We start from the raw sequence: 57,671 nt of genomic DNA, 5'->3' as shown, positions 1-57,671 counted from the left end.
GAATGTCAGTAACGTGACTGATATGAGTTTTATGTTTAGAGATGCAGCAAACTTTGATCAACCAATTGGTAATTGGAATGTTTCTTCTGTTACAGCAATGAATTCTATGTTTGAGGGGACCAATGTCTTCAATCAACCTTTAGATGGTTGGAACGTTAGTAGCGTAACCAATATGTCAGGAATGTTTCGACGCGCGGTGGTATTTAATCAACCTTTAGATAGTTGGAATGTTTCTGCAGTAACATCAATGGCTAGTATGTTTGAAGGTGCAACTGTCTTTGATCAACCTTTAGATGGTTGGAATGTAGGGAGTGTTGCCAATATGCTAAGGATGTTTAGAGAAGCATCAGCCTTTAATCAACCTTTAAATAGTTGGAATGTGGGTCAGGTTGAGGATATGTCGGAGATGTTTTTTGATGCTGAGGTTTTTGATCAGAATTTGGCCAGTTGGAATATTAGCAATGTGACTAACATGGAAAACATGTTAAGTGATTCTGCAATGTCAGAAGCCAATTATGACAATACGCTTATAGGGTGGGCAGGGCAAACTGTTTCTGATGGTGTTAATTTAGGCGCAAATGGATTAACCTATTGTGATGGTCGTAATGCACGTCAAACTCTTATTGATACATATAATTGGAATATAACGGGGGATACTATTAACTGTAGCTTCGTTGTATGTACAGAAATACTTTCGCCAAGAGATGGCGATACTGGGGTGCCTGCAAATTTTAACTTAAGGTGGGCTCCGGCTCCAGGTGCTACTGGATATCGAGTAAGTGTGAGAAGGGAGAATGGCGCTACAGTAGAAGTTATTTTAAACAATGAAGATGTTGGTGATGTTGTAGCTGTTGATTTTATAAATGATTTTACTCCTGGTGATACTGTTTATGTGCAGGTGATTCCTTACAATGGCGAAGGGCCAGCTACTGGTTGTGCCGAAGAAAGTTTTACTGTTGTAGAGAGCTGGACAAATAGCCCCGATGCTTTTAAATTTACAGTTGATACTAGTATAACAGCTTCAAGTTCTACTTTGGCGAATCAACTGCGTATTGAAGCGAATAGTGCATTTACCTATGATTATTCAATAGATTGGGGTGATGGGGAATACAATAATAATGTGACAGGAGAAATTATACACACCTATCGTGTACCCGGAATTTATACCATCGCAATAATCGGAAATTATCCTACCCATTTTTACAGTAGTCCAAGTAGAGATAATGTGAAACTTTTAACAATTGATCAATGGGGAACTATTGCCTGGGAATCGATGCAGTCATCCTTTTATTCCTGTAGAAGTTTTACTGGCTATAATGCCACAGATACGCCTGACCTTTCTGGTGTAACCGATATGTCAAGAATGTTTGAGTCTTCAAACTTCAACGGAAACATTAATGATTGGGACGTAAGTACTATAACCAATATGTCTAGAACATTTATAGGGATGTCAGACTTTAATCAACCACTAAATGACTGGGATGTAAGTAATGTTACCACAATGAGAGATATGTTTCTCAGTACTCCACGTTTTAATCAACCGCTTGATAATTGGGATGTTAGTAGTGTAACAGATATGGCTCGAATGTTTGATGGATTCAACATTGATATGGACTTTAACCAATCTTTGGATAGTTGGGATGTGAGCAATGTTATCAATATGACTACAATGTTCCGAAAGTGTGTTGATTTTAATGAACCATTAAACTCATGGGATGTAAGTACTGTAGCGACTATGGAAGGTATGTTTCAGGAGGCCCGCTCATTCAATCAGGACATAAGCGGTTGGGACGTTAGTAACGTATCGACTATGGAAAGTATGTTCTCAAGTGCAAATGCTTTTAATCAGCCATTAAACAGTTGGGATGTTTCTTCAGTACAGATCCTAAATAGAATGTTTGCGGATGCAACAGTATTTAATCAGCCATTAAACAGCTGGGATGTTTCGTCAGCAACAACAATGTCCGGCATGTTTCTTCAAGCCATTGCTTTTAACCAAAACTTAAATGCGTGGGATGTATCCTTCGTGACAAACATGTCCAATATGTTCAACATGGCTTCAGCATATAATCAACCAATGGCTGACTGGAGTGTTTCTAGGGTAATTGATATGAATTCAATGTTCAAAGACGCAATATCATTTAATCAGCCTTTAAATAGTTGGGATGTAAACTCTGTAGTGAATATGAGTTCCATGTTTGAAGGGGCAATTGTATTTAATCAACCCCTGGATAATTGGAATGTTAGTGCAGTAGCAAACATGGCCTCAATGTTTAAAAACGCACAAGTTTTTGATCAGGATATTGCTAATTGGGATGTGAGTTCTGTTACATTAATGAATTCAATGTTTGAGGATGCTATTGCATATAATAGTGAAATGAATAACTGGGATGTTGCCTCTGTAACGAGAATGGATCTTATGTTCAAAAACGCTACACTCTTTAACAATCAACTTCAAAACTGGGATACAGGAGAAGTATTAACCATGGAAGAAATGTTTAGCGGGGCTTCCAACTTTAATCAGTCTATTGATACTTGGGATGTTTCTTTTGTAACCACTATGTTGGCAATGTTTCAAAATGCAACTTCCTATAATCAATCTATGAATTCTTGGAATGTAGCTTCGGTCACTACAATGGAGCGAATGTTTAGTGGTGCGACCTCGTTTAATGGAGAAATAGACAGTTGGAATGTAAGAGGTGTTCTAACCATGGAAGAAATGTTTGATGGGGCTTCACAATTTAATCAAACAATTAATAGCTGGCGTGTTCGTGGTGTTCAGAATATGAATCGCATGTTTAGAAATGCAATAGCCTACAATCAATCGCTTGACCGTTGGGATTTAGGATCAGTAAGTATGGAGTCAATGTTTACAGATGCATCTGCTTTTGATCAGTATCTTGGTGATTGGGATATCGGTGATGTTTCTGATATGACCAATATGCTAGATAATACTTCGTTATCAAGAACAAACTACGATAATACATTAATTGCTTGGGCTGATCAAACACTGACAAGTGGCATTACACTTGGTGCATTAAGTCTTCCTTATTGTGATGCTCTCGAAGAACGTCAATCAATTATTGATAACTTTGGCTGGAATATCGTAGGAGATGTTTTAGACTGTCCTGTTCCAGAATGCACCCAATTAACCGCCCCTTTAAACGGAGCTACCGATGTTCCTGTAAATACAAATTTAGCATGGGATTCAGCACTTTTTGCACGCGGATATCGCTTAACAGTTCGCGTGGATCCAGGGAATATCACCTTGGTAAATGACGTTACCGTTAATGATACGTTTTTTGAATTTGCAAGCGATTTCTCCGGAGGAGAAACTGTTTATGTAACATTAATTCCATTCAATGATGAAGGAGATGCAGTCGGCCCTTGTATTGAAGAAAGTTTTACGATAACATCTAATCCAACACCTGAATTACCTGAATGCACAAACCTAACTATCCCACTTAATAATGCGACCGATATTGTCGTTAATACGGACCTCGAATGGAGTGCTGTTGCTAACGCTGATGGCTATCGATTAAATGTAGTAGATACCTCTGATGGGAGTTTTGTAGTGAACAATGTTGATGTAAACAATGATCTTACATTCGAGTTTACATCAGATCTTGAAGAAGATACCATCTATGAGGTTACCATTACTCCCTATAATGATGAAGGAGATGCGGTAGGGTGCAGTACTGAAAATTTTAGGACTCAGATCATACCTATAGCTCCTGAGTGTACTAGTTTGGTAAGCCCTTCTGATGGGTCAACCAATGTCGATGTCGGTACAAGTCTAAGTTGGGTGCCGGTAGCAAATGCAACCGGATACTTGGTAATTGTAGGCACTACCAGAGATGGTATTGAAGTGGCCAATAATATAGATGTAGGAGCAAACACTTTTTATAATTTTAACGAGGATCTTCGGGAAAATACAACGCACTATGTGACCATTATACCATATAATGAAGAAGGAGATGCTACTGCTTGTATTGAAGAAAGTTTTAGAACAAATACAGTTCCTACAGTTCCTGCTTGTACGAATCTGACGAGTCCGCTTACAGGAGCAACTGATGTAGCAGTAGATGTTAATTTAGAATGGACGACAGTGACAGATGCAACCGGCTATCGTGTTACGGTTATCAATACAGCAACTACGACCACGCTTGTAAATAATGAAGATGTAAGTGCAGCCACAACCTATAATTTTGCAGCAGATTTAGATTTGGATACCACCTATGAGGTTACAATAACACCATATAATGCAGTAGGAGATGCAACTGCTTGTACTACGGAACAGTTTACTACGGTTGCAACGGTTACTACAGTTCCAGACTGTACGAATCTGACGAGTCCGCTTGCAGGAGCAACTGATGTAGCAGTAGATGCTAATTTAGAATGGGCCACAGTGGTAGATGCGATGGGCTATCGTATTACGGTTATTAATACGGCGACTACGACCACGCTTGTAAATAATGAGGATGTAAGTGCTGCTACTACCTATGATTTTGTAGCAGATTTAGATTTGGATACCACCTATGAGGTAACAATAACGCCATATAATGCAGCGGGTGATGCAACGGCCTGTACTACGGAACAGTTTACTACGGTTGCAACAGTTACCACAGTTCCAGACTGTACAAATCTGACGAGCCCACTTGCAGGAGCAACTGATGTAGCAGTAAATGTTAATTTAGAATGGGCCACAGTGGCAGATGCGACGGGCTATCGTATTACGGTTATTAATACGGCGACTACCACCACGGTCATAAATAATGAAGATGTAGGTGCAGCTACTACCTATGATTTTGCAGCAGATTTAGATTTGGATACCACCTATGAGGTTACAATAACACCATATAATACAGTGGGTGATGCAACGGCTTGTACTACGGAGCAGTTTACTACGGTTTCAACAGTTACTACAGTTCCAGACTGTACAAATCTGACGAGCCCTGTTGCAGGAGCAACTGATGTAGCAGTAGATGTTAATTTAGAATGGGCTACAGTGTCAGATGCAACGGGCTATCGTGTTACGGTTATTAATACGGCGACTACGACCACGGTGTTAAATAATGAAGATGTAAGCGCAACCACAACCTATGATTTTGCAGCGGATTTAGATTCGGATACCACCTATGAGGTAACAATAATCCCATATAATGCAGTTGGAGCGGCTATGGGTTGTTCAACTGAACAATTCACCACTCAAGTTGTTAGTTCAGCAGAAGTGCCGGAATGTACAAGTCTGATTGAACCAGAAAATCTAGAAGCAGATGTTGCGATAACAACGAATTTAGAATGGACCTCGGTATCAGACGCTATTGGCTATCAAGTTTTTGTAGGTACAAGTGCCGGAGGTAATGATATTGTCGATGCAGATGAAGTTATAACTACTAACTACAACTTTTCAAACAATCTGTTAGAGGGAACTACCTATTTTGTTAGAATTATTCCATTTAATGATGCCGGAAACGCAATAGGTTGCCCGGAAGTATCATTTACTACTCAATTGGAAGAAGAAACAAATGAGGACCTATTGCCGGATATAAAATTCGGATTATCACCTGATGGAGACGGTATCAATGATTTTTGGAATATTGATGGTATTGAACAGTACCCGGACAACACCGTTGAGATTTATAATCGCTGGAACGATTTGGTTTTTCAAATAAAGAATTATGATAATAGCAGAAATGTCTTTAGAGGTACTGCTAATAAAGCAACTTCTTTAGGAGCAAGTGACCTTCCCGAAGGCACATATTTCTTCAATATTACCATAAATGAAGGTGGAGCAACACAAACAAAAACCGGATTTGTAGTCCTAAAACGATAAGACGATGAAAAAGTTACAGATACACAATACAATCATCTTATTCGCATTGGGATTATGCGCAGTCAAAGCGCAACAAACACCGGCTTTTACTGATTATAATTACAACCCGTTCATAATCAATGCCGCCTATGCAGGTACCCATAGTGAAGCAGAAGCAGTGTTAAGCAACTCAGGTTTCAATAATCAAATAGACGGTGCGCCAAAAAACTTTTACCTTTCTTTTAATACGGCAATTAACGAAGGTAAAATGGGATTGGGAGCATTTATTATGAACGACCAGATAGGTGTGACCAATGCAACACAAGCCTCTATTGCGTATTCCTACAAGCTGTTTTTCGATTTTAAAAGTAATCGCCCGTATTGGCAATTATATGATAGGACTGTACTTTCTTTTGGAGTTACCGCGGGGGTATTACAATACGAAGAGAATTTATTGGAATTAGGCATACAAAACGACCCTAACTTTGCTGAAAACATTAATAGTGCGCTACCCGCAGCAGGACTTAGCGTACTATTTGGTCATGGCAACTTTTTTGCTGGAGTATCAGTCCCTAACGTTTTGGGAGATCGATTACTAAATCAAGATAATTTAAATCTATCTAGACCTATTTACGGCTATACCGGCTATCATTTTGTAATGAATAAATACAATCCTAGCTTTATCATAAAACCAAGTCTGTTATTCAAATATGAAAACGGTGCACCTTTTCAAGTTGACACCAACATCAGCATTCGTTACAAGAATAACTTTGAGGCAGGTGTTGGTTTTCGTACCAGTAATTCCTTTAACATAGCAGCAGGTTTTTACTTATTTAAAAATTTAAGAGCTATGTATAACTATACACAAGGCACTGGCAATTCACCTCTTGGAAGTACGCATGGTATTTTATTAAGTTTTAGAGCTGGAAAAGGATATCAACAGATATAAAATATCAAAGAAATAAGTATTTGTTTAGCCTATAGTTAGCAGAAATTGATAGACAATCTGGAGTATTTTTTGGTAAAATTTTAAGAAATATATTGATTAATTTCAACCATTATTAATCAACCCACCAAAAATGAAACAGCTAATTACCGGTTTGCTGTGTCTGTCCTTTTCAGTTTCAACTGCTCAAGGAACACAGTTACTACGTCAACCTACAATTTCTAATACTCATATTGTATTTGTTTATGCCAATGACCTTTGGAAAGTTCCTATTGCTGGAGGTGACGCAGTACGTTTAACTTCTGATGAGGGTTACGAATCGGTGCCGCATTTTTCACCGGATGGTAAATTGGTTGCATTTACAGGTCAGTATGATGGTAATACTGATGTTTATGTTGTGCCATTGGAAGGAGGTTCACCTAAACGACTAACATGGCATCCCTTTGGAGATTATGTTACCGGTTGGACTCCCGACGGAAAGGTGTTATTCAGATCGGCCAGAAAAGCCCACCCTACTCAAATAAATAAGTTATACGCGGTAAGTACTGAGGGCGGATTTCCTGAAGAAATAGATATTCCAAGGGCATCATATGGCGAATTATCTGATGATGGTTCACATCTTGCATATACTCCCATCACTTCTTGGGATGCTGAATGGCGAAACTATCGTGGTGGACAAGCAATGCCTATTTGGATTGTTGACATGAAAACAAAAGAGCTTACTACAACCTCACAAAAAGATCAGGAGCGGCATTTGGATCCTGTTTGGGTTGGTAAAAAAATATTCCATTTGTCAGAGCGAGACTACGCTAGTAATATATGGTCATTTGACACCGAAACAGGACAAGAAAAGCAGCATACTTTTCATAAAAAGTTCGACATAAAAAGTCTGGATGCTTTTGGTAATTCGATTGTTTATGAGCAAGGTGGTTATTTACACATCCTAAATGCTAACGATAATAGTACAAGGCAATTAGAAATCAATGTAAAAGGCGACCAAGATTTTTCGAGAGTACGTTGGGAAAATGTAAATGGAAGAAGCTTGGCTAATCCGAACATTTCACCTACCGGAAAACGAGCAATATTTGAACACAGGGGTGAGATTTTCACGGTACCGAAGGAAAATGGTAGCTGGCGTAATCTGACCAATTCATCAGGCGTAGCCGATCGGTATCCTATCTGGTCCCCAAAAGGAGACCGCATCGCATGGTTTTCTGATAACTCAGGAGAGTATCAACTTGTAATTGCTGATCAACAAGGCGCTGTTAAAAAAGAGATTGAACTTCCGGCAAATACTTTCTATTTTGTTCCTGATTGGTCTCCTGATGGCAAACACATTGCCTATTCTGATACGGATTATAATGTTTGGATTACTACCATTTCAACAGGAAAATCAGTAAAAGTTGCAACCGACAGATACGCACATCCTAATCGAACCATGAACCCTGTTTGGTCGCCCGATAGTAAGTGGATAGCATACCCTAAACAGCTGGATAGTCATTTTAAAGCCATTTTTGCTTATAATGTTTCGTCAAAGCAAACGGTTCAAATTACTGATGGTATGGCCGATGCGATTAGTCCAGTTTGGGATGAAAAAGGGAAATACCTGTACTTTTTAGCGAGTACTGATTACGGATTAAATAGTGGCTGGCTCGATATGAGTTCGTATGATCCGCAAGTCAATAGAAGTTTATATTGTGCGGTACTTTCAAATAAGGATAAGGCACCTATAATGCCTAAAAGTGATGAGGAGACTGCTTTAAAAAATACGGCAGAAAAGGATAGCTCAAAGAAGAAAAAATCCAAGAAAAAATCAGATAAAAAAGAGGACGAAAAGTCTTCTGATGCAATAACTGTGACCATCGATAGCGGAGTTCAAAATAGAATCGTCGCTTTAAAACTGGACGCACGTAATTATTTGGGACTAATCGCTGGATCAGAGAAAAAACTGTTTGTTTTCGAAGCGGTACCCAATGAGCAAGGTGCGAGTATTCATTCTTATGACGTCGAAAAGCAGAAAAAAGAAGACTATGAGTCGGGAGTAAGAAACGCAGTTATAAGCGCTAATCGAAAAAGCCTGCTGATACAAAAAGGAGGTAATTGGATGATTAGTGCAACCTCAGGAAAACCAAATGCAAGCAAAGATGGAATTAACACCAACTTGAAAGTTAAAGTAGATCCAAAAGCAGAATACCATCAAATATTTAAGGAAGGCTGGCGATTCATGCGTGATTTCTTATATGTTGATAATGTACACGGCGCCCCATGGGATGATGTGTATAAATGGTATGCACCGTGGATTGATCATGTGCGTCATCGCACGGACCTTAATTATGTGGTCGATATTATGAGTGGAGAAGTTGCTATTGGACATTCGTATGTTTATGGAGGCGATTTTGTCGATTTAGATTTTGTACCAATCGGTTTATTGGGTTGTGATCTTGTTTTAGAAAATGGAGGCTATAAAATCGATAAAATTTATACAGGTGAAAGCTGGAATCCCCAAAACAATGCGCCATTGGCAATACCAGGAATCAATGTAAAAGAAGGGGAGTATTTGGTTGCTGTAAATGGCAAGGAGTTATTACCAAATTCAAATCCGTATGCCGCTTTTGAACAAACTGCGGGTAGAGCCACAACAATTATGGTGAATTCAAAACCCGGACTTGCCGGAGCGAGAGAAGTTTTGGTAACGCCGGTTCAAAATGAAAATGGACTAAGAACATCCGCCTGGATAGAAGGGAATAGAAAAAAGGTAGATGAATTATCGGGTGGCAAATTAGCATATGTATACGTACCTAATACCGGCGGAGGCGGATTTACTTCATTTAACCGGTATTACTTTTCTCAACAAGATAAAAAGGGAGTAATTATTGACGAGCGTAATAACGGTGGAGGCTCTGCGGCGGATTATATGATTGATATTATGAACCGAAAACTGTTTGGCTATTTTAATAGTAAAGCTGGAGATAATAGACCATGGACAACTCCTATTGCTGGTATTTGGGGTCCTAAGGTAATGCTAATTAATGAACGTGCAGGCTCAGGAGGAGATTTATTGCCATATATGTTTAAAGAAGCCAAAATAGGAACTTTAGTAGGTACTAGAACATGGGGTGGATTGGTAGGTACATGGGATACCCCACCGTTTATTGATGGGGGTCGAATGGTAGCACCCCGAGGGGGCTTCTTTGATGCCGATGGAGAATGGGCTGTAGAAGGCGAAGGGGTCGCTCCAGATATTGAAGTAATTCAAAACCCAAAACAGGTACTTCAAGGCAAAGACCCTCAACTGGAAGCAGGGGTGAAGGAAGCAATGCGTTTATTAAGACAAGGAGAATTTCAATTAAAACCTGAACCAGCAGCACCAATTCGATCGAAACGTCCCGCCGGATTTAAGAAATAGTTTCATAAACCAGCAACGTTAGTTACATTAACTTGCAAGGTCTTTCCGGCCTTGTAGGTTTGGACTAATATGGCTTGGCTTGATAAAAGTAGCCTTACAAGTTACGCTCCCGTGTCGGGAATACCTCACAGATCAATATACAGATGATGACATTTGCTAATCAAATACTTGGTTTTTTAAAGCAGTTGGGTTTCAACAAGCGGTTACCAAAAGGAATCAAGATTCTCCATCCGTTTCACGATGAAACTGTGATGGATTTGGTGCAGCAGTTTTACCAGAAGTATTATAATGACACTAAACAACGTAAGTTGGTTTTGGGAATTAATCCAGGAAGGCTGGGTGCTGGTGCAACGGGTATTCCGTTTACCGATCCCAAGAGACTTCGGAATGTTTGTAATATTCACACCGATATCCAATTGCATGAACCTTCTTCTGTTTTTGTGTATGAAGTGATTGAAGCATTTGGTGGAGCAGAGCAGTTTTACAATGAGATATATATTTCGTCCGTTTGCCCGCTTGGTTTTGTCATTGAAGATGAAAAAGGCCGCGTTAAAAACTATAATTATTACGATAGCGCGAAGCTTACAAAAACTGTACAGCCGTTTATAGTGAAATCTATTAAAGAACAACTTGAATTCGGTATTGAAAGAGATCAGGTGTTTTGTATGGGTACCGGAAAAAACTACAAGTTTTTGAATGGGTTGAACAAGAAAGAAGGCTTTTTCAAAGAGGTGATTCCAATAGAACATCCTCGATATGTGATGCAGTATAAAATGAAACAGAAAGAACGTTATATTGAAAAATATATCAGCGCGCTGCGAGCATGAACTATTAAATAAGTAGTAAATAAGAAAACTTAGAAGAGGGAGTAAATAATTCCCTTATGTGCCTTCTAGCTTAAATAGCCTTACGCTTTAATTTGGTTTTCCTTCTTTCTAGTTGATCTTTTAAATCATCTATAGTAGCTAAAACTGACTTTTCAAAGTCAATTTCATCAGATGAGGCCACAATTTGTGGTCCCTTTAAACTTAGTCGTATGGTGCATATATGTCCAAAATCATCTTTTGTATTCTCCTTTTTAAAAAAAACATCTGCACGAATGACATCAGAATATTTCTCCTCAAGACGGTTTAATTTTTTCTCAAGAAGTTCTTGGAGTCTAGCACTAGCTGCTATATTAACATATTCGTAGACGATTTGCATTTTTTTGATTTTCGATGAAAGAATAAAGATTATGCCGCCTTTTTAAGTAGGTCTAGCATAGGACAGCGCTTACAACGTTTGTTTTCGCCTTTTTTAAACTTTTTGCAGCATTTGGTCTTACAATTCTTGTGAACCTTTATCTGCTTAACGTCAATTTTCTTTTTAGACTTTTTACCCATGCCGAATTACAACAACTCGACAAATGTAGTTATTTTAAATTGATCTAAATAAGCTTTAAGTGTTAAAAAAAGAATTTTAGGCTTCTTCTGTAATAGAGGCAGCACTTTCTGCGCTTATCAGTTGTACATCGCGGTCAAACAGGTATAATCCGCCTTTATCATTACCAATGAGATTGATTTTATCTAAAACAGTACGAGCCAAGGCCTCTTCTTCAATTTGTTCGGCAACATACCACTGTAAAAAGTTATGGGTGGCATAATCTTTTTCCTCTAGGGTAATATGTACAAGATCATTAATACTTTTAGAAACGAAAATTTCATGGTCATAAAGCTCTTGAAACATTTTTTGAAAAGTGCCAAAGTCTTTTTTAGGAGCACTTAATTCTGAAACAGTGGCATGACCACCACGTTCGTTAACGTATTTTACTAGTTTAAGCATGTGCATACGTTCTTCATCAGAGTGTTCGTACATAAATGCAGCAACCCCTTCTAGTCCTTTTACTTCTGCCCAACACGCCATTGATAAATATACCTGAGATGACTCAGCTTCAATTCGTATTTGATTATTTAGTGCTTTTTCTAATTTTTTTGATAACATAACTCTTCCATTAATAATGTAAAGTTAGCCAAAGAAGCTTGATTATTTCAGTAGAATGAATTTAAACTATCAATGCCTCAATTGGTTTTGACAATAAGAATTACGCACTGAGAATCTCCGGGCTAAAGATCACACTTTCTTATGTAATGCTAACTGAATTCGTTTTCTTGGAATATCGACCTGTAGCACCTTTACAATAAGCTGTTGATGAAGGTGTACATGCTCATTGACATCTTTTACAAATGAGTCTGACAAATTAGAGATATGAATAAGACCACTTTCCTTAATACCAATATCGACAAAACACCCAAAATTGGTAATGTTATTGACGATTCCTGAGAGCAATTGCCCTTCTCTTAAATCGGTAATGGTTCTCACATTTTGATCGAAGGTAAACATCTTAGCTTTTTCACGAATGTCTAAACCTGGTTTTTCAAGTTCTTTTATAATATCTTGAAGAGTAGGAAGCCCTACGGTTTCTGTACAATAATTATCTAGGTCAATCTGATTCAGTATTTGGGTATTTCCGACCAGACTAGATAGCGGAGTATTGGCATCTTTTGCCATTTGCTTAACAATGCAATAGCTTTCAGGATGAACGGCAGAATCATCTAAGGGGTTAGTGGCTTGTTTGATTCTTAAAAACGCAGCTCCTTGTTCAAAGGCTTTGCCGCCCAAACGTGGAACTTTTTTAATATCGGTTCTGCTATTAAAACTTCCATGTTCATTGCGATAGTTAATAATGTTTTCGGCTAATTTTGGTCCGATACCAGATACATAACTCAGTAGTGAAGCACTTGCCGTATTAATGTTTACCCCAACAGTGTTCACACAACTTTCGACAACAGTGTCTAATGAGTTTTTCAATTTGGTTTGATCTACATCGTGTTGATATTGGCCAACCCCAATCGATTTTGCATCGATCTTCACTAACTCCGCAAGTGGATCTGCCAATCTTCGTCCAATAGAAACTGCGCCGCGAACCGTGACATCATAGTTTGGGAACTCATCTCTTGCAATTTTAGAAGCGGAGTAAATAGATGCGCCTGCCTCACTAACAACAAAAACTTCCACTGGATTTTTGAATGCAATTCGTTTTACCAATCGTTCGGTTTCTCTTGAGGCAGTTCCGTTTCCAATAGCAATTGCTTCAATTTTATGCGCATCAGCCAAAGAGCTTATCTTTTTAATTGCTTCCTTGTCCTTGTTTTGAGGTGCATGCGGATAAATGGTTTCGTTATGTTTTAACTCGCCCTGCGCATTTAAACATACCACTTTACAACCGGTCCTGAATCCGGGATCAATAGCTAAAATTCTCTTTTCACCTAAAGGAGCACCTAACAACAATTGTTTCAAGTTTTTTGAAAACACTTTTATGGCGTCATCATCAGCTTGTTCTTTTGCTTTTTTAAGTCGTTCGTTTGATAGGGTAGGAAAAAGCAATCGTTTATATGAATCTTTGATTGCTAATTCTATTTGATCGGTACATTCATTATTCGATCGAATAATACGATCTTCTATTTTAGTTAACGCCCGGTCGTGATCAATCTCGATTTTTACCCGAATAAACCCCTCGCTTTCTGCTCGTAAAATGGCTAGCAATCGATGTGATGGGCATCGTTTTAGCGCTTCACTCCAGTTAAAATAATCTCGAAACTTTTGCGCCTTTTCTTCATCCTTTTTAGTGCCAACAACCTTAGTGGTGATGATAGCGTAATTGTCTAGTTGATATCTAACGTTGTTTCGAATATCTGTCCGCTCGTTAATCCATTCTGCAATGATATGCCGCGCGCCTTCCAACGCCTCGTCCTCATTTTGGATAGTTTCATTTAAGTATTTAGAAGCGATGAATTCAATAGCATCACTCTTTTGACTCATTATGATTTTTGCGAGCGGTTCTAGCCCATTTTTAATTGCGGTTTCTGCCTTCGTTTTTCGTTTTTTCTTGTAGGGTAAATACAAATCTTCTAAAACGATTAGTTCAGAACAAGATTCGATTTTTTGCTTGAGTTCAGCCGTAAGAATGCCTTGTTCTTCTAAGGCCTTCATGATGGCAATTTTGCGCTTTTCTAATGCTTCAAATTGGCTTTTAAACCTAACAATTTCTCCGATTTGCACCTCATCTAAATTGCCAGTCCGCTCCTTTCTATAACGAGAAATAAATGGGATGGTACAATCCTCATTTAGGAGTTGAATGGTATTTTCAATGCTATTTTGAGAAAGCTGCGTATGGTTGGTGATGTATTGGGTTAGGGTCATGTTTTTAAGTCTTCAGTCTTCAGTTGGCAGTACGCAGTAATATGTTTTAGTTAACCACGTGGGCCATGAATTATTAACCGTTAAGAGTAATCAGTTTTTAGTTTTCAGGTTATTGAATAGGTAGTAAATTGGATTTTTGCCAACTGCCAACTGCCAACTGCCAACTGCCAACTGTTAGCTAATCCCCTCCCCATTGTGCACTCCAGCCTCATCCGGATTGACAAACACTAATTTGCCTTCGGCATTCTCGGTCATCAAAATCATTCCTTCACTCTCAACACCACGTAATGCTCTTGGTGCCAAGTTGACTAGCACAGTAACTTGTTTGCCAATGATATCTTCTGGTTTAAAGCTCTCGGCAATTCCTGAAACAATGGTGCGGGTATCAATTCCCGTATCTACTTTTAATACCAGTAACTTCTTGGCCTTTGGCATTTTTTCTGCTTCAATAATGGTGCCTACACGCATATCGAGTTTAGTGAAATCATCAAAAGTAATGGTTTCTTTTTGCGGCTCAGCAGTTTTATTTTCCGCTTCGTTTGCCTTTTTAGTGGCTTCTAATTTATCCAATTGTGCCTGTATTTCTTTGTCTTCTATTTTAGCGAACAGGAGCTCACTTTTATTAATAGTATGGCTCGATGGAATAAGAACTTCTTTTGAAGTAACATCGCTCCAGGAGATAGTCCTATCAACTGCGCTCGAGGTGACATTGAGTATATTTTTAAGCGTGCCAGATGTAAACGGTAAAAAGGGCTCACTTAAAACAGCAAGTCCGGCGGCAATTTGAAGTGCCACAAACATGACTGTTTTGGTTCGCTCTTCATCCGTTTTAATGGTTTTCCAAGGCTCTTCATCAGCTAAGTACTTATTGCCAAGACGAGCAAGATTCATCAACTCTTGACTCGCTTCTCTAAATCGGTATTTTTCAATGGAACTTGCAATAATATTAGGAAATGCTTTTAACTGTGCCAATGCTTGTTCATCAACCTCATTATAGGTAGATGGGGTAGGAACTTTACCACCATAGTACTTGTGTGTAAGTACCGCTACACGGTTAATAAAGTTACCAAAAATCGCAACAAGCTCGTTGTTATTCCTAGCTTGAAAATCTTTCCATGTAAAGTCATTATCCTTATTTTCCGGGGCGTTAGCGGTTAAAGCGTAGCGAAGTACATCTTGCTTATCAGGAAACTCTTCTAAATACTCATGCAGCCAAACCGCCCAGTTTTTTGAGGTGGAGAGCTTGTTACCTTCTAAATTTAAAAATTCGTTAGCCGGCACATTTTCAGGAAGTATATAACTGCCTTCTGCTTTTAACATCGATGGGAATATGATACAGTGAAAAACGATATTATCCTTCCCTATAAAATGGACTAATTTCGTGTCTTTGTCCTTCCAATAGGGTTGCCAATCTTTTCCTTCGCGCTCGGCCCATTCTTTCGTAGATGAGATATAGCCAATAGGTGCATCGAACCAAACATAAAGTACTTTGCCTTCGCCACCTTCAACAGGAACCGGAATCCCCCAATCTAGGTCTCGTGTTACTGCCCGAGGCTTCAATCCATCATCGATCCACGATTTACATTGCCCATAGACATTAGCTTTCCAATCTTTTTTATGTCCTTTTACGATCCACTCTGTTAGAAAATCGGTATAACGATCTAATGGTAAAAACCAGTGCTTAGTTTGTTTTAAAGTTGGCTTTGCGCCTGAAATAGTCGACTTCGGGTTAATCAAATCAGTGGCATTTAATGAGCTACCGCAGTTTTCACACTGATCGCCATAGGCTTCTTCATTTCCGCAGTTAGGACAGGTGCCGGTAACAAAACGATCCGCTAAAAATTGATCCGCTTCGGCATCATATAATTGCTCGGTAACTTCTTCAATAAAATCACCTTTAGCATGTAATGTTTTAAAAAATTGAGAGGCAGTTTCGTGATGTATCTTAGCTGAGGTACGTGAATAATTGTCAAAGGCAATACCAAAATCAGCAAACGACTGTTTGATAATGCCATGATATTTGTCAATAACCTCCTGAGGAGAAACACCTTCTTTTTTAGCCTTCATCGGTATCGCCACACCATGTTCATCACTTCCGCAAACAAATAATACGTCATTATCTGTTAGGCGAAGGTATCGTGCATAAATATCGGCTGGGACATAAACCCCGGCTAAATGACCAATATGAATGGGTCCGTTAGTATAGGGTAGCGCGGCTGTTATAGTATAGCGTTGTTTTGATGCTGACATAAATGGATTTTCTGAAGGCACAAAAATAAAGCATTGTAATGAAATGAGCCATCGTAATTAAGTCGATGTCAATTGAAGTGTTGCATAGCGAATTACATCTAATAAATAAAAAACAGTAGATGCAAAAAAGCCCATAAGAATGAAGCTTACGGGCTTTTTTATTATGCGATAATTTATTTGCTTATCGAAGAAGTACCGTTCTACTATAATTTCTATCAATTGTAGCGATGCGGTAAATATATTGCCCGGTGGCGAGACGCATATTCGCTTCTTCTTTAATATTGATAGTAGAAACACCTTCGGGCATCATTTCATTTCGTAAAGTAGCGATGACCTGACCCAACACATTGTGAAGTTTAACATCCATATGCATCGCTTTTGGCGCATTGATATAAATGGATGTCTGTCCGTTATCATCATAAATGGCGTTGTGAATAAAATCTGCGGTATCTTCAGTAATATCTTCTTCCACATCAAGACTGGATACACAACCAAAACCTAAATCAAGATCTTCATATGTGTTGTATAGTGCCTGATCGACAATATCGCTTTCAATACAAAGCCACTCTTTCATGACAGTACCGTAAACGGCTCTAAAATCAACACTAAAATTCATGTTTCCGCGTCTATCGAGTGCCTGTAGGTCAGGGTGGTTTCCAATAAATCCATTGTCCTCTAATCCGGGTCCAAATAACATCATGTTACTTGCTGATCCATGATCAGTACCAGCTGATCCGTTTTCTTCTACCCTACGACCAAATTCAGAAATGGTCATACTTAATACATCACGATCTTTCTCAACAGTAGCTAGATCGTTATAAAATATTTGAAGGTTATTAGATAAATCGAGCATTAGTCTTTGATGGGCCTCTAGTTGTCCCGAATGTGTATCGAAACCGCCAAGGCTAATCATATATACTTTAGTGCCTAAATTTCCTTTGATTAAACGAGATACGATACGAAGTTGACGTCCCATTCTTGTATCTGTATAGTTTGCGGTATCGAACGAACGTTGAAAGGCTTCATGTATCACGCCTGCGTAGGTTATGGTATTGTTAGCAGAGCCTTTCATGAACTGTAATTGTTCACCGTAAGTACAATCAGGTATTTGAGATGTGTCATATAAATCTCCACCGGAAGCGATCTCGAATAATCGTTGCGGATTAGCAACGGTAAATGCGTAATTAGTTTCTATCCCGTCAAAAATGAGATTGCCTATGCTGCCAATTTGTATAGCAGCAGGCATTGGTGGTGGATCTAATAAATAATCAGGGAACTTACCTTCAAAGTAGCGACCCATCCAACCGGTGTAATCAGTTTCTCCGGGATTGGTATTCGCCCAATTATCAGATCCTGTAAAATGCGATAAATTTTGATTTTCGTAACCTACACCATGCACCACTTTCATAGCTCCATCTCCCCACATTTGTTCCATAGCGGTAAGGTAATTTGGTATGCCAAAATCAGGGGAAAGGTTGGTCAGCTGTTCTTCTAAAATTCGAATATTAGGGCGCCTTTGGGCATAGGTGTCATAATCGTAAATAGGTACAATGGTATTTAAACCGTCGTTACCTCCACTCAAACGAATGATAATGACAACGCGATCTCCTTCGGCCTGACTAATTGCTGATGCTAATCGTGAAGGTTGCGCATAGGTAATAGGACTATTGGCCAACATAAAGCTTCCTCCTGTGGCAAGACCAAGGGCCTGCAAGAAAGAACGTCGGTTCCATTTTTTGTGCTCTAAAGCGTGCTTGTCTACTTTTTGTGGGCTCACTGGGGCAGTACGCCCTGTATTATGATGGTTGCACATAGCTTTTTATTTAAGTTGGTATTCGGGTAAACGGGCAATATGAACTAATAAAAATGTCATTTGAAGGGGTGCGGATTCCCAATCGAGATTCCATAAACCAGCTTCAAAATAGTTTTCGGGGACTTCACTTTTAAATGTGTCAGTAGCAACATCGTACTCAGATCCTAATGTTAACCCTTTAGCTAGTAAGGTGTCAACAATAAGTTGAGTGACCTGTTCTGGATCATTATTTAATCCAGCAATCGATTTGCCATATGCTCGTAAAGATTCTGGATCACGATTATAAATGTCAAACGTCAATACCTCAATCATTTGCCAACGCAATGTAAGCGTACTCGAGTTGATCCAGGTTTTATTACGTTGCCAACCAGCCACATCAACAGGATTGAAGATTTCCTGTTGTAATAAACCAGTAAACTGAACTAAGCGGCGAAGCATTGCATCTTCAATAGGTAGACTGGTCTCATTTAAATATATAAGAGCAGTATCATAAGGACTCTTAATTATTGTACCGAATGCAAACTCATTAAAAAAGTGTTCACTTTTAAATAACTGCAGTAAAACAGGCTCTAATTCGAAATTATTAGCGATCATGGTTTGCGCCATGCCGGATACGATGTCTTCAGAAACTGTAGGGCTCACAAAATAGCGATACATTTTTTCGCAAATGAATTCGGCTATTAATTGAGTGCGTTGTGTAAACAGATTATCATGAACACCTTGATAATCAAAATTTGCTGTTTGACCAAAAATGGTTTTGTTGCCATCATCAAATTCTGTGGCATCGAATGTGATGGGACCCCAATCAACTGGTCGATTCACATATCCGGAAAGTGCCCTTGCAGTTTCCACAATATCATCTTCGGTATAACCGTTTCCTTCGCCAAGGGTAAATAATTCGTATAATTCACGCGCATAATTCTCATTTGGATTAGCACGAAAGTTTTGGCGACCGTCTAAGTAGTCTAACATGGCGTTAGACAATCCTATCTCCATCACCAACGTTTTAAAATTACCAAGAAAAAGCGTTTGTAATAAATTGTAATACTGGTATAAATAAGAAGGAGCGTCATAGACTCGGCGTTCTGTTACCAAATGATTACTCCAGAAAAACACCATACGTTCTCTAAAGCCGTTCGCTTTAAGATCTTTAATTCCTTGTAATTGCCAATCTCTAAATTGTTCGTTAGATTGATCTCGAATTTGTTCTTCCCTTTGCTCATCTGCCGGGACAGGACTCATTGGATCGATAGTGACCGGATAGTCATTTACTGTCCAATTGGCCCAAAAGGGAGGAGGAGTTGCCGGTAAGGCTTTTGCATCTGCAAAAATTTGATCAATTAATTGTCCGGGAGTTAGTAGCAGCGCATCTTCAATCTCCTGTTTAGAACCGCCAAAGGCTAATCTTCTAAAAACGTGATTTACTTTCTCTTCATTCCAAGGGTTTGCAGGGGTAGGAACATAGGGTGCCAAAGTGCCCGTGTTGCACGTCATTAATGTTTCCATAGTCGTTAGTTAATAAATGCTAGCTTGTGCATTGGTTAATTTAAAGTAGGTTATTGTCTTTAAATATAATTAGTTAACTAAAAATTGCGAATTTTATTTTATAAAAATTTAAGAATTTAACATAGCGCAATCCTTTTAAGTACGGTTTGTTTAAGCTATTTAGATGTCGAACATTCAACTTATGGCGCAACATAATGATCTTGGTAAAAAAGGAGAAGATAAAGCAATAGCGTATTTAAAAAGAAAAGGATATCAGATATTGGAAACTAATTTTAGATTCCAAAAGGCTGAGGTTGATATAGTTGCGTTAAAAAACGAAGTAGTTATTGCAGTTGAGGTAAAAACAAGATCGACGTCCGAATTTGGCGATCCTCAAGATACTGTGACCAAAAAGAAGATAAGTTTATTAGTTCAGGCAATGGATCATTACTTAAACGAAAATCAACTGGATTATGAACTGCGTTTTGATATAATTGCGATCATTTCAAATAAATTGGGGACAAAAATTGAACATTTAAAAGATGCATTCTATCATTTTTAAAAATAACACTAATTGTTTTATTTAAAACAATTAGTGTTATAATCTTGCTTTTTTGTTAGTTTTATGTATTTTTGTAATTCCTATTTACTAAGTAGATTATTAATAGGAGTCGTCTTAAATGTTTTTTTGAATACCTACCAATAGTTAAAACCAGGACCAATGAAAACAATTTCTTCGGTAGTAGAAGAATACATTAAATCGAAACCTTTTCTACTCAGTGCACTTTCTCAGGGCATTATTAATTTAACTTCTCTTTCCAGAAACATTAAGCCTGAAGTAGAAAATACCTTAGGTAAAGATGTGCGCAATGGTGCAATTGTCATGGCACTTAAAAGACTTTCTGGTGAGTTAGAATTTCGGGCAACACATCGCATTGTAAAGACGTTAAAGGATATAGGCGAAATTACAGTGCGTTCGTCGTTAAATGATTATACCTATAAGGTATCCGATAGTCTGTTGAGCAAACAGGCACAGCTAATTTCAAAGATTTACAATAATAAATCGGCTTTTTATACTTCCTCAAGGGGGGTTGGCGAATCCAATATTGTAATCAGTAATAGTTTGTCTGATTTGGTTGAAGAGATATTTAGAGGAGAACAACTTATTGAAAAACAAGAAAATCTTTCTTCAATTACGGTAAAGCTTCCAAAGGAAAATGTGAGTATTCCGGGAATTTATTATTTCATTTTCCAACGCTTATCATGGGAAGGGGTTAATATATATGAGGTGATTTCTACTTCTTATGAGTTTACCATTCTTGTTAGTGAAGACCAGGTGGACAAAGCATTTGGTGTAATCAAAAATTTAAAGGGATTATAGGGTTAGCGTATTTTAATTAAGCCATTTCTATTTGAGGTTTTAAAGAATTGACCACCGGGTTTGCGTACATGCCCAGAAATTCCTCTAATTCCTGTTTGTTTTTAGGATCGACCCTTCGTTCCACACGCCTGTCAAATTGCCTTTTTTCTTTTTCGTTGTACATTTTTTCATACTTATTGGTCTTATTCAATAAGTCATAAGCTATGTAGTTAGAAGGCCAAAGTTTGTAGTTTTTATATATAGAAGCGTCAATGCAATCCTTGAGGTCAGTTAGTTTTTTATTTAGCGGATGCTCGTTTTTTTGAATATCAGTTAATTCATTATTGAGTGGCTTACCTGCCGCAATGTGGATGCGTTTTTTATTTCCAGCTGCACCCTGGAGTATCGAATTGAAATCCTCATTATTGGTTTTAATATATTCAATTTGATTTTTTTTCGCCAGCAATTCCGGGATCTTCAATATATCAGTCGGATCGTATTCGTAAGAAATAGCAACAGGAACAATTTTTATTTTTTTGAAATACTCAAAGGAATCTCCTTCTGCCGCCATACTTATCATTTTTAGCACACCTTGTTGGGTTTGGTCATCACCATCTTTGGTGCGACCTTCTCGCTGAGCTATCCAGACTGAGCGATTATCTTCTAGCAACAAATGTTTTATGTAATCAGAAACTAATTGCGAGCTTTTTAGCATTTCTCTGGGGGCAAGGTTACGCATAATCATGAAGTTTCTGTTTAGTTTTGACAATGCCATTAAGAACGGCTTGTGTACTAAATTGCTGCCAATGGCAGAGGCTGTCATAATCAAATCATGATCATATAGTGCTACATTAAGCAAACTGGTGTCCAATATAATATCACGGTGATTTGAAATGTATAAATATGGTTGATCGCTGTCTAATTTATCAAAACCGCTAGTGGTAAATGCTTCACAACTACGAGCCAATACATTTTGAACTGAGTGATAAATTACTTTTGATTGAAAATCCTGAATAGACCTGCAGTTGTCTAGAATTGCCTTAATTTCATGTTCTTCCTTATCTGGGAATGTAAAGTTTAATAAGGCTTTGACCATAGGGTGTTGCACGCTTTGCTGCAATACAGCTTGCACTTCGTGGTCATGAAAGGGTCTTATAGCATCAAAATCCTGCAAAAAATGGTTGGTTTAATTGGTTGATACTGCAAATGAACAAAATAGAATGCGAACAAGAACAAATTGAACGTTAAACCCGAAAAACTTTTTGTGAATTTTCAGTTGTAATCCTAGCTATTTCGGTTGGAGTTTTGTCATAGATATCGACTAATTTATCCAATACATGGATAATATAACTGCTTTCATTTCGCTTTCCCCGATAAGGAGTAGGAGATAAATAAGGCGAATCTGTTTCTAAAACAATATGTTCTAGGGGAATTTGATTTAAAAACTGATCTATTTTTCCATTTTTAAAGGTGACAACACCGCCAATACCCAACATCATATTGTATGAAATGGCTTGATGAGCCTGTTTTAAAGTGCCTGTAAAGCAATGAAATATGCCGTAAAGGTCCTCGCCCTTTTCTTCTTCTAGAATCTCAAATATTTCATCAAAAGCTTCGCGACAATGAATTACAATAGGCAATTTATATTGTTTTGCTAGTTTGATTTGCTTTCTAAAGGCATCTTGTTGCAAGGATAAAGTAGTTTTGTCCCAATAGAGATCGATACCAATTTCACCAACGGCATAAAAACTTCTTTTTGTAAACAAGTCCTCAACTATGGCAAGTTCTTCTAAATAGTTTTCTTTTACATGTGTTGGGTGGAGTCCCATCATCAAAAAGACATTTTCCGGAAAGTCTTTTTCCAGTTGAAACATAGCTTCATTGTAAGTGGAATCGATTGCCGGAATAAAAAAACGAGAAATACCTGCACTCAGGGCACGACGAATCATTTCGTGACGGTCATCATCAAATGCTTCGCTATAAAGATGGGTATGCGTGTCGGTGATGGTCATGATAATAAACTTTTACTTCCCATTAAAATCGCTCATTGTTTGCGCTGGACCCGATAATACAAATGACTTGATAAGGCCAATCGATTTTTCCAAACGTTCAGGTAAAGCAGCGGCTTCTTCGTCATTCCACTTACCCAGTACATAATTAACCTGCCTTCCTTTTCCGAATTCGGCCCCTATACCAAAACGAAATCGGTTGTATTTTGTAGTATTTAGCTGAGCCTGTATGTCTTTTAATCCGTTATGACCGCCATCACTCCCTTTGGTTTTTAGTCTGATGCTGCCAAATGGTAAATTAAGATCGTCGGTAATTACTAGTAAATGCTCAATTGGTATTTTTTCTTTCTCTAACCAATATCGTACTGCTTTCCCACTTAAATTCATAAAAGTACTCGGCTTAAGCAGCAATAATGATCGGCCTTTTATTTTATGTGTTGTGGTTGAACCTAGTTTTGCGCTTTCGAATATCAAGGATTCCGCTTTTGCAAGGTGGTCAAGCACTTCGAAACCAATATTGTGCCGGGTACCTTCATAATCTGATCCGATGTTTCCGAGGCCAACAATTAGAAATTTTTTCATAGTATCTGTTTCTTCCAATAGTGAGGAAGTTTTTTGACGAAATAAACGTTTTAAAAATCCGAACATAAGTACTGTTTACTGCGCTGCGCAAAAATAGGGTAGCAAGTTTGGAGATGCAAGGGTGAGTGACAAAGTAGCAAAGCCGCAGGATTAGGGATAGTAGCATATACCCCGGCCCGCCGTAGTCTTGACGGAGGTGGGTAACCCCAAATAAAAAACGCCCCTGAAAAAGAGGCGTCTTTATTGTTAGTTGTTGAGCTAAAATTATTCTGCTGCAGGAGCCTCTGCTGCCGGAGCTTCCCCTCCTTCAGCTGCTGGTGCTGCATCATCATCGTCATCATCATCGTCATCATCAACAGAAGTTCTAGATCTACGAACTTGAACTACTACCGTGTTGTCTGGATGTAAGAATTTATAATCGTCATTTTCTAACTCAGTAATATATAATTTATTACCAATTTTTAGCTTAGAAATATCAGCTTCGATAAAGTCAGGTAAATTTTTTGGATACGCACGCACCGCTAGTTTACGACGGTTAATACGTAAAACACCACCGTTAAGAACACCGCGTGAAGTACCGACTGTGCGAACAGGAATATTCATGGTCACTTCTTTATCATCAAATGTTTGATAGAAGTCAACATGTAAAATACGGTCTGTTACCGGGTGAAACTGAATGTCTTGTAAAATAGCATTGATTTTGGTGCCATTCTCCAAATCGATCACAACTGTGTGCGCGTTTGGTGTGTAAACCAATTTTGAAAATGCTAATTCTTCAGCTGAAAAGTGAATTGGTTTATCTCCTCCGTAAATAACGCAAGGAACCTTTCCAGCATTACGTAAGGCTTTGGTCGCTACCTTGCCCACGCTTTCTCTTTCTGATCCTACGATTGTAATCGCTTTCATTGTAATATTTATTTATGTTTTGTTTTCTTATTTTTTCGCTTACGCGGCAGGAATAAGAACCTACATTAAAAATTTTGAACTTATTGATGTATTGGTATGCACACGGTGCATTACATCGGCAAATAAATTGGCACAACTAAGCACCTTTATTTTGTCGCTTTCTTGTTTTAAGGGTATTGAGTCAGTAATAATTAACTCTTTTAATTGTGATTTTTCAACCCGCTCATACGCATTACCTGATAACAATGCATGTGTGCAAATTGCACGAACACTTAAAGCACCACGCTCCATCATTAAATCGGCTGCTTTGGTAAGTGTACCTGCGGTGTCGACCATGTCATCAACCAATACCACATTTTTTCCGGTTACGTTACCAATTAATTCCATATGAGAAATGACATTGGCTTTTGCTCGTTGCTTGTAACAGATAACAACATCACTTTCGAGCGCTTTGCTATAGGCATATGCTCTTTTTGATCCACCCATATCAGGTGAAGCGATGGTAAGATTATCTAAATTCAATTCCTTTAAATAAGGAAGAAAAATTGTTGATGCAAACAAGTGATCAACCGGTTTTTCAAAGAACCCTTGAATCTGGTCGGCATGGAGGTCCATTGTAATAATACGTGTCGCTCCTGCTGCTTCCAGCATTTTTGCTATTAACTTGGCGGCAATTGGAACACGAGGTTTATCCTTACGATCTTGTCTTGCCCAACCAAAATAGGGTAATACTGCGGTTATATGTCTTGCCGATGCCCGCTTAGCAGCATCTAACATTAACAACATTTCCATTAAATGATCAGCGTTAGGGTGGGTTGAACCGATTATAAAGATCCTAGTTCCTCTTACTGACTCTTCAAATGACGGTTGAAATTCGCCATCGCTATAGGTCGAAGTAATCACTTTTCCTAATTCAGAACCGTAGCTTTTTGCGATTAATTCGCCTAACTCTTTACTTTGAGTACAGGCAAAAAGCTTGGGTTCTAGCTTATCATTTGACATGTTGTATGTTGTTGTGCTGTCGCTGTTTATACTACCCTAGTTAAAACAGGGTGCAAATTTAGAAATTTATTTGAAGGCGCGAAGTTTTAACGGTATTATTTTGATTGAGATATGAATATATTTTTTAGTTTTGCAGTCCGCTTACAGAAAAATGCTTCGGTGGTGGAATTGGTAGACACGTTGGATTCAAAATCCAATGCCCTCGGGCGTGTGGGTTCGACTCCCACCCGAAGTACAAAACCTTCTCGTTTTTGAGGAGGTTTTTTATTTTAAGCTAAATTGCTTTTACTGTATTTTTATAGCAAAATAATTCTAGTGCTTTTCCAAAAACCATATCCTAACAATCTTGATCTAGCTGGTGAGAATACCCGTATCAACAATTTTATAATTGATTTCTTAGTATCAATTATTTTAGCATATATGGCGGCAAAGTTTACTAACGAATTATCCGGAGATAGTTTAATGTCGTTAGTGGTTTTTATAATGATCCGGTTTATGTATTATTTTCTTCCGGAAAAAATCTATGGTAAGACCTTGGGAAAAATGATAACTAAAACGAAAGTGGTCGACATTAATAGACAAGAGCCAACTACCTTAATGCTAATCAAACGTACTTTACTACGAGCTGTAACTTTACTACTAACCTTTATAAGTGACGAAAACGTAGCATTTCATGATCAATTTTCAAAAACATACGTGGTAAACGAAGTATAAAAGTATTAGTTGTTAAACCATAATGATTCTTCGTAATCTTCCGTTCGGGATGCAGCTTCTCTGTTTTTCATGCGGTAATGGTTGTGGTCAAGTTCTTTGCTACGGTATCCAAGTAAGTGAAAGAATTGTTTGGCGAAAAAAATTGCGATTCTTCTGTTAACAATAAGGGCATCACGCGTATCTGATTCCCATTTGATTCCCGGTAAATAAGAAAGAAAGCGATCAAATTTAATATTTCGCAATAATTTAGATAGATCTAAAAATAATCTTGGAACGGCCTTAATTGTATAAAAGCCATCTTCTCCACTACTTTGGTATAAGGGCATAAATAATCTGCCATTAGTTGATGATATTATGGGCTTTTGATCACTTTCACCCAGTTGCTGACCTTTGCGAACTTTTTCAAAATTGACAAAACCGGGAAGCATTTCAAATTTTTCACCAGGTTGTATTTTGTAGTGATAGAAGATCTCATAAATGTCTTTACTGTGTACATAATTCTTAGCTAATAGGTCATAGTAATGATAATAATCAATTGAATTTTTATCAATTACACCTGCATAAACTAAGGACAAATAAATGAATGCTACATTGTTTTCAATTGCAGATAACTCATCATGCTGACCAGCCTCATACCCAAAAGCTACATAACCAAGCTCATTAATATAACTTAAAAGAGGTCCTTCTAGATACTCTTCAATTCCTAGAATAGTAGGAACAGGATACTGTTCAATAAACTTTCGGTTAAGTAAGCTATCATTTACTGTTAGAAACGGAATAGTCATTCCCGAGGTGGTGTGTAGATCCATAAAATAATATGGCCCCTGATCATTATTCATTATTGATTTAATAGTTCGATAAAGGTCGACCTGCTCAACTTCATCATTATTGGTGGGATTGAAAGAACCATCTTTTATTGCTGATATACGTTTCTTAGTCCACAACCGATTAAGATCTTCTTTATGAAAACGTTTACCCTGTTGTAATGCCCAAATATTTCCGCTTATGGCATACAATGAGCCCTTTAATGGGACCTTGTTTTTATCTATTTCGTCTATAACTTGCTTCAAGGCAAACACACCTGAAGGTTCATTTCCATGAATTCCACCAGTGAAAATTACTGTGGGCCCTTTTCCTTTGAATTTTCCAATTATACGTTCGACTTCTATGGTCCTATTTAAAGCTTTGCTATATACTTTAGGCATTTAAAAATGGGCTTAGGTCTTTAACACTAATGATACCTACTAATTGTTTGTCTTGAAGGATTGGCAAACAACCTATTTTATGTTTTTCCATAAGTGAAATGGCATCTTCTATTTTTGTGGTGGGACTTGCGTAAATTACATCACTTACCATGATATCACTTACCAAAGTATTTTCATCATAACTCATTTTTTTTCTTTGGTTTTCTACATGAACCCAGGTGAGAATACCGCAAAACTCTTTCGAGTTGTTCTCTACCGGTAGGTGATGAATGTTTTTCCATTGCATAATACTCGTAGCCAATTCAGCCAAATCATTTTCGTTCGCAGTATATAGTTGAGTTGACATGATATGCCCTACCAGCGTACTCACTTTCTTCTCTTTTTTTACAATGCTTACGTCTGGCCATTCACTCACAGGGGTTTTTCCTTGTTGATTTTTATAAATGGATGCTGCCAACGTTACTAATGAAGTATCTGTCTTGAATTCGTCTTTCAATTTTCTGTAATTACCAATTATCCAGTTCGATCCCGTAGTACCTTTTGCGCGTTCTTCGATGATACTTAGGTAGTAGTCTATATCAATTGGATTAATTTCCATTTTTTTTAAACCTGATCTTGCAATTGGCATTAGAATATTCAGCACTAAATCTTTAGCAGCGTAGCAAGTATTCATCCAACAAAGCACTGATTCTTTTCCAGTACGAGCGGCTTTTATAAAATTGGCTTTTGCATCTCTGAAATCCATTTTTCCTGCCAATTCATCATATTGTGACGGTCTTCCTTTCATCAAACCGGCCCAAAAAACAAAATTGGCAATTTCATCAACTACCGTAGGTCCTGAAGAGATATATCTACACTCAATTCTAAAATGAGGCTTGCCATTTCCAACACCATAACAAGGACGATTCCATCTATAGATAGTGCCGTTGTGTAAATTGAGGGCCTGCAGTTTTGGAACTTTACCTTGCTTCACTTGTTCTAATGAGGAAGCCTCTATATTTTTAATTAGCATTGTTTTATAATAGGCAACATCGTCTCTAAAAATATCAACCGCAGAGCCTGAAGCCCATTTGTGACCAAATTTTACTCTCGCTTGACGATCTTGAACAGCAAAGGTAGCCTGGCGGGTATCAATACTTTGGCGAAATAGGGCGATACGCGTTTCATGCCAAAGTTCTCTGCCTAATAATAGTGGTGAGTTTGTGCAAATAGAAAGAACAGGTCCAGAAATAGCTTGTGCCCAATTGTAGCTAGAAATAAAATCGTCTGGTGCGATTTGTAAATGGGTTTGGAAACTAGTGTTACAACCTTCAAAAAGCACAGAGTCATGTCGAACTGAAAGATCATCAACACCTCTTAAATGAAGATGAATATCGGCTCCCCTCATTTTTTTTACCATATCATTAAGCGCTTTGTATCGTTTGATAGGCGCCATATATTCTATGCTAAGTTCTTTTTTACTAATGGTAGGTAGAATACCTGTTAGCAACACTTTAGTTTGATGCTTTTCCGCAGCTTTTTTAGCTTTCTCCAATAAGGTGTTCAAATTGTTTTCAAGAACGGAGAAACAGTCATCAATCATCTTAAGGGGCTCAAGATTGATCTCTAAATTGTATTGTGCAATCTCTGTAGTGAAATGTGGATCATTAATAGTTTGAAGCACTTCTTGTGCTTTCTTTGAAGGCCTCCAGTTTTTATCGGTCAAACAAAACTCCTGCTCGGCACCAATTCTTGTAATGCCGCTTTCGATCATCTCTTTATCTAGCATTAATTCTAATGCTTTTAAATCGTCAAGTAAATGTCGGATAAAGCTGATACGTGTTTTTTGATCTGAAATGGTATTAACAATAGGCTCTCCCATAATATGTTTATTAATACCTTTAATTGAATAGTTTTGGTATTAACGAAAACAAGTTATATTATGATCAAGTAGGAGGAAATGATTTTTGTCAGCAGTCCACCCAAGAATTAAATAAAGTATGGTGTGACACTTAGAAGTTTTTTTCTAAAAACAGCATAGCGTTTTGTGTAAACGCTTTATCAATTATTTCTTCGGCAGAAAGGTCGTTTTCTGGGTTATTAAATGTTTTGCCCTGCAAATAATGAGCCGCATGAGGAAGCAGCTGATTTTTTAATTCATTAATGTCATTGGCGGTCCAATATTCATTAATTGGGTCGACAATGCCATCAAAATCAGAGCCAATTGCTTGAATGTTCCAACAACGCAAACCTTCACTATCTAAAACATCCGCAATATGTTCTATTTGTCGCCAGACTAAAAAAGCTTTTCGCTGTTTGCGTTTTGCTTTATTAAACCAATGTTTTGATTTTCTCAACCCCTTTTTATTAGTAACGCGACGTTCATCTAATTGGATTCCAAATAGCCCTTGACTCTTTGCAATCATAATCAACTCATCATCATAAAAATTGATGTCTTTTTGCATGAAGAATTTTGCACGCTCACGAAATGACGGTATCGGGTTATCAAAAGAATGTAATCCATTAGCAGCACCATGACTAACTACTATTGGAATATTCTCATTGTTGATTGAGTTGATTGCAGATAGAATAGTATAAAATCTTTTTCTAGAAGCAATACTCATATGTTTGATATCGATAAGAATACGGTGTCCTTCATCCTTATCTAGCAATCTTCGCATTACTGCCTCACCCATTTTAGTGAATCCACTATTCATTCCTTCTGACTGATCTGTAATTATCTTTGGCATACCGCCCAGACTTTTGGCATGACCGCATAATTCATTGTAAAAATGATGCGCCATGGTGATAAATAATTGTTTATGAGGTAATTTTTTAAGCCAGTCTACCCGCTTTAATATGGTATCAGTTTTGTCATTGGTATCGCCATTTTTAATTCCTGTACCAAGTGCATGGCCTCCTTCAACAGAAAACAATACAGAGATAGTGTTTGCCTGGCTTTGTTTAATTTGATTAAAATTGGTTATCAGCTGATATTTTAGTTGTGCTCCTTTGTAATGTATCCATTGATTATCTAGTTGTTTATAATACTCATATTCCGCTTGTAAATCTGGAAAATAGTCGGTTAAACGTTGCACATGCTTAATACGTTTTTGGGAGACCCCCATGGCTAAATTGGTCAGCAATCTCGAGAAAAAACCCTTGCCAATAGCATTGTCTACAAATGGTTTTTCAAGTGGATAAAGGGAAACGATGATGGCTCTTGAGCCAGACTCGTAAACAGAGCTAAAATCGGTTTGAGTGAATTTGGTGAGTGTAAAAATACGATTGGTCATGCGTTTCAGTCTCGACATGACTGTCTGATGCCAGACTGAATGTGTTTTTGATATGTCGGTGGTATTTTGTCCAGGGACTTCTCTTCTAAAACTTTTACCAAAAGGTTTGAGGGCTGGGTGGCAATGTAAATCAATGTAACCCTTTTGCATAATAAATGTAGTTTGGTTGGTGGTATAAAGATAATGAACACTTACACCAATATTTCACCTATATGTTATGGGATTATTACCCTTTTTTGTTTAGCTAATTAACAATTAATTTCTTATTTGTATTTAGAAAAATATGTTCATAACTCAATACAATAAAATGTAGTGAAATGTTGTTATAACGTTATTAACATCAAGATGTTAACTGGCACAGCACATTGTCAGTATTAACCAAATCACTACTATGATAATCACCAAAAACCACAGTCTTGGCAGGTATTTCCTGTTTTTATTTCTAATCACTTCTTCCTTTACTATTGCACAACAATTCTGGTCAAACCCTACAAGCTGGTCATCGGGGAATATTCCAAAAGCTGGCGAAAATGTTCTGATTCCTGAGGGGAAAGTTATCATACTAGATGTAGAGACACCTGATTTGGGAAGTCTTCAAATAAATGGAAGCTTACTATTTATTGATGCTGATGTATCTCTAACTGCTAAATGGATCATGGTACATGGTCTATTACAAGTTGGTACAGAACTTAATCCTTTCAATAGTAATGCAACAATAACCTTAACAGGTCCTAAAGAAGATATGGACGGAATGGGTGGTCGCTTTTTAGTTACAATGGCAGGCGGATCATTACAGTTGCATGGTGCAAGTAGGTCAAAACTTAGTTGGGGGCAAATTGAAGGAACGGTTGGCCCTGGTGCGACTCAGTTTGTATTAAACAACGATCCAGTAGGCTGGGAGCCAGGAGACAAAATAGCGATTGCAGCTAGTGGTTATGAACCCTACGAGGCAGAAGAGCTTACCATTACTTCGATTACCAATAGAACTATTTCATTTACGCCTGCCCTCAAGTATCGTCATTTTGGCGAAATGCAGCAATATGAAGGGAAACAGCTTGACGAACGTGCTGAGGTAGCGTTGCTAACGAGAAACATCAAAATTCAAGGAGCATCCGACTCTAATGAACTAAAATTTGGTGGACATACGATGATAATGAGTCAATCAGGCCCCATTAATATTGAGGGTGTCGAGTTTACCAGAATGGGACAGCCAGGTATCGAAGCAAGATATAATCTTCATTGGCATTTAGCAGGCGATAGACAAGGAGATTATATTAAAAACTCAAGTATTCATCATAGCATGCAGCGGGGAGTGGTAGTGCATCAAACTGATAATGTTTTGGTTGAAAATGTTGCTGCTTATAATATTCAAAACCATGTTTTTGTGCCCGCTGAAGATGGTAACGAAATCAATAACACCTTCAAAGGAAATCTTGCCATGTTAGTACGAAGACCAGATGAAGGCTTGTTTGCTTTTCCCCGGGATGGTGGGGGTGGTAGTAGCCAGGGGGAACAACGTGTTGCTGGTTTTTGGATGCGTAATGTACACAACAATATAATTGGAAATCATGTAGCGGGATCTGAAAGAGGTACCGGTTTTTTCTTTGATACTCGTGGCCGTAGTAGAGACTTCAAAGATTTCGATCTACTGCCACGTGAGGTTGTATTTCAAGATAATTTGGCACATTCGTGTTCAGTACCCGGAAACTTAGGGAATGAAGGGGTTTCAAACGTTGCGTTATATGGACAAGTGGGTCATGGTCATGGTCTATTTATGACTAAGTTTAACAACGGCGATTTAATGTGGACTTTCAAAAACTTTACTAGCTATAAAAATGCGATGAGTGGTGTCTGGACAGAAATCACCAATTTAACCTTAGATAATTTCATGGTTGCTGATAATGCAATTGGACTACTGAGTTCACAGTCATTCGTTCAAAACTCGGTGGTTGTAGGAAAATCAGCCAACGATATAGGTGGGCCTAATCGCAATTTGCGTCATGGTGACAAACGCGCTGGGTTTTATAGCATTGCACAAGGTGGATTTAAACAACCTAAGTTTACTAACGTCACCTTCATTGATATTAATAAAGATATTGAAGCTGATAAAGTGGCGGCGGCAGTGGTTGGAAATACAGGGCATTTTGGCGAAAATTTCTTTCAAGGTATAGCCATAAAGGGAAATACATTGCCAGTTTGGATGAGCACTAGAGGTAGTAAGGGCAAAAATGAAAATTCTTCCTTTCTATTAGATAAAGATGGTAGTCTTACAGGATATAATAAACCTGTACTGATTGCGCATCCTAATTCATCTTTCTATAAAGATGCATTTGAGTATAGGGATGACTGGCAAGCCTATATTGTAGATGCTCAGTATGCCATGGAATTGAAAATGAATGGTGTAGGTTTTGATCTTGAACAGGAAGTTTCATTAATTCGAGATTTTGACCGACATCGTATTCCTAAAATGCAACGTGCACACCAACGCTTTTTCAAATTTTTTGGACAACAACAGTATACTATTATAGGACAATGGGATTTTGACGATAGAGGACAAAGCCTTGAACTCTTTAGTGCGCTTAGAAAAGAAGCTGAATGGTCTATATTTAAACACCCTTTTCCGTATACCAATATTCGCGTAGAAGATCGAGAAGAGCAATTAATTCAGGAAGTAAATAGCGTAGAAGAGTTAAGATCACAACAGCAAACCTCATACTATTTTGATGTAGATAGAGGTGCACTATATGTCAAGATGATCACTGATGAAGAAGGTAAGGATTGGGTTAACTTAATACCAATAGGCGAAAAAACAGGAGCTAATTATGGGATTGATGCAGATAGTGCTGACCGCTTTTTCCTAAATATGTCGGTCACCCCAAATCCGCTTACTAATGAATCTGCACTTACTTATACGTTATTGCAAGATAAAACGGTTTCCATTGGTTTGTATGACATTCTTGGCAGAAAGGTTAAGGACATTTTAAATGAAGAGCAAGAATCAGGAGATTATCGGATATCACTTGATGGAATACCTGTACAGTCAGGAATGTACATTCTTAACGTGAGCCTTTCTGAAGTTTCTATTCCGTTTAAGGTAATGAAGAAATAGCGGTCATAATGATCATTCTAACAAAAGACAAGATTGTATACTGCCTGTTATTTTTTTTCTTGTGGTCTACAAATAGTATCGCTCAGAAAAAGTATGATAGACTGCTTATTGAAAAAGGGGATACGCTACTAATAAATGACAGTTTTAAGGCAAAGGATTTTATTATTCAAGGTGTTGTTATTGTAAATGACAAAAGAGATATCATTTTACAAGTAGGTAATCTAATTATTGATGGAGGAACTTTTCAAGTTGGCACAAAACAAAATCCGTATCAGTCTAAATTGAATATTCAGTTTGTTGCTGAGAAAAAGAAAGGTGTAGGACTTCATATAAAAAACAAAGGAAGTTTACTATTTTATGGTAATTCATCAGATATTACTTCTTCATCTGAAGGTAAAAAAGCTATTAGGAATCGGCATATCACAATTACCAATGCATCGAATAGTTTAGGAGCTGTTACTATTGAAAATGCTAGAAAAGTGGAAATTTCCTGCGTACAATTTAACGGATTAGGAGTAAAAAGTGGGGATCCAGCCCTAAAATGGTTTGGCCAAACCGATCATGAAAGTTACATACAGAATTGTGTTTTTATAAATTCTATGGATGATGATCTTCATTTGGATAAAACTACTGCAACAATTAGCAAGAATATATTTATATCTCAGAATGGGACTTCGATACGTTGCTCTACCTCTGGAATTGGTCAGGGTAACATCATTTCATCAAACTATATTGAAAACAGTAGTGGGCAAAATGCGTTGATAATGTATAATCCATATCAATCAATAATTAATAATGATATTAAGGTTTCTGGAAGTACGGATGGGATTGTATTTACAAAACAAAAAGGATACGAAGGGTATAATTGGACTGCCTCCGACAAGTTATTTGTAATTAAAGAAAATCGTCTGGAGAATGTGAGTAATAATCATGAATCAGCAGGATTGCATATTGAAGATTTTGAACATGCCGGAATTTGGAAAGTTGAAGATAATAGTGTGACTAACTTTAAAGTTGGGTTAGTCAACCAAACTAAAAATGTCGTGTTTGCGGATTGTGAATTTATAAATAATGAGATTGGAATGATTCCCGGGTCAGCGTATATACAAAATAGTAGGTTGTCTACGAATAGCATTGCTAATACTTCATCTATTGGATTATTTATAACGGATTCAATTTCAAAATCGGCTCCTAAAGTTTCAAAACTGAATATTATTAACTACGGTGTTGGAATTCAGTTTGAAGGAAAGATTGAAGCTGATAATTACTTTGAGAAAATTAGTTTTAAAAACACAAAACCAATCTCATTTCAAGCTATAAACAGCGCAAGCTTTATAAATGATAAGGATGGATCGTTGAGTTTGGATTTGGAAGGGGGACCTTCTGTTGAAAATGATCATAGCCATCATCAAATGGGGCATGGAATACATTCTAACACTATGAAACAATCATCTTCTGGTTATATTATGTTTCCGGAAGCATCCATTTTTAAAACAGCGAACAGTGTACTTCATGATGATTCAAATAGGATGTTGAAATCTAACAAGAATCTTTTTGGCACACTTACTATTGCTACTGGTTTTGGACTGCAAGACCCTGTCCATGAACACAATGGGGTGTTTAAAAAAATTACACTTTTAAATAATTTTAATGATCGTGCCATTCATTTAAAAAACCTCAATAATAAAAAGGAGGTAATGCTCGCTGCGAATAATGTGTATGACCTAGAATATGAATTGTCAGAAAACCCGATTTATGATTTAAGTTTTGAATGGGAGGGCGCGCCTAATACATGGATACTATTGAAAGTGCCTTACATTCATAAAAATGTGGTGGGAATTCGTTCTTTTGGCAGTAAGATACCTAGTGCGAATAGCATAAAAGCTCTTGAGAATAGCAAAGTTACTACCTACTATTATGATAATGAGAATAAGGTTGCCCACATCAAAATATATAACCAGCAGCATCTAGATGAATTTGTTCTGTATAGTTCGCATATTCTTACAGAGATTAGTGTAGATGATAAAAAGGTTCCGTTGCAAATGATAAGTAATACTAGACGCAATGAAGTGATTGTATCCTGTGAGCTTTCAGAAAAAACAAAGGCAACCTTAAACTTACTAGACTATTATGGTAATGTTGTAAAAACACTGTTTACCGGGATTCCTAAGAAGGGAAAGCTGATTGGACGGGTCGATTTAAACGAATTTGATGTTAGTAATAACACTTTTTTATACTCGTTAGAGGTAGATGGTAAAGTACATAGAGGTCCTGTTCATGTTTATTAGTGACTTGATTTAAGGCGTCATTTCTTGTTTCTCATCAGCATAACGAGGATCTTGTATCATTGCTTCCTTTCGCATTTTAATGACTTCAATACTTAAAAAGCCAAATTCGCTTACGACTTTACCGTAACAACGATATACTCCTTTGCCTGTAAATCGATGTTTTCTTGCCACAGGGGGAAATAAAACCGTATCGAAAACTTGACCTTGCTGATCAATAAATGTGGCAAAATGCATTTGTTTTCCAGTATGTGTGTTAGTGTTTTTCACAGTAACTAGGTAGCCATAAATATCAATAAATTTATTTAGGAATTTAGATAGATCCTTTGCTCCGTTCTCATTAGCGAGTTTCTCCTTCAGTAAGAGAAATGGACTACAAAGGGGGAACTCTAATAATTCAATTTGATCAAAAGCCGCTTCAAGATCGGTGGTTGTTAATGAGGGAATTTCATAGTTTTTATAATGTGAAGGGAACAATTTAGGATGATCGATGATGTTTTTAGTAGGCGCTATTTTTAAATGAGCTTCCCAAAGCAATTCATACTTATCAGTATTGGTAAATCGAAATGCGTTAACACGTATTAAAATACTCAGTTGTTCAATACTGATGGTTACTCGATCAATAAAATCTTCAAGGCTCTTATAATGACCACTATTAGATCTGTCGATTAGAATACGTTCAATAACGCGTTTTTCAAGTTCTTTTAAATAACCAAAACCGAGGTAGATAGTAGTTTTAGTAATACTATTTTCATTAAAACTATTGTTAATACAAGGCGGTTCGATTGTAGCTCCCAACATTCTAGCTTCATGAATGTACATTTCAGGACGATAAAATCCGCCACCATTGTTTAAAGTGGCAACCAAATACTCTAAGGGGAAATAAGCTTTTAGGAATAGGGTTTGATAGCTTTCAACTGCGTAGGATGCTGAGTGTCCTTTTGCAAAAGCATAGCCGGCGAAACTTGATATTTGATGCCATATTTCATCAATAAGCTTTTGGGCATACCCTATTTCATGGCAATTGCTCATGAACTTTTCTTCTACTCGTTTAAACTCTTCTCTAGAACGAAACTTACCACTCATACCACGTCTCAAAACATCGGCTTCACCAAGATCTAAACCTGCAAAATAGTGAGCTACCTTTATCACATCTTCTTGATACACCATAATGCCATAAGTGTCAGGCATAATCTCTAACATTTTTGGATGTGCATATTGCTCAGTACGTCCGGGCTGTCGGTGTCGTAAAATGTATTCACGCATCATTCCGCTTTTTGCAACACCAGGCCGGATAATCGAGCTTGCAGCAACTAATCCCAGATAATTATCGACTTCTAGCTTTGCCAAAAGCATTCGCATAGCAGGTGACTCTACGTAAAAGCAAGCCATGCATTGAGCGGTTTTGATGAGGTTGTTAATCTTTTTATCTTTCTTAAAACGTTTGATATCATGAATATCAAAATCGGATTTTTCGGGTTGATTGTAGGCAATTATTTTTAGCGCTTCTTTAATTTTCGCAAGTCCACGTTGCCCTAGGATATCAAACTTAAATAAACCTACATCCTCAGCAATAATCATATCAAATTGTACGGTAGGAAAACCTTTTGGAGGTAAGTTGGTTGCAGAAAAATAGGAGAGGGGTTTATCACTGATTAAAATACCCCCGGCATGAATACTTACATAATTTGGCATGCCTTGAATAAGGCTACCGTATTTAAGTACCAATTTTGACATTTCGTCAAGTTGCTGGTATTGATAATTTCCTTGTGATAGCATATCAATTTCCGATTTTGGCAATCCGAATACTTTGCCAAGTTCGCGCACCACTCCGCGATACTTAAAAGTAACATAGGTGCCTAATAGTGCTACATGGTCAAAACGCTCAAAAATATACCGAGTAACATCTTGACGATCGTGCCAAGAAAAGTCAATATCAAAATCAGGTGGGTTTGCTCTATGTGTATTAATAAATCGTTCAAAATAGAGATCTAATTCCATGGGATCAACATCAGTGATACCCAATAAATAGGCAACAATACTATTAGCTCCACTACCACGACCTATGTAGTAATATCCTTGTCTTTTTGCATAATTAATAATATCCCAATTGATTAGGAAATAGGATACAAACCCCATTTTTTTAATGAGATCTAATTCCTTTTTCAACCTAGCCTTGATATCCTTGTCCGGATTTTCGTAGCGTTTTGGTAAGCCTTCCTCACACAATTGATCGAGCAGTTTTTCATCTTCTTCAATACTATTTCCGTACACTTTAAGGTTTTGCGGAGTTCTGTTTTTTGAAAAGTCAAAATTGACATGGCATTCATCAAGTAATTGTTGCGTGTTTTTTATAGCTGAAGGCCATTCAGAAAAATGAGCTTTTAGTTCGTTTATAGGAATCATTTTTTCATCAAGACTTGCCTGTTCCTCATGAGGAAGCATACTCAATAGGCAATTATTATCAATTGCTCGTAGTAATCGGTGTGCGTTGTGGTCACGCTTGTTTCGAAAGCTAACCGATTGCATGATAACCAGTTTTTCAGTCTGTTTTGATAAAACCGAAAAAGGCAATCGTTTTAAATCGTTAGTGCTAATGCCAATAAATTCGTTTGGTTTAAAATCGGTTTTTTCAATAAACTGTAATTGAGAAAATGGGTAGATGAAATAAGTGTCTTCAAGCTCAGGAGCGTTATCTGAAAACGGCATTTTTTCATGTAGATGTTGTGATAAAAAAGCATTTAATTGCTGAAAACCGTTATTGTTTTTTGCAATACCCACAAATTGCTGTTTCGCACCATTTCTAAAGTCGATACCAAGTACAGGTTGCACATTATAATCAGAAGCTTTACGGACAAAATTTAAATAGGCAGAAGTATTATTAATATCGGTTAATACTAATTTTTTTATATCATTTTTTTGGGCGAGTGCCAGCAGCTCAATTTCTGAGAAAGTGCCAAAACGAAGGCTGTAATAGGTATGACAGTTTAGATACATAGTATAAATACTTATCTATATCATTTTTATAAATGATATAGACACTTGTTTAACAAATAAAACAGTGTTTGTATCCTACTGGGGAAAGAATGCGCGAAGGATTATTACAAATATAGGATGTTTTTAGTAAGACTGGATATCTAAAACCCGATTCTCATCCTCAGCTTTTTTATCCATCGTTTGACCAATAGCCATACCTATTATCATACCGACGATCATACCACCGATCATACTTAGCGAAATGCCAATAAGTGACATAAAACCAATACCTATACTCATCCCTAGGGACATGCCAATTGCTAAACCAATGCCTACATAATATCCTTTCGTGATTAAAGATAACTCCGACTTTAGAAAGGTTTTAAAATTGCTTAGCTGTATTGAAAAATGTCTGGCTGTACTCTTTTTGTGAGGAGAGAAGTCTATTTTTTCTAATTGTGACTCCACTTTTTCAAGTTGCTTATTCGTTAAATTGCGTTCTAATAAATTTGATAGAATAGTCTGAAAGTCTCGAAATATCTTAATCTCCACTTTTCTGGAAGTATTGTTTTTTAAGTTGTCAAAAGTTTCAATGGCTTTTTCTATAGTCATAACGTATGGTATTACACACGATTAGTGCTCAATGAGCAAAATTTGTTACAGTTTAACCCTGACTTTTGAATCATGAAATGCGAACTGCGCATTCAATTAAAAGCCTTTCTAAAGGCAATGGGAGACATTTCGGTTTTCTTTTTAAAAAACTTACTGAATGAAGCCGGCTGTTCGAAACCTAAGCTATAGGCAATTTCTCCAACAGAAAGAGGCGTAGTTGACAACTGCTCCTTAGCTTTATCAATTAATTTGTTATGAATGTGTTGTTGGGTACTTTGACCGGTTAGCGATTTAAGTAAACTGCTTAAATAATTAGGAGAAAGATTAAGATGGTTTGCTACCCATTGTACCGTGGGCAATCCTTTATCAATGATATTTTCATCTTTAAAATAATCTACTAGTACTTTTTCTAACTCATTTAATACCTGATGATTTGATATCTGTCTTGTAATAAATTGACGCTCATAAAAGCGTTCAGCATAATTCAATAATAAAGTAAGTTGAGATATAATAATGTTTTGGCTAAACTTATCGATATTCGATTGATACTCACGCTGAATATTTTTAAGAATATCGACCATCATTCCTTCCTCCTTTTGAGACATAAAGAGGGCTTCGTTGATAGAATAGCCGAAATATTCATATCGCTTTATGGTTTTTGCTAAGTCAGTATTCCACAAAAAATCTGGATGAATAAGTAATAACCAGCCTGATGGCTTTTTATTTATATTAGGATTGTCTCCTAAACTCATTACCTGATTTGGCGCAATGAAAGTCATTAGTCCGTCATCAAAATCGTATTCTTGCTGCCCATAAAAAAACTTATAAGCTACATTGCGTTTAAGACCAATGGTGTAGTAATCTTGTCGCCATTTAACACCACCAATATCTTTTGGGTAGTTTACCTGATTATATGGCACCAGACTTATTAGCGGGTGCTCGGGAGCAGAGAGGCTTGCAAATTTATGATAGTCACTTATTTTTTTGAAATGTTTCATAGCAGTTTCAAATTACAAAAATAGATCGAGCCCTACACAAGGGCAGGGCTCATTATTACTTTAATTAAACAAGCATCCCGCCTGAAACTTCAATACGTTGACCGTTGACCCAACCGGCTTTTTCTGAACATAAAAAAGCGACTACACCACCTACATCTTCGGCTTCGCCTACACGCCCAAGTGCGGTTATGTTTGAAATCATTTTTCCTTTTTCCTCGTCTCGGTTACTTCCGCCGGCAAAATCGGTGGCAATGGCTCCGGGTGCAACTACGTTGGCAGTGATTTTTCGCGGACCCAATTCTTTTGCTAAATAACGTGTAAAAACTTCAATAGCTCCCTTCATTACGGCATAGGCTGACATTCCGGGTAAACTAAACCGAGCTAGTCCGCTTGAAATATTAATAATCCGGCCACCTTCTTTTAGATAAGGAAGTGCAGCTTGAGTGAAAAAGTAAACACTTTTTAGGTGCACATTCATCATTTCATCAAATTGAACCTCGGTAGTATCTGCGACTAAGTTAAAAGTGCCTGTTCCTGCATTATTAATAAGAAAATCAAAGTTTTTGGTCCCATTTTCTTTTTCCAAATGCTCAGTTACCTGTTTAATGAACTCCTGTCCGCTTTTAAAGTTATTGGCATCAAAAGGAAATGCTTTTGCCTTTTGTCCAAGAGATTCGATCTCCGAAATTACTTCGTTTGCTTTTTCTTGATTGCTGTGAAAAGAAAAGATGACATTAATTCCATTTTTTGCAAGGTTAATTGCCATATCACGTCCTAATCCCCTGCTTCCTCCTGTTATAATTGCTGTTTTTGTACTCATAATTATATTGCTTTTTGATTACAGTACAAAGTTGAGGTGATTTAGGCGGCATTACTTTTCCAAATCTACGAATGTGTTGTTTGAATCTATTGTTTTATAAAAAGATTTTCAGATAAGGCCTAACTGCTTTCTTGTAGTGCCCTTCATTGCAGTCTTATTTTATAGAAAATCCGCAGTAAGTATTGTCATGTATTCTGGTTGATTGTTAATCGTTATTCCTTAGTTTTTTTAACGTCTCATCGCTACCCAGCTCTATGGCTTTTTCAAAGCTTTTAATAGCTTCTTCCTTATTTCCTTTAGCTATATAGCCGTCTCCAAGAGAATCCCAAACATTTGCATCATTTTCGAATAGTAGGGCATTTAGCTTGAATAATTCAATGGACCAATGTGAATTTTTTTCAGATCTCATTGTCATATATCCCAATCTGTTCAGTACTTCAGAACTTTTAAAATCAGCCCGATATTCCCCTTTTATTAACCTCAGTAGTTTATCCGAATCGTTAGTTTTATGTTTCTCTATAAAACTCATTACAAAAAGGTATGGGTTTTTTTTAATTTCTTTGGGTAGATAAGATCCATTTTTAACGGTCTTTTCTATTTCGTAAGCAACGTTTTCTATTTTCGGGCTACTTGAATTACTTGCGTAAATAATAAAATAATCCTGTGTCATATTCCAAATGATGGTATGGGTGAAAGCTCCGTTTCCACCATTGTGGTAAATTACTTTGTCATTAGTGTTATAAATACCCCAGCCATAACCATAGTAGTGGTTGATTTCACGAGTGTATGGTTGAATCCATTTTTGTAAGAGGTTTTTTGGAAGTATTTTGTTAGAATTTATTGCTTTCTTCCATAAAAGAAGATCATTTGAAGTCGAATTAATTCCTCCATTGCCCTTCAAATTCCAACTCACCTGTCCATCTTCAATATATCGATCTATCGTTGATCCTTGATCCAGAATATTTCTATTGTAACCGTTAGCAAGATTCTGAATATTCCATTTTGGCAACAGATAACCTGTTTGGGTCATTCCTGAAGGTTTAAATAAAAACTGTTGTAAGAAATTTTCATAATCCATTGTCGAAGTGAGTTCAATAATTCTAGCTAAGATGCTATATCCTATGTTTGAATAATTGAATTTAGCCCCAGGTTGTTGAAATAACTTACTATTGAAAACATTGTTAAAAAAATCGTTGGTTGAAATCAGTTTAAAATCACTATCTAAAGATTCTTGAAATCCACTTGTGTGGGTTAGCAGTTGGTGAATCGTGATATTTTTCTTGTCAACTGGCAGATTATCAAAGAAATTATGTAAAGAATCCGTGAGTTTTAATTTATTCTGCTGGGCAAGTTTCAATATTGCAGCACCAGTAAATTGTTTTGTATTCGATCCTATATCGAATATGGTGTTTGGCGAATTTGAAATATTTTTGGCTTTATTGGCCCTGCCATAGCCTTTATTTAAAATTACCTTTCCATTTCTTTCGATAAGCACTGCTCCATTAAACCCGTTTGCAACACCTTCATTTAAGTAAGTGTCAATTTTTTTAACTACGAAGGGATAATTTTCCTGAGCTTGAATTTTCAAAGTACTAATACAAAGAAAAAGAGCTATTGTTATAAACTGAAGAGTATTCGCCATAATTGAAAAAGTATACTTTTCAGGTAAGACGACCGTTAACTTTGCCGGGTTACACTTTTACAATTAAAGCTAATTTGGAGTATTTAGAGCTTCACCTCTTTTCCCGTTCGGGCGGCTTCATAAATGGCTTCTACCAAAATAATATCTTTAAGACCTTCTTCACCGGGAACCAGAACATCGGTATTATTTAGAATAGAAAGAGAGTCATTATCCATTTGAGTAGCTTGTTGGTTTCCGTTGAAAGGGAGTAATTTTTCGCCGGTAGAGGTAATTCCTTGTACACCACTATAAGATTGAAATGGGCTTAATTTATACCAGCCATTTTTGGTATCAACAATCAATTGATTCATCGACTTACCAAAACTAGTTTCACCTCGACCCACTGCGCCAGATGGAAACTGCAATTTAAAATAGGTAGTCTCATCAACCTGCGTAAACAGTTTAGGGCGTTTAGTGCTATGCTTTGCGTGTAAAACCTTAGTGGGTTCTTCACCTGTACTGTATCGAAGTGCATTAATCGGGTAAACACCCATATCGTATAACGCGCCACCACCCATTTCTTTTTTTAATTTCCAATGATTGGTTCGGGGGTCGTAATAACCAGCTTTCGCATTTACTGAAGTGATATCACCAAAAGGTTTTATTTTGGCCCAGTGCATGATTTTTTGAGTATTTGGTTCATGCTGCATTCGGTAACCAATAGACAGTTTTACTTTGTTTTTAGTGCAGGCATCGATAATGGCTTGGCATTCTTGTGCAGTTCTAGCCATTGGTTTTTCGCACCAAACATGTTTTCCTGTATTAGCTGCTTTAATTGCGTATTCGGCATGTAAGCCCGTTGGCAGTACTATGTAAATAACATCAATTTCAGGATTATTGGCTATTTGATGCATATTTTGGTAGTTGTAGACATTTTTGTCTTTAATACCATATTGCTTTTGCCACTTGGGTATTTTATGAGGACTTCCGGTAACAATACCAGCCAATTTGCAGTGTTTTGTCAATCTAAGGGCAGGTGCAAGCACATCGGTACTATAATAGCCAAGACCTACCAAAGCCACACCTAGGGTTTCTTTTGACTTTAGAGCATATATATTGCTAAAAGGAACTGCGCTTGCGGCTAAGGCCAGGCTGGTTTTTTTGATGAAGTCCCTTCTGTCGCTAACCATAACCTTATATCTTGGGATAGGATGTTTTGGTCATTTCATGCTGCACGTCTCCTGTATGGGCAGTTGATTGTTTTTCAAATAATAACAAATGTACTTCTTCACCCTCGGCTGTTTTAGGGTTATGTTCTACTCCTTTCGGAACCACAATCAATTCTCCTTCATTAACAATCTCTGTACGATCGCGAAATTGCATGTATAAAGTGCCTTTTACTACTTGAAATAATTCGTCTTCATGCTCATGAGCATGCCAAACAAATTCGCCTTGAATTTTTGCGAGAAGTACTTGCATATCATCTACCGTTGCTATTTGATGAGGGTGCCATTGTGTGGAAAATTCGGCGTGCTTTTTTTGAATATTGATTGATTTCATTTTTAAAATAATGAGTTGACTTAAAATTACGGATTTTTGGTCAGTCTAAAGGCAATAGGCAATGGGTAACGGGAAGAAGAGCGTAATTACCTAAGTTAAAACCCTAATATTAATTTGGCGATGTAAAAGAACAAGAAAATGCCAAAAATATCATTACTGGTGGTAATAAACGGTCCGGTAGCAATTGCGGGATCAATACCTCTTTTGTCCAGGATAATAGGAACAAAAGTACCAATCAATGCTGCAATAATGATAACGCATAACATTGAAATGGCAATAGTAAAGGTAAAGGCAGATGGATATTGCATAATGAACCCGAAAACAATAACAAGCCCTCCTAAAGCAACACCATTAATTAAACTTAGACCAACCTCTTTTAATAGCCTACTTAACAAACTACCTTTTACTACATTGTTTGCAAGACCTTGAACGATAATTGCACTTGACTGTACTCCTACATTTCCTGCCATCGCGGCAATAAGTGGGGTGAAAAAGAACAATTCTTTATACTTAGAAAGGGCTTCTTCATAGCCGCCCATAATAAACACGCTACCAAGACCTCCAAACAGCCCTAAAACCAACCAAGGCAATCGAGCTTTGGTCAGTTGAAAAATACTATCATCGGCTTCTACTTCTTGGGTAATACCAGCAGCTAATTGATAGTCTTTTTCAGCTTCTTCTTTAATAACATCTACAATATCATCAATAGTAATGCGACCTAAAAGTTGTTTTTCAGCATCTACTACGGGTATAGCTTCGAGGTCATATTTTTGCATAATCTTTGCTACTTCTTCATCATCTTCATCAACATATACATAATCAACCTTTGGTATGTAGACATCTTTAATCTTACCGCGAGTAGGTGCCATCAAAAGATCCTTTAATGATAAGCGGCCCTTTAAAATGTTTTCATCATCAACCACATAAATAGAATGTACGCGCGTAACTTCTGCAGCTTGCTCACGCATTTCTTTTACGCATTTTGTGACGGTCCAATTCTCATTTACTTTAATAAGCTCTTTGGCCATAAGGCCGCCCGCGGTATCCTCGTCATAGGTTAGTAACTCCTTAATTTCAGCGGCATGTTCTTCATCTTCTATTTGAGCGATTACATTTTCCTGGCGTTCTTCAGGAAGCTCTGCGATCATATCGGCCGCATCATCGGTATCAAGTTCTTCAACCTCTTCGGCAATTTCTTTGGCGGATAGATTCTTTAAGATGCGTTCTCGATCATCCTCATCCAACTCCATTAATACATCAGATGTTTTTTCGCTGTCTAGAAGTTTAATGATGTAAGTTGATTGTTCTAATGAGAGATTGTCAAGAATTTCAGCAATATCAGCATGATGGTACTCGTTAAAAAAGGCAAAAGCTTCCTTGTCGTTGTTTGCTTCAACAACGGTGTTTACCTGTTCTAATAACGCGTCGGTAATTTTAAACTGGATGTATTCTTTTTCTTCTTCTGACAAGTAGACTAATTTAACGCTTCATCGATGCGAACAGCTAGAGAAATAAAGTCTTCCACAGAAAGCTGTTCTGGTCGAAGTCCAAATATAGTGTCTTCTCTTAAATTATCAGGTAGATTAAGTGTTTTTAAACTGTTACGTAGCGTTTTTCTACGTTGTTGAAATGCGGCTTTTACGACCCTAAAAAAAAGCTTTTCATCGCAGGGAAGGTAAAAGGCGGTTTTTCTTGTAAGTCGTAATACACCTGATTGCACTTTTGGAGGAGGATCGAACACCTGCGGATGCACCGTAAATAAGTATTCAGCATTATAAAATGCTTGTACTAAAACAGAGAGAATGCCATACGTTTTACTCCCTTCCTTTTCACATATACGTCTGGCAACTTCCTTTTGAAACATGCCTGTAAACTCTAGAATCTGATGCCTGTTTTCCAGCATTTTAAACACAATTTGTGAAGAGATATTATAGGGGAAGTTACCAGTGATGGCAAATTGCTCTTCACCAAACAATTCTTGTAAATTTTGCTTGAGAAAATCAGCTTCTATGACCTTAAAATTATCGGTGCCTTTTATAAGTTTTGGATGCTGCAAAGGAAAGGTATGGTTTAAATAGACTATAGAATCGCTATCTAAGTCCATTGCTACCAAATACAAGTTTTTGTGAAGAAGATATTTGGTGAGTACCCCCATTCCAGGGCCAATTTCTAATACATTTTCATAGCCATTTAGGGTTAAGGTATCAGCTATTTTTTTAGCGATATTTTCATCTTTTAGAAAATGCTGACCTAAGTGTTTTTTTGCCCTGACCTTATCGTTGATATTTGTAATATTATTTTTTTTCAATGTACTATAGTACTATTTTTTATTGTTGATTATGGCATCCAAGTATTCTGCAATAATAGTTTTGTCTTCTTTGGAAAACCAAGATAGTTCTAGATCTATTCTTTTCCCGTTGTTAAGTATTAAAAAAGGTTCGCTACCTCCTTTTGAGGGTGAAAAACTCTTGATTTCACCGAAATTTCGGTGTACGTTATTTATAGAAATACTTTTTTCGCTAAGTTGAATGGTAGGAATTTTTTTGTTGAACAAATAAAAAACAGTTATTACTCCTGAAACAGTTGCAATAATGTTTAATAAAATGATGATTTGAGGTTGAAATATAAAATTTAATGAAGCAATACCTAAGTTAATGAAAAAAAAGCCGACGGCCGTTAGTAAAATAACCCCAGCAATTTTAATACGATAACTCAATATGGCTTTAAAAGTGATGTCCATCTATTCATTTATGCTCACTTATAATTTCTAATTCTGTTCTAAATGCTACAAATTTTCCAGCAAAACGTTTCATTCCTTCTTCCCTTAGCCTTGGTGCATCTTCATCGTAATATGCCTGCAGTATTTTCTTGTTTTGTGTTGTGTATTGAACTGAGTAGGTGATGCCTCCCATTTCTTCTTCGACCAGTACTTTGCACATTTTAGCGCTGCTGAATTTACCGGTAGCTAACATATCCGGGATATGTTCATTTTTCATCCAATCCATCCATTCGTTATGAACGCTTTCTTCAATATTTATGGTAACGTTGTAAATAATCATTGATCAGAGATGCTGTAGGATTTTAGGAATTCATTCATGTATCCAAGAAATTGTTCTTGTTTCGATAATCTATATTTCATAGAATATTTATAAACTGAAAGATAGTTTTTAAAAACCTTATTGGTATATACGGTTCGATCCTGAGGAGTATAGTTTACCATATCAAAGTTCTTTGTTGCATAGGGCATGTAGTTATTTAGATATTCTTCATTAGTCATTCGATCGATGCTTTCTAGCCAAGAATAGTATTCATAAAGCGCAATAATATCTTTTTGTAACGTTTGATTTTCAATGAAACGCACATCTCCTGTCTCTACCAGGTTATTATAAGCGTTCTTTTTTAAATAAATAAAGTCTGTTCGTAAAAGCTTCATTGTTTTTGTATGCGCATGCGATAAATCAAATGTTGTGCTGTCAATATAGTATAAAGTAGAATCTATAAGAGAAATAATATCTTTAGAATTTTTTATTGATCCTGAAAGCATTTTTATGTTGAATGAAGTTTCATCAACAAGATCTTTTATGTGATTGTTTACTAACTTCTGCTCTTGTTTGTTTTCACTACATTTATTAAGCTGAAATGCAAGTAAAATACCTATTACAACCACAATAAATTCGAGAAAGTGATTTAGCCAATCTATTTTTTTAGTGCCTCGCATTGCCTTTAATTAATCACGTCACCTCTGAGCGCTCTGTATTTTTTGCGAGCCTCGACAAAGTAAATACTATCCTGATATTCAAAAATAATCTTTTCATATAGCTCTTTGGCTTTCTCCGGGTTAGAAAGCACACCGTTATTTAATTCAGCTAGGCCAAAAAATGCGTCGTCTGCAAGAATACCTTCACTATAATTATCTATCAGCTTTTGGTAGTTAGCAGCAGCTTTACCATACTCTTCCCTTTTTTCGAAAAGATGTGCCTGCTTTAACAGTGCTTCATCTTCAATCGTTTCACCCTTGTGCTGTAATAAAATATCGTTTAAGAGGTTAATAGCGTCTACGTTTTTTTCTTGAAAGGCCAGTAGGCTTGCTTTAGCATATTTTTTGAGTGCTACTTGGGTAGAATCTTCTAGAGAATTATCAGAGATAAGTAAACTCAGTTCCATCGCATCATTTGCTATTAGCTGGGTAGTAGAAGATCGAAGTACTTTTAGTTGTGTTTGTGCCCAATTGAAATCACCTTTAAAATAACTTGTTTGCGCTACTTTGAATCTAGCTTGTTGCCCTACGACATTATTTTTTAAACTTTTTTGAACTTGAGAATAATAGATTAAAGCTTGATTGAATTGTTCAGAAAACACCAAAATATCACCTAATGCAATTTTAACTTCTCCTTTTTGAAAGTTGTTAATGCGTAGCTTTAATGTATTTTTTAAGGCTTTTGTGGCTGTCTTCGGGTCATTTTTCTTAAAAGCAATAAAACGGGCGTAATCCATTTGAAGTCCAATGGTAGTATTGGTTTTTCCAAAAAGCTTTAAAAGCATATTGAATTTGGTGTCAATCTCTGGGATATTCTCTTCCGAAAGGGTTTCTACTTCAATTTGAAGTAAAGCTCTTTCTGCAGTATAAGCAACATCTTGATTGGTGTTATTTTGAATGATATACTCAAAAATTTCCTTGGCACTATCATATTCTCTGCTTTCTTTTGCCAGAAAAGCGAGATCCGTAATGCGGTTTAAATTGCCTTCGGTACGTTTGTAAATGGCTTTTTCTTGAGTGAATGCCTTATTATACTGCTTTTGTTGGACGAACAGCCAGCTCAAAAAATCATTCCATAAAACGTCGGGCTTTGTTTGTAATTTTTTAAGTAGAATTTTTCGCAATAAGATATTATTCTCGTTCGAGGGATCATCAGTAACAAACTGACTTAAACTTCGTTCAATATTAGGGCGATAATTTTCATTGGTGAGCATGAGGTCAAAAAAACTATTGTACATATTCTCAATTTCTCCCAACTCGCCATATAAACGACCTATCTGATAATGAACCCTCAAATCAGGATTTGCAGCGAGGCCTTTTTCATAGGTTTTAAGGGCATATCGTAGTTTAGAAAGTCGCTCAAATGTAGTGCCTAGTCGGTATACTAGATTCGGATTTTCTTCAACTTTTGACAGTGCCAACTGGTAGTTTTCTTCTGCTTTTTCTGTTTGTCCCTGCAAATCGTAATTATTACCCAGCAGGATATATAGTTGATACTGTTTTTTATTCTCAATAAGCTTTTCTTCGATTAATTCCTGTGCTCCAAGATAATCTTCAAGTTGCTGATAGCATTTAATCAAATCCATAAAAAGATCAATGCGCCCCGGATATTGTTGATAAAGTGTTTGGTACGAAAGCTTCGCTTTTTCAAACTCACCTTTATTAAAGTACTGTTTAGCAAGAACAGTATTTTGCGCATTTGTAAATGCAAAAAAACAAGTAAGTAATAGCGTTAAAAAAAGTTTCATAGCAAATGACTTTCAGTTCTTAATACTTAGTTGGCAGCCTAAATTGAGTTGTCAGCCTAAGCGAAGTAGGATAGATGAACTCTACACTCATACGAGTAAAGATACAAGATGTAACCTTAAAATTAAGTGAAAGTTTTTGATTATCTAATAGTGTGTTAAAACGAGTTCGGTATGATGTTGAGTTCTTTTATTGGAAACAACGCACTAGCATATCAAAGTCTTCTTTTGTATTGTAAAGGTGTGGCGAAATGCGAATGGCATTTCCTCTAAACGATACGATAATATTACGCTCGGCCATTTTTTCTTTCACCATGCTCATATTGATATTATCAGGGAGATATATACCGAATAGATGTTTTGTTCTAAAAGTATCATCTTCAACAAAACAGCTGAGCTGTCTTAGTTTTTCGATGGCTTCTTTAGATATTTCATGGCAATATTCCTGAATACTTTCTGGTTTCCATTCCAATAGCTGTTCAATTGCCCTACTAAGCATTGGCGTTAAAACGAAATTACTTGATTCGCCTACGGAATACCTTGCAGCGCCGGGTTGATATTGGTCTTGGTAATCAACCAGTTTTGAAAAATTTTCACTTTCATGCCGGTTCATCCAGTTGTGTTCAATTGGGGTGCCTTCAAAAAAAGTTTCGTTGTAATAGGCAACGCCTAAAGAATAGGGACCCATTAGCCATTTGTATCCACCGCAAATTAAAGCGTCCGGCTGTATTGCTGTCACATCAAAAGGAAAGGCACCTACACTTTGGGTTCCGTCAATAATAAGTCTTGCACCTACCGATAGCGTTTTTTCTCGTATCGCCTTTAAATTGAACAAGGTCCCATCTGCCCAATGTGCATGAGGCATCGCGACGACAGCTGTTTTATTGGTAATGGCTTTTAGGATAAGTTCATTCCATTTTTTTGCTCGGTTTTCGGTTCCTGATGGATGTAAAACAACTTTTGTATGTGCGCCGTTTCGCTCAGCCACATGATTCCATGCATATACATTACTAGGAAATTGCTCATCAACTAATATAATTTCGTCACCCTTTTTTAAGGGTACATTGTTAGCGGCATTGGCAATACCATAAGAAACTGATGGTATTATGGCGATGTTATCTGCTTGTGCATTAATTAGCTGCGCAAAACGTTTTTTTAAAACTAGACGCTGATCAAAAAAATGTTCAGGTAAAATACTCGCAGGATCTCCCTTTCGTTTGAGGTTGATAATACCAATTTCTTCAACGCTTTTAAGTTGAGGAGACATATAAGCGCCGTTTAAATAAACAATATTATTAGATAGTGAAAAAAGGTGTTTTTGATTGGATAGCATTTTGTGATTTTTCGCCTTTAAAAATAGCCCAATTTTCTGTTTCATTAGCTACCCTCTTTACTTATATTTGTGCGATTATTAAAAAATTAAATATGTCATTTTCTAATTTATACCAAAGCGGATTTAAACAACGAAACCGTAGTCATTTTGCAGCCATTGTTCACGTGGCAATGACCGATGATAAGATTACCGATCAAGAACAAGCTTTTTTAAATCGGCTGGCTAGAAGTTTAGAAATTGAGGATGAAGAATATCAAAGGATAGTGAAAAATTACAAAGACTATCCAATTAACCCTCCTTTGACATATAATAGTAGATTAGAGCGGTTATATGATCTTGCTAGAATGGTATACGCCGATGATGTTTTGGGAGAAGGCCAGCATGAATTATTAGGAAGGTTAAGTGTAGGTTTAGGATTTACTCCTGAAAATATAAAATATGTGGTCGACAAAGCCCTAGTTTTAGTAGATCGTGAGGTGAGTCTAGAAACCTTTATGGATGAAATGAAGCACATGAATCGATAGCGGTACTATCACATAACAACATTTAAACGCCTATTTGATAATAGGCGTTTTTATACGCATTATTTTAAGAGTTTTGCCATTTTTTCCAAAAGTGCATCTTCTTCAAATGGGATCGCTAAAAACTCATTGATTCCAGCCTTTTTACAGGCTTTTTTATCTTCATCACTTGCAAAAGCTGTTAATGCGATAATGGGTAGTCTTCGTATAAAAATATCATCGTCTGCTCGAAGTTGTCTTGCCACCTCCAATCCATCAATTTTTGGAATCTTGATATCTAGAATTACTAAATCGTAGTCAGTAGTTTTAATAAAATCTAGCGCTTCTTGACCGTTTGTAGCCAAGTCGACGAAAAAGTTACCATGACTAACCAATAATTTCATTAAAAGCATTTGATTTGCCTCGGAATCTTCAACCATTAAAATTTGGTACTTTTTATCCGGCTTAAAAAAAATGGCAGGAGCTTGGGTTTTTTTTACTTTTTTTTCTTGACCAAGTTCCAGTTCGTAACTAAGGTTTAAACTAAAAACCGTACCTTTTCCTAATTGACTTTTTACATTAATCCTACCATCAAGAAAATCGACAATATGTTTGGTGATCGAAAGTCCTAAACCGGTGCCTCCATAAATTGGATTGTTGTGCACCTGAGTGAAACTCTCAAAAATACTGTCAAGATCTTCTGCAGCAATACCAATACCGGTATCTTCTACTTTAAAATTGAGATTTACTTTTTTACCGCGACGGGAATTTTCAGCGATCGACAATGTGATACTTCCTTCGGTGGTAAACTTAAAAGCGTTGTCTAATAAATTAATAAGGACTTGTTGTAATCTTGTTCTATCACCAATAATAGTTTCTGGAACATTCGAGGCAACTTCTACATTGAAATCAATGTCGTTTTCCTCAGCTTTTTTCTGGAAGAATTTGGTGAGATACTTTGCGACGTCATTAAGTTTAAACTTCTTTTTGACTACTGTAAGTTGTCCTGCTTCAATTTTAGAAATATTAAGTAAGTCCTCGATTAGCCCATTTAAATGATTACTTGATTTTTTTACAATCCCAACGAGTCCTTCTTGTTCCGTACTTAAATTTGATTTCTCTAATAAGGTTAAAAAGCCCAATATGCCATTTAGCGGTGTTCGAATTTCATGACTGACGTTTGCTATAAAACGGTTCTTAAATTCTTTCTCTGCAGCTAGTTGTTTATTACGAAGGTGAATAACCTCAGAGTTAATAACCGATTCATTTCTTAATTGTGCAACGCGCTGAAATTCGTTATAATGATCGGTGAAATCTTGTAGTACAATAACTTGTTCTTCCGTATTGGCTATTTTTTTGATTCCAATATCAAAAATGCCTTTTTTTTCGTCAAGATCAAGATTCACACATACCATTGATTCTTCAGCTTCTAAATCAGGTAAGATCGGAACAATGCTTTCAAAGAAAGGATGAATATCCTTGATGTTTGATGCCTTGCTAACATTTATTATCGTATTATCAGAATCAATAATACCGCCGGTATTCGTGATCTTAATGAACTGGGAGTTATTGGTCAGAAATTGGTTAGCGTTTGGAGCCATGCCTAAGGGATAATTAATTCACCAAGACTATGGAATAACGCTTCTACATTCTCACCAGTCTTAGCGCTGGCAAAGTATTGACAATCAATATTTTTCTCTGTTAAAATGGTTTTAAGTTTTGGTAAATCGACCAAATCCACCTTATTGCCGACCAACTGCATTGGTATGCCCGGTAGCTGGTTTGTTAAATAATCCAGATCCTCATTGATATTTGTATAGGTAGAAGGTCTACTTGCATCAAAAACGTAGATGTATCCTGCCGTACCCATCAAATAGGAATTACGGGTGTTTTGTACCTTCTCATTACCTTCAATATCCCATATAATCATTGAAAGATCGGTGTCATTTACGGTAATTGACTTTTTTAAAATATGTACGCCGATCGTCACTTTGTAATCATCACTAAATGTATTTTCAACAAAACGTCGAATTAAGGATGATTTACCTACACCAAAATGGCCCAGTAAAACGATCTTTTTAGATATAGTCATTGGTAAAATATGCCTTTAGCTTGTTTGAAAAATGTTGTTGGTTATGAAGATCGGTTTTGTTGATCTTATACTGCGCAAATTTAAGCAAAAGATCTTCTAGTTTGCTTCTATGTGAAACATCAAAAACTCCTGAGATTACTACAGCTATGTAGTACTCAGAAAAGTTTTGAATATGAATAGTATAAAGATCATATTCAATAAGTTGTAATTCCTGTTCGTCTGTTTGAAAAGCATCTTCTACAAAACTCTTAATGGCAGTTAGCATGCCCGCAATCATATCTTGGTCAATGGTCTGGTCTTTATTTAGGCTTGCCTTAATGATTCCAGAGCCTTTTTCGATGACAAACATCTGGTGAATCTTTGGTGCACCCTGTTCGTAGAGCATCAAATCAGATTCGTTGATTCCTAGTGATTTAGCTTTAAGACGTCTTTTAATACCTTTTATCGTATATCGGCTATTGATTTGTTGGGTAAGTTGTTCGCGTAGTTTTTGAATTTCACTTTGAACATATCGCTTAATCATGCGACCCATGATGGGGTATAATGCTTCTACTACACTATCTTGACTATTTGCTATCTCCTCTTTTAAAGCTGCAGTAATGGTTGGTCCTAGGGTTTTTGGTATTTCTTCAACAAACTCATCCAGCTTGTCCTCTATAATTGGTTCAACTTTGGGAGAAAGTTTGTTTCGTTTGTTAACGGTTTCTTCAAGCACCTCGAGCTTCTTGGTGATCGATTCCGCATATTCGCGTTCATCAGTCAGCAAGAGTTCCTTTAAGATCTCTAATTTATCAGATGCATTCATTTAAAAGAGGATAAGAACGAGCTATTATTTGCTCATAATCTTTTCGCCCATAGTAACTAGTAGCTTGCCCAGTACTTTACGGTCAACTTTATCTTCCCCTAACTGGTCAGTTTTATCTGTAAGACTATTTTCAAGTTCAGTGATTCTAATATTGATGTCTGTAGAAAGACTATCAATACTTTGCATTAATTCAGATCGAGTTTCTTCAATAAAATTATGCAGTTCCTCGCGTTTTTTTGAAAGGTCTTTTTTAAGCAGCTCAAATTCGTGGTTGTATTCAGCAATGTTTTCACCGAATATGAGGTTCTTTATTGCCTCAAGTTTTTGAGCCGAATCAGGGGTCATTTTTTCGGTGTCTGTGGTGTTATTTTTAGCCATTATTGGTAGATTAATAGTACGTTAAATGTTAAATGTACTAAAAATTAAAAAGCTTGGCTATTTTTATGCGTGAAGCCGCATAAATTCCTCCGCTTTCTCGACCATCTTCTTACTGCCGCCAAAAAATGGTACTCGCTGGTGCAACTCTGTTGGCTGAATGTCCATTATTCGTATAAATCCGTCTGAAGCTTTACCACCTGCTTGTTCGATAATAAAAGCCATAGGGTTACATTCATACAGCAAGCGTAATTTTCCGTTGGATTGCTTCGAGCTTTTTGGGTACAAATAAATACCTCCTTTAATCATGTTTCTGTGAATATCAGAAACCAATGAACCAATATACCTAGAAGTATAAGGGCGATCACCTTCTTCTTCCTGACAATACTTAATGTATTTTTTAACTCCCAAAGGAAAATGGGTGTAGTTTCCTTCATTAACGGAATAGATTCTCCCAGTTTCTGGAAATTTCATGTTAGGGTGTGATAGGTAATACGATCCGGTAGCAGGGTTAAGCGTAAAACCATTTACCCCATGGCCTGTGGTATAAACCAACATGGTACTGGTACCATAAATAATGTATCCGGCAGCGACTTGTCTGTTTCCCGGCTGTAAAAAATCTTCTTGTTGTACAGGAGTTCCAATGGGGGTGACACGTCTATAGACCGAAAAAATGGTTCCTACAGATACATTCACGTCAATATTACTTGAACCATCAAGTGGGTCGATCAAAACCACATATTTGTTTTGATGCCTTTCATCTTGACTATTGATACTTATAAAATCATCCTCTTCTTCTGAAGCAATACCGCAAACAATGTTGCGGTTTTTCATAGCCTGAATGAATTTTTCATTGGCGTAAACATCCAATTTTTGTTGGTCTTCACCTTGGATGTTGGTATCGCCAGCAGCCCCGATGATATCGACCAATCCCGCTTTGTTTACTTCGTAGTTTACTACCTTTCCGGCAAGCCTAATAGAGTTAATTAATCGAGATAATTCGCCAGAGGAGTACTTAAAATTGCTCTGATTTTCAATGATGAATTCGCCTAAAGTCTGATTCTTTTGGGTCATGCCGTAGCTGCTAGTTTTTATGGTCACAAATATCGATAAATTTGTGAAACTAAAACGTTTTCGTAAAAACTAATATTCTTATATTTATAACTTTGTGTTACATTTGCAACAATGAATTATCAGGTAAGAAAAGCGACAAAAAATGATATGCCACAGGTACTGGCATTGATACAAGAGTTAGCCGATTTTGAAAAAGAATCGAATGCTGTTGAAATGACAGTTGATCAGCTTGTTCAATCAGGTTTTGGAAATCAATCTGCGTTTCAATGTTTCGTAGCTGATGCCGATAGTGTTATTTTAGGCATGGCGCTAGTGTATCCTCGATTTTCGACTTGGGTGGGAAAAACAATCCACTTAGAAGATCTTATCGTAACGGAAAAGGCGAGAGGAAGTGGTGTTGGTAGCGCATTATACAAAAGGGTAATGCAGTATGCAGCGAAGCAGGGTGTAAAACGTGTGGAATGGGCTGTACTTGATTGGAATGAACCTGCCATTAATTTTTATGAGAAAAGCGGAGCAGTCGTAATGCGTGATTGGGATACTGTGCAAATGAGAGAACAACAATTAAAAGAGTTTTTGAATAAGTAGATGAAAATATTCAAGTTTGGTGGTGCATCGGTTAAAGATGCGGCAGGGGTACAAAATGTAGTTAGTGTTTTAAAAGAGGTTGGTTTTAATGATACCTTAATCATTATATCGGCGATGGGTAAAACCACCAATGCCCTCGAAAAGGTAATTCATTGTTATTTTGAAAATAAGAATGAACTAAAAGCAGCTATTCAAGAATTGATTGATTTTCACGGTCAAATTTTAACAACGTTATTTCCTAATGAGAATGCCACCGCTTCTGATAAAGTAAAATTACTATTTGAAGAACTTCAAGGTTTTTTAAGTTGGAACAAATCGCCTAATTATAGTTTTGTATATGATCAAGTGGTCTGCTATGGTGAGTTAATTTCGACAACGATAGTTAGTGAATACTTAAATAGTTGTGGCGTAAAA

The 57,671-nt window shown here is 37.0% G+C and carries 45 protein-coding genes and 1 tRNA gene (2 of these 46 cut by a window edge); 13 read left to right on the top strand and 33 right to left on the bottom strand.

Translation table 11 applies throughout. The annotated features are described in order from the left end of the window. The 4 genes from ABN763_RS13820 to ABN763_RS13805 all read left to right on the top strand — a co-directional run. A protein-coding gene (locus ABN763_RS13820; RefSeq protein ID WP_410486073.1) for a BspA family leucine-rich repeat surface protein crosses the window boundary here: on the top strand, positions 1 to 5,836 show its 3' portion. 1,088 nt of this gene lie to the left of the window's left edge; only the last 5,836 of its 6,924 coding nucleotides appear in the window; the start codon falls outside the window, past its left edge; its stop codon occupies positions 5,834 to 5,836. 4 nt (positions 5,837 to 5,840) lie between these two features. Beyond that, complete coding sequence (locus ABN763_RS13815) at positions 5,841 to 6,764, top strand: PorP/SprF family type IX secretion system membrane protein (protein WP_410486072.1); 924 nt, start codon at positions 5,841 to 5,843, stop codon at positions 6,762 to 6,764. A 130-nt stretch (positions 6,765 to 6,894) separates the two neighbouring features. After that, on the top strand, positions 6,895 to 10,167 hold the full coding sequence (locus ABN763_RS13810; RefSeq protein WP_410486071.1) for a PDZ domain-containing protein: 3,273 nt from the start codon (positions 6,895 to 6,897) through the stop codon (positions 10,165 to 10,167). A gap of 143 nt (positions 10,168 to 10,310) precedes the next feature. After that, the gene (locus tag ABN763_RS13805) at positions 10,311 to 10,994 is read left to right on the top strand and encodes a uracil-DNA glycosylase family protein (protein WP_410486070.1); all 684 of its coding nucleotides are present in this window, start codon (positions 10,311 to 10,313) and stop codon (positions 10,992 to 10,994) included. Positions 10,995 to 11,064: 70 nt separating this feature from the next. Here ABN763_RS13805 and hpf read toward each other — a convergent pair whose 3' ends face one another. The 6 genes from hpf to ABN763_RS13775 all read right to left on the bottom strand — a co-directional run bounded on the left by hpf (position 11,065) and on the right by ABN763_RS13775 (position 19,975). Beyond that, positions 11,065 to 11,370, bottom strand: coding sequence for a ribosome hibernation-promoting factor, HPF/YfiA family (gene hpf, locus ABN763_RS13800; protein ID WP_410486069.1), 306 nt, complete (start codon positions 11,368 to 11,370; stop codon positions 11,065 to 11,067). Positions 11,371 to 11,625: 255 nt separating this feature from the next. Further along, positions 11,626 to 12,147: a ferritin gene (locus tag ABN763_RS13795; protein ID WP_410486068.1), complete on the bottom strand. Its 522-nt coding sequence runs from the start codon at positions 12,145 to 12,147 to the stop codon at positions 11,626 to 11,628. 129 nt (positions 12,148 to 12,276) lie between these two features. Then, positions 12,277 to 14,406, bottom strand: coding sequence for a Tex family protein (locus tag ABN763_RS13790; RefSeq protein ID WP_410486067.1), 2,130 nt, complete (start codon positions 14,404 to 14,406; stop codon positions 12,277 to 12,279). 174 nt (positions 14,407 to 14,580) lie between these two features. Beyond that, entirely contained in the window at positions 14,581 to 16,656 is a 2,076-nt protein-coding gene (gene metG, locus ABN763_RS13785) for a methionine--tRNA ligase (protein WP_410486066.1), read from the bottom strand. Positions 16,657 to 16,837: 181 nt separating this feature from the next. After that, the gene (locus tag ABN763_RS13780; RefSeq protein ID WP_410486065.1) at positions 16,838 to 18,469 is read right to left on the bottom strand and encodes a DUF1501 domain-containing protein; all 1,632 of its coding nucleotides are present in this window, start codon (positions 18,467 to 18,469) and stop codon (positions 16,838 to 16,840) included. Between the two features lie 6 nt (positions 18,470 to 18,475). Next, the gene (locus ABN763_RS13775; RefSeq protein WP_410486064.1) at positions 18,476 to 19,975 is read right to left on the bottom strand and encodes a DUF1800 family protein; all 1,500 of its coding nucleotides are present in this window, start codon (positions 19,973 to 19,975) and stop codon (positions 18,476 to 18,478) included. 181 nt (positions 19,976 to 20,156) lie between these two features. Between ABN763_RS13775 and ABN763_RS13770 the strand changes: the two genes are divergently transcribed. Both ABN763_RS13770 and ABN763_RS13765 read left to right on the top strand, forming a co-directional pair. Next, positions 20,157 to 20,516, top strand: coding sequence for a YraN family protein (locus ABN763_RS13770; RefSeq protein ID WP_410486063.1), 360 nt, complete (start codon positions 20,157 to 20,159; stop codon positions 20,514 to 20,516). 159 nt (positions 20,517 to 20,675) lie between these two features. Then, a complete protein-coding gene (locus ABN763_RS13765) occupies positions 20,676 to 21,335 on the top strand; it encodes an aspartate kinase (protein ID WP_410486062.1) in 660 nt (219 codons plus the stop codon). A 16-nt stretch (positions 21,336 to 21,351) separates the two neighbouring features. On the opposite strand, the gene ABN763_RS13760 is transcribed toward ABN763_RS13765, so the two are convergent. The 5 genes from ABN763_RS13760 to ABN763_RS13740 form a co-directional block, all read right to left on the bottom strand. Then, positions 21,352 to 22,488, bottom strand: a complete 1,137-nt coding sequence (locus ABN763_RS13760) for a 1-acyl-sn-glycerol-3-phosphate acyltransferase (RefSeq protein ID WP_410486061.1) — start codon at positions 22,486 to 22,488, stop codon at positions 21,352 to 21,354. A gap of 70 nt (positions 22,489 to 22,558) precedes the next feature. Then, positions 22,559 to 23,326 (bottom strand): TatD family hydrolase, encoded by a 768-nt coding sequence (locus tag ABN763_RS13755; RefSeq protein ID WP_410486060.1) that lies wholly within the window; start codon positions 23,324 to 23,326, stop codon positions 22,559 to 22,561. Positions 23,327 to 23,338: 12 nt separating this feature from the next. Beyond that, on the bottom strand, positions 23,339 to 23,971 hold the full coding sequence (gene pth, locus ABN763_RS13750; protein ID WP_410486059.1) for an aminoacyl-tRNA hydrolase: 633 nt from the start codon (positions 23,969 to 23,971) through the stop codon (positions 23,339 to 23,341). A gap of 198 nt (positions 23,972 to 24,169) precedes the next feature. Beyond that, positions 24,170 to 24,811 carry a 50S ribosomal protein L25/general stress protein Ctc gene (locus ABN763_RS13745; RefSeq protein WP_410486058.1) on the bottom strand — a complete coding sequence of 214 codons (642 nt, stop codon included), beginning with the start codon at positions 24,809 to 24,811 and terminating at the stop codon, positions 24,170 to 24,172. A gap of 60 nt (positions 24,812 to 24,871) precedes the next feature. Beyond that, positions 24,872 to 25,813 (bottom strand): ribose-phosphate pyrophosphokinase, encoded by a 942-nt coding sequence (locus ABN763_RS13740; RefSeq protein WP_410486057.1) that lies wholly within the window; start codon positions 25,811 to 25,813, stop codon positions 24,872 to 24,874. A 153-nt stretch (positions 25,814 to 25,966) separates the two neighbouring features. Here ABN763_RS13740 and ABN763_RS13735 point away from each other — a divergent pair. Both ABN763_RS13735 and ABN763_RS13730 read left to right on the top strand, forming a co-directional pair. Beyond that, a tRNA-Leu gene (locus ABN763_RS13735) sits at positions 25,967 to 26,048 on the top strand. A gap of 80 nt (positions 26,049 to 26,128) precedes the next feature. Continuing rightward, positions 26,129 to 26,527, top strand: a complete 399-nt coding sequence (locus ABN763_RS13730; protein ID WP_410486056.1) for an RDD family protein — start codon at positions 26,129 to 26,131, stop codon at positions 26,525 to 26,527. A gap of 5 nt (positions 26,528 to 26,532) precedes the next feature. On the opposite strand, the gene ABN763_RS13725 is transcribed toward ABN763_RS13730, so the two are convergent. The 3 genes from ABN763_RS13725 to ABN763_RS13715 form a co-directional block, all read right to left on the bottom strand. Next, complete coding sequence (locus ABN763_RS13725) at positions 26,533 to 27,732, bottom strand: succinylglutamate desuccinylase/aspartoacylase family protein (protein WP_410486055.1); 1,200 nt, start codon at positions 27,730 to 27,732, stop codon at positions 26,533 to 26,535. Continuing rightward, positions 27,725 to 29,593, bottom strand: coding sequence for a CBS domain-containing protein (locus tag ABN763_RS13720; protein WP_410486054.1), 1,869 nt, complete (start codon positions 29,591 to 29,593; stop codon positions 27,725 to 27,727). The genes ABN763_RS13725 and ABN763_RS13720 overlap by 8 nt, the downstream gene beginning before the upstream one ends. Positions 29,594 to 29,723: 130 nt before the next feature. Further along, entirely contained in the window at positions 29,724 to 31,157 is a 1,434-nt protein-coding gene (locus ABN763_RS13715) for a membrane dipeptidase (protein ID WP_410486053.1), read from the bottom strand. A 241-nt stretch (positions 31,158 to 31,398) separates the two neighbouring features. Here ABN763_RS13715 and ABN763_RS13710 point away from each other — a divergent pair, with 241 nt between their 5' ends. Both ABN763_RS13710 and ABN763_RS13705 read left to right on the top strand, forming a co-directional pair. After that, the gene (locus tag ABN763_RS13710; RefSeq protein ID WP_410486052.1) at positions 31,399 to 34,116 is read left to right on the top strand and encodes a G8 domain-containing protein; all 2,718 of its coding nucleotides are present in this window, start codon (positions 31,399 to 31,401) and stop codon (positions 34,114 to 34,116) included. A gap of 8 nt (positions 34,117 to 34,124) precedes the next feature. Then, positions 34,125 to 36,404: a G8 domain-containing protein gene (locus ABN763_RS13705; RefSeq protein WP_410486051.1), complete on the top strand. Its 2,280-nt coding sequence runs from the start codon at positions 34,125 to 34,127 to the stop codon at positions 36,402 to 36,404. Positions 36,405 to 36,413: 9 nt separating this feature from the next. Here ABN763_RS13705 and ABN763_RS13700 read toward each other — a convergent pair whose 3' ends face one another. From ABN763_RS13700 to ABN763_RS13635, 14 genes are all read right to left on the bottom strand, one after another. Then, on the bottom strand, positions 36,414 to 39,398 hold the full coding sequence (locus ABN763_RS13700) for a DNA polymerase III subunit alpha (protein ID WP_410486050.1): 2,985 nt from the start codon (positions 39,396 to 39,398) through the stop codon (positions 36,414 to 36,416). 123 nt (positions 39,399 to 39,521) lie between these two features. Then, on the bottom strand, positions 39,522 to 39,989 hold the full coding sequence (locus ABN763_RS13695) for a hypothetical protein (protein WP_410486049.1): 468 nt from the start codon (positions 39,987 to 39,989) through the stop codon (positions 39,522 to 39,524). A gap of 92 nt (positions 39,990 to 40,081) precedes the next feature. Beyond that, entirely contained in the window at positions 40,082 to 40,987 is a 906-nt protein-coding gene (locus ABN763_RS13690; RefSeq protein WP_410486048.1) for a helix-turn-helix domain-containing protein, read from the bottom strand. Between the two features lie 64 nt (positions 40,988 to 41,051). Continuing rightward, on the bottom strand, positions 41,052 to 41,807 hold the full coding sequence (locus ABN763_RS13685) for an SDR family NAD(P)-dependent oxidoreductase (protein ID WP_410486047.1): 756 nt from the start codon (positions 41,805 to 41,807) through the stop codon (positions 41,052 to 41,054). 205 nt (positions 41,808 to 42,012) lie between these two features. Continuing rightward, positions 42,013 to 43,449, bottom strand: a complete 1,437-nt coding sequence (locus tag ABN763_RS13680; protein ID WP_410486046.1) for a serine hydrolase — start codon at positions 43,447 to 43,449, stop codon at positions 42,013 to 42,015. An 83-nt stretch (positions 43,450 to 43,532) separates the two neighbouring features. After that, the gene (locus tag ABN763_RS13675) at positions 43,533 to 44,618 is read right to left on the bottom strand and encodes a Gfo/Idh/MocA family protein (protein ID WP_410486045.1); all 1,086 of its coding nucleotides are present in this window, start codon (positions 44,616 to 44,618) and stop codon (positions 43,533 to 43,535) included. A gap of 4 nt (positions 44,619 to 44,622) precedes the next feature. After that, positions 44,623 to 44,988, bottom strand: coding sequence for a cupin domain-containing protein (locus ABN763_RS13670; protein WP_410486044.1), 366 nt, complete (start codon positions 44,986 to 44,988; stop codon positions 44,623 to 44,625). A gap of 95 nt (positions 44,989 to 45,083) precedes the next feature. After that, positions 45,084 to 46,433 (bottom strand): magnesium transporter, encoded by a 1,350-nt coding sequence (mgtE, locus tag ABN763_RS13665; protein ID WP_410486144.1) that lies wholly within the window; start codon positions 46,431 to 46,433, stop codon positions 45,084 to 45,086. Between the two features lie 29 nt (positions 46,434 to 46,462). Further along, positions 46,463 to 47,296, bottom strand: a complete 834-nt coding sequence (gene rsmA / locus ABN763_RS13660) for a 16S rRNA (adenine(1518)-N(6)/adenine(1519)-N(6))-dimethyltransferase RsmA (protein WP_410486043.1) — start codon at positions 47,294 to 47,296, stop codon at positions 46,463 to 46,465. Between the two features lie 12 nt (positions 47,297 to 47,308). After that, positions 47,309 to 47,728 (bottom strand): hypothetical protein, encoded by a 420-nt coding sequence (locus ABN763_RS13655; RefSeq protein ID WP_410486042.1) that lies wholly within the window; start codon positions 47,726 to 47,728, stop codon positions 47,309 to 47,311. Between the two features lie 4 nt (positions 47,729 to 47,732). Further along, complete coding sequence (locus tag ABN763_RS13650) at positions 47,733 to 48,047, bottom strand: DUF4286 family protein (RefSeq protein WP_410486041.1); 315 nt, start codon at positions 48,045 to 48,047, stop codon at positions 47,733 to 47,735. Beyond that, positions 48,044 to 48,706 (bottom strand): hypothetical protein, encoded by a 663-nt coding sequence (locus ABN763_RS13645; protein ID WP_410486040.1) that lies wholly within the window; start codon positions 48,704 to 48,706, stop codon positions 48,044 to 48,046. The genes ABN763_RS13650 and ABN763_RS13645 overlap by 4 nt, the downstream gene beginning before the upstream one ends. Positions 48,707 to 48,711: 5 nt before the next feature. Next, positions 48,712 to 50,493, bottom strand: a complete 1,782-nt coding sequence (locus ABN763_RS13640) for a tetratricopeptide repeat protein (RefSeq protein ID WP_410486039.1) — start codon at positions 50,491 to 50,493, stop codon at positions 48,712 to 48,714. A gap of 187 nt (positions 50,494 to 50,680) precedes the next feature. Continuing rightward, complete coding sequence (locus ABN763_RS13635) at positions 50,681 to 51,868, bottom strand: aminotransferase class V-fold PLP-dependent enzyme (protein ID WP_410486038.1); 1,188 nt, start codon at positions 51,866 to 51,868, stop codon at positions 50,681 to 50,683. Between the two features lie 47 nt (positions 51,869 to 51,915). Between ABN763_RS13635 and ABN763_RS13630 the strand changes: the two genes are divergently transcribed. Continuing rightward, positions 51,916 to 52,347, top strand: coding sequence for a TerB family tellurite resistance protein (locus ABN763_RS13630; RefSeq protein ID WP_410486037.1), 432 nt, complete (start codon positions 51,916 to 51,918; stop codon positions 52,345 to 52,347). A gap of 59 nt (positions 52,348 to 52,406) precedes the next feature. Here ABN763_RS13630 and ABN763_RS13625 read toward each other — a convergent pair whose 3' ends face one another. The 5 genes from ABN763_RS13625 to fbp all read right to left on the bottom strand — a co-directional run bounded on the left by ABN763_RS13625 (position 52,407) and on the right by fbp (position 56,669). Beyond that, positions 52,407 to 53,924, bottom strand: a complete 1,518-nt coding sequence (locus ABN763_RS13625) for an ATP-binding protein (RefSeq protein WP_410486036.1) — start codon at positions 53,922 to 53,924, stop codon at positions 52,407 to 52,409. Positions 53,925 to 53,926: 2 nt separating this feature from the next. Beyond that, positions 53,927 to 54,415, bottom strand: coding sequence for a Rab family GTPase (locus ABN763_RS13620; RefSeq protein ID WP_410486035.1), 489 nt, complete (start codon positions 54,413 to 54,415; stop codon positions 53,927 to 53,929). Further along, the gene (locus ABN763_RS13615; protein ID WP_410486034.1) at positions 54,402 to 55,220 is read right to left on the bottom strand and encodes a cell envelope biogenesis protein OmpA; all 819 of its coding nucleotides are present in this window, start codon (positions 55,218 to 55,220) and stop codon (positions 54,402 to 54,404) included. Before ABN763_RS13615 ends, ABN763_RS13620 begins: the two co-directional genes overlap by 14 nt. Before the next feature lie 24 nt (positions 55,221 to 55,244). After that, positions 55,245 to 55,598 (bottom strand): fructose 1,6-bisphosphatase, encoded by a 354-nt coding sequence (locus tag ABN763_RS13610; protein ID WP_410486033.1) that lies wholly within the window; start codon positions 55,596 to 55,598, stop codon positions 55,245 to 55,247. Between the two features lie 63 nt (positions 55,599 to 55,661). Beyond that, on the bottom strand, positions 55,662 to 56,669 hold the full coding sequence (gene fbp, locus ABN763_RS13605) for a class 1 fructose-bisphosphatase (RefSeq protein WP_410486032.1): 1,008 nt from the start codon (positions 56,667 to 56,669) through the stop codon (positions 55,662 to 55,664). A gap of 111 nt (positions 56,670 to 56,780) precedes the next feature. Between fbp and ABN763_RS13600 the strand changes: the two genes are divergently transcribed. Further along, positions 56,781 to 57,257: a GNAT family N-acetyltransferase gene (locus ABN763_RS13600; RefSeq protein WP_410486031.1), complete on the top strand. Its 477-nt coding sequence runs from the start codon at positions 56,781 to 56,783 to the stop codon at positions 57,255 to 57,257. Further along, a protein-coding gene (locus ABN763_RS13595) for an aspartate kinase (protein ID WP_410486030.1) crosses the window boundary here: on the top strand, positions 57,258 to 57,671 show its 5' portion. 837 nt of this gene lie beyond the right edge of the window; the window shows 414 of its 1,251 coding nt (coding positions 1–414); it begins with the start codon at positions 57,258 to 57,260; its stop codon lies beyond the right edge, outside the window. It begins immediately after the preceding gene.

The organism is Spongiivirga sp. MCCC 1A20706, assembly GCF_046524175.1.
Taxonomy (GTDB): Bacteria; Bacteroidota; Bacteroidia; order Flavobacteriales; family Flavobacteriaceae; genus Spongiivirga.
This window is presented reverse-complemented; position numbering and strand designations above follow the sequence as displayed.

Bases quoted from the DNA above. Each gene is read 5' to 3' on its own strand.
- ABN763_RS13615 (WP_410486034.1), bottom strand. From the start codon at position 55,220: ATGAATGCATCTGATAAATTAGAGATCTTAAAGGAACTCTTGCTGACT.
- ABN763_RS13715 (WP_410486053.1), bottom strand. From the start codon at position 31,157: ATGCAAAAGGGTTACATTGATTTACATTGCCACCCAGCCCTCAAACCT.
- ABN763_RS13625 (WP_410486036.1), bottom strand. From the start codon at position 53,924: ATGGCTCCAAACGCTAACCAATTTCTGACCAATAACTCCCAGTTCATT.
- ABN763_RS13805 (WP_410486070.1), top strand. From the start codon at position 10,311: ATGATGACATTTGCTAATCAAATACTTGGTTTTTTAAAGCAGTTGGGT.
- ABN763_RS13645 (WP_410486040.1), bottom strand. From the start codon at position 48,706: ATGCGAGGCACTAAAAAAATAGATTGGCTAAATCACTTTCTCGAATTT.
- ABN763_RS13710 (WP_410486052.1), top strand. From the start codon at position 31,399: ATGATAATCACCAAAAACCACAGTCTTGGCAGGTATTTCCTGTTTTTA.
- ABN763_RS13630 (WP_410486037.1), top strand. From the start codon at position 51,916: ATGTCATTTTCTAATTTATACCAAAGCGGATTTAAACAACGAAACCGT.
- ABN763_RS13810 (WP_410486071.1), top strand. From the start codon at position 6,895: ATGAAACAGCTAATTACCGGTTTGCTGTGTCTGTCCTTTTCAGTTTCA.
- ABN763_RS13720 (WP_410486054.1), bottom strand. From the start codon at position 29,593: ATGGGAGAGCCTATTGTTAATACCATTTCAGATCAAAAAACACGTATC.
- ABN763_RS13670 (WP_410486044.1), bottom strand. From the start codon at position 44,988: ATGAAATCAATCAATATTCAAAAAAAGCACGCCGAATTTTCCACACAA.
- ABN763_RS13780 (WP_410486065.1), bottom strand. From the start codon at position 18,469: ATGTGCAACCATCATAATACAGGGCGTACTGCCCCAGTGAGCCCACAA.
- pth (WP_410486059.1), bottom strand. From the start codon at position 23,971: ATGTTCGGATTTTTAAAACGTTTATTTCGTCAAAAAACTTCCTCACTA.
- ABN763_RS13655 (WP_410486042.1), bottom strand. From the start codon at position 47,728: ATGGACATCACTTTTAAAGCCATATTGAGTTATCGTATTAAAATTGCT.
- ABN763_RS13745 (WP_410486058.1), bottom strand. From the start codon at position 24,811: ATGAAAGCGATTACAATCGTAGGATCAGAAAGAGAAAGCGTGGGCAAG.
- ABN763_RS13610 (WP_410486033.1), bottom strand. From the start codon at position 55,598: ATGGCTAAAAATAACACCACAGACACCGAAAAAATGACCCCTGATTCG.
- ABN763_RS13690 (WP_410486048.1), bottom strand. From the start codon at position 40,987: ATGAAACATTTCAAAAAAATAAGTGACTATCATAAATTTGCAAGCCTC.
- ABN763_RS13680 (WP_410486046.1), bottom strand. From the start codon at position 43,449: ATGGCGAATACTCTTCAGTTTATAACAATAGCTCTTTTTCTTTGTATT.
- ABN763_RS13770 (WP_410486063.1), top strand. From the start codon at position 20,157: ATGGCGCAACATAATGATCTTGGTAAAAAAGGAGAAGATAAAGCAATA.
- ABN763_RS13725 (WP_410486055.1), bottom strand. From the start codon at position 27,732: ATGCCTAAAGTATATAGCAAAGCTTTAAATAGGACCATAGAAGTCGAA.
- ABN763_RS13775 (WP_410486064.1), bottom strand. From the start codon at position 19,975: ATGGAAACATTAATGACGTGCAACACGGGCACTTTGGCACCCTATGTT.
- ABN763_RS13685 (WP_410486047.1), bottom strand. From the start codon at position 41,807: ATGAGTACAAAAACAGCAATTATAACAGGAGGAAGCAGGGGATTAGGA.
- ABN763_RS13675 (WP_410486045.1), bottom strand. From the start codon at position 44,618: ATGGTTAGCGACAGAAGGGACTTCATCAAAAAAACCAGCCTGGCCTTA.
- ABN763_RS13705 (WP_410486051.1), top strand. From the start codon at position 34,125: ATGATCATTCTAACAAAAGACAAGATTGTATACTGCCTGTTATTTTTT.
- ABN763_RS13755 (WP_410486060.1), bottom strand. From the start codon at position 23,326: ATGACCATCACCGACACGCATACCCATCTTTATAGCGAAGCATTTGAT.
- ABN763_RS13640 (WP_410486039.1), bottom strand. From the start codon at position 50,493: ATGAAACTTTTTTTAACGCTATTACTTACTTGTTTTTTTGCATTTACA.
- fbp (WP_410486032.1), bottom strand. From the start codon at position 56,669: ATGACCCAAAAGAATCAGACTTTAGGCGAATTCATCATTGAAAATCAG.
- ABN763_RS13620 (WP_410486035.1), bottom strand. From the start codon at position 54,415: ATGACTATATCTAAAAAGATCGTTTTACTGGGCCATTTTGGTGTAGGT.
- ABN763_RS13740 (WP_410486057.1), bottom strand. From the start codon at position 25,813: ATGTCAAATGATAAGCTAGAACCCAAGCTTTTTGCCTGTACTCAAAGT.
- ABN763_RS13815 (WP_410486072.1), top strand. From the start codon at position 5,841: ATGAAAAAGTTACAGATACACAATACAATCATCTTATTCGCATTGGGA.
- ABN763_RS13765 (WP_410486062.1), top strand. From the start codon at position 20,676: ATGAAAACAATTTCTTCGGTAGTAGAAGAATACATTAAATCGAAACCT.
- ABN763_RS13635 (WP_410486038.1), bottom strand. From the start codon at position 51,868: ATGAAACAGAAAATTGGGCTATTTTTAAAGGCGAAAAATCACAAAATG.
- ABN763_RS13795 (WP_410486068.1), bottom strand. From the start codon at position 12,147: ATGTTATCAAAAAAATTAGAAAAAGCACTAAATAATCAAATACGAATT.
- ABN763_RS13695 (WP_410486049.1), bottom strand. From the start codon at position 39,989: ATGACTATAGAAAAAGCCATTGAAACTTTTGACAACTTAAAAAACAAT.
- ABN763_RS13700 (WP_410486050.1), bottom strand. From the start codon at position 39,398: ATGTATCTAAACTGTCATACCTATTACAGCCTTCGTTTTGGCACTTTC.
- hpf (WP_410486069.1), bottom strand. From the start codon at position 11,370: ATGCAAATCGTCTACGAATATGTTAATATAGCAGCTAGTGCTAGACTC.
- metG (WP_410486066.1), bottom strand. From the start codon at position 16,656: ATGTCAGCATCAAAACAACGCTATACTATAACAGCCGCGCTACCCTAT.
- ABN763_RS13600 (WP_410486031.1), top strand. From the start codon at position 56,781: ATGAATTATCAGGTAAGAAAAGCGACAAAAAATGATATGCCACAGGTA.
- ABN763_RS13790 (WP_410486067.1), bottom strand. From the start codon at position 14,406: ATGACCCTAACCCAATACATCACCAACCATACGCAGCTTTCTCAAAAT.
- ABN763_RS13650 (WP_410486041.1), bottom strand. From the start codon at position 48,047: ATGATTATTTACAACGTTACCATAAATATTGAAGAAAGCGTTCATAAC.